Genomic DNA, 55,076 nt, shown 5'->3' on the forward strand with positions numbered 1-55,076 from the left:
GGAAACGCCCGGTTACATTCCGAACCCGGAAGCTAAGCCTTTCAGCGCCGATGGTACTGCAGGGGGGACCCTGTGGGAGAGTAGGACGCCGCCGAACAATCATTGCGGAAGCCCCGCACCAAACCCTCCGGGGTTCGGTGCGGGGCTTTTCTGCGTTTCGGGCGCCTGTCTGTGTTCGACCTCGACCGCTGGCCCGCTGGGGCCGGCGAGCTGAGGATCTTCCGATGTTCAGCCGATCACCAGCACGAGGCTGCCGGGAACTTGAACTGACGGCTCGTAGGGTTGGGGGATGGGCTATGACCTCGTCATCTTCGACAACGACGGCGTGCTGGTGGACAGTGAGCCGCTCGCCAACAGCATCCTGGCCGGGTACCTGAGCGAGATCGGGCACCCGACCTCGTACGAGGACTCGCTCCGCGACTACATGGGCGCCGCCGTGCACCGGGTGCACGACCTCGTGCTCGAACGGTCCGGGAAGCGGCTGCCGGACGAGTTCGACGAGACGCTGCACTCGCGGACCTTCGCCGCCTTCGAGCGGGAGCTGCGGCCCGTGCCCGGGGTGGAAGAGGTGCTCGGGGCGCTGACCGCGCACGGGATCGGGTACTGCGTGACCTCCTCCTGGAGTCCCGAGCGGATCCGCGTCGGGCATCGGGCGGCCGGGCTCGACGGGTGGTTCGAAGAGGAGTGGATCTTCAGCTCCGAGGACGTGGGCCAGGGGAAGCCGGCGCCCGATCTGTTCCTGCACGCGGCCCGGGCGATGGGCGTGGAGCCCGCGCGGTGTGTCGTCGTCGAGGACAGCCCGCCGGGCATCAAGGCCGCCGTGGCCGCGGGCATGGATGTGCTCGCGTTCACGGCGATGCTGCCTGCCGACCGGCTTCCCGGGGCCACCGCGTACTTCGGGGACATGAAGCAGCTCCCGGGGCTCCTGCAACTGCCCGTGTGATCTCTCTACCCACGGGTAGCCCCGGGCCCTACGCTGACCCGCCATGACGGTTGATGTGCGGCTGCGGCGCGGGCGCAGCGCCCTGGGGTTCAGCTTCTTCGCGCAGGGCGTGGCCTTCGCGCTGCTCGTGACGCGGATCCCGGCCATCCAGGACCGGTACGGGATATCCGACGGCCTGCTGCCCGCCTTCCTCGCCGCCGTGCCGATCCTCGCCGGGGTCGCCAGCGTCGCCACCGAGCACCTGGTGAAGCGGGTGGCGCCCAGCGCGGTGCTGAGGTGGGCGCAGCCCGTGGTGCTGCTCGCGCTGCTCGGTGTCGGAGCCGGCAGCGAGATGTGGCACGTGGCGGTGGCCCTGGGGGTGTTCGGGCTGTCGGTGGGGGCGCTGGACGCCTCGATGAACATGCTCGGCGTCAGCCTCCAGCGGGCGTACGGGCGCAGCATCATGCTCGGCTTCCACGCCGCGTACAGCCTCGGGGGGATCGCCGGGGCCTCGGCCGCATGGGCCGGGGCGCATTGGCATCTGGACCTGCTGCCGAGCTATCTGCCGGCCGTGGCGGTACTGGTGCCGCTGGTCCTGCTGGGCAGCCGCAGATACGTCGACGCGCCGTTCGAGGCGGCCGGGGAGAAGGGGCTGGGCGCCGGCGGCGCCAAGCTGCTGCTGCCGCTCTGCCTGGTGATGGCGTGCGCGTACATCGGGGACTCGACGGTGGCGAACTGGAGTGCCAAGTACCTCCAGGACGTGCTGGGGAGCTCCGAGCAGCTGGCGACCGTCCCGTACAACGTCTACATGGTCACCACCCTGATCGGGCGGGCCGTCGGGGACCTGGGGGTGCGGCGCTTCGGGGCCGCGGCAGTGGTGCGGGGCGGGACGGTGGTCGCGGCCGCCGGGTTCGCGGTCGTGGCGGCGGCGCCGGGGGCGTGGGTGGGGATGCTCGGGTTCACGCTGCTGGGGATCGGGCTGTGCGTGATCGTGCCGCAGACCTTCGCGGCCGCGGGCAGGTTGTTCCCGGGGAATTCGGACACGGCGATAGCCCGGCTGAACATCTTCAACTACGTCGGCTTCCTGATCGGGTCGCCGCTCGTCGGCGGGATCGGGGACGCGTGGAGCTACCGGGGCGCGATGCTCGTGCCGATGGTCCTCGTGCTGGTCACGCTGTTCCATGCCCGCTCGTTCGGGCCGCGGGACGCCCGATACGGTGTCGGGCATGAGCGGCCGCGGGTTGTTGATGTGGGACGAGGCGGTAACGAAGTATGACTTCGGGCCCGGCCATCCGATGGATCCGGTGCGTCTGGCGCTGACCATGGGCCTGGTGCGCGCCTTCGGGCTGGACCGGGCCATGGAGGTACGGGCGGGCCGGGCGGCCGGGGACTCGACGCTGAGGCTCGTGCACCGGGAGGACTACGTCGCCGCGGTGCACGAGGTGTCCGCCGATCCCGGGATCGCCGACGGCTCGTACGGGCTGGGGACCATGGACGATCCGGCGTTCCACGGCATGCACGAGGCGTCCGCGCTGATCGCCGGGCAGTCGGTGGCGGGGGCGGAGGCCGTTTGGCGGGGCGAGGCCGCGCACGCCGTCAACTTCGCGGGCGGGCTGCACCATGCGATGCCGGGCGGGGCGGCCGGTTTCTGCGTGTACAACGACGCGGCGCTGGCCGTGGCCCGGCTGCTGGAGCTGGGGGCCGAGCGGGTCGCGTACGTGGATGTGGACGTCCATCACGGGGACGGCGTACAGGCGGCATTCTGGGACGACCCGCGGGTGCTGACGATCTCCCTGCACGAGCACCCCCGGACGCTGTTCCCGCAGACCGGCTGGCCGGAGGAGACGGGCGGTGCGGCGGCCGAGGGGTCGGCGGTGAACGTCGCGCTGCCGGCGGGGACCGGGGACAAGGGCTGGCTGCGGGCCTTCCACGCCACGGTGCCGGAGCTGCTGGCGGACTTCCGTCCGCAGGTGCTGGTGACCCAGCACGGTGCCGACACGCACTTCGAGGACCCGCTGGCCCATCTGGCGGTGTCCCTGGACGCCCAGCGGGCCGTCCAGGAGTCCTGTCACCGGCTGGCGCACGAGTACGCGGACGGGCGGTGGCTGGCGCTCGGCGGCGGCGGGTACGCGGTGGTGGACGTCGTACCGCGGTCGTGGACGCACCTGGTGGCGATCGCCGCGCACCGGCCGATCGACCCGGCGACCGCGGTCCCGGCCTCCTGGCGGGACGAGGTGTACGCGCGGACGCGGCAGCTGGCGCCGGCCCGGATGACGGACGGGCGCGAGGTGGCGTGGCGGGAATGGGACGCGGGCTACGATCCGGCGGACCGCACGGATCAAGCCGTCCTCGCCGCCCGGCGCGCGGTGTTCCCGCTGCGCGGCATGCTGACCTGATGATGCATCGTTACGCCAACTGTGGGGCGGTTCTCCGGAATTGATGATCCGCCAGGTTCGGTGGGGCAGCATCGGAGGGTGTTGAGCTCCGGCGCGCTGCGTGCGCATCTGCTGGCCGCCCGGTTGGCCGGGCCCGTCGCGACGTCCCGGGAGGAGAGCCTGCGCAGCTACCGGCTGTTCGCGGCGCGCGATCCGCGGGTGCTGCTCGGGCTGGATCCGGAGTGGGCGTGGGGCGAGGGTGACCTGCTGAGGCTGATGGCGGACAAGTGCGGGGTGTCGGCGGACCCGGCGCACGTCAGCGGGCCGGACGTGATCGATCCCGAGCGGACGATGGCCGCGCTGGAGGCCTTTGCGGGGCGGCTGCGGGCGGCGGCCGGGGCGCGGTCGCCGGTGCTGTTCGGGACGGGGCATCCGCACCGGCTCCTGGGCTTCTACGCCGGATTGGCCGAGGCGATGTCGGCGGCGGGCTGTGTTGTCCTCACTCCGGCGCAGGGGGTGAGTGTCGACATGGCGACCCGGTTCGGCGTACGCACGTACAGCATCGATTACGTACGGGGGGTCGCACTGGTGCGGGACCCCGGCGTGCGGCCACCGGGGAGTGCGACCGGCGCGCACTCCCATTCGCCGCTGCCGGTCCGGCTCGCGCTGGGGGCCTTGGCGGACGCAGGCGGGCCGTTGCCGGAGTTGGTGGTGGGGGATCACGGGTGGGTCTGCGGTGCTGGTCAGCTGGGTGTGGAGGCGATCGGGCTGGCGGATACGGACGATCCCGCGCTCTTCGTGGGCGAGGCCGAGGGGCGCGTCTCGGTGGCCGTTCCGATCGATGACGCGGTGCGTGCGGACTACTACCGACCGCTTACGCGCTATGTGCTCAATCGGGCGAGTCTGACGGGGTGGCAGGAGTGGCTGTAGCTCCTCTTCCCCACTCGTATCACGCGCCCCTACTCTGGGGAGTGAGCGTGCGACGACGAGGAGTAACCGGAGGGGAAGCCGGTGCCCGTCATGCGCGGAAGGTCAAGGTGTGTCATGGCTGCTGGCGAGAGGCCTCTCAGTGAGGTTCAGTTCCTGACCGTGGCGGAGGTTGCCTCGGTGATGCGAGTGTCGAAGATGACCGTGTACCGGCTGGTGCACAACGGTCATCTGCCCGCAATCCGGGTGGGCCGGTCCTTCCGGGTCCCCGAGAATGCGGTCCACGAGTACCTCCGAGAGTCCTATGTGGGGGTGGAGTCGGCCTGAGACTGACCTCGGCATGCCCTCGGATTACAAGCTCGGAGCTCGGGACGGTAGGCTAGGCCGACGTAGGTCGTGTGGGCCCCGACGCCCCGCACCGAATGAAGAGAAGTGAGCGAGGGTAGTCGTGGGCTCTGTTATCAAGAAGCGGCGCAAGCGGATGGCTAAGAAGAAGCACCGCAAGCTGCTCAAGCGCACCCGCGTCCAGCGCCGTAACAAGAAGTAAACGGCAGCTGTACGTGTTTTCCGCAGCCCCTCCACCAGACTTTGGTGGAGGGGCTGCGGTGCAGCCGGGGGACTTCTTCTTCTAGGGAGGCGCTGAGCTCGTGGGGAAGGTCGTACTCGTCACCGGGGCTGCCCGGCAGCTGGGCGGCCGCTTCGTGCGCCGCATCCAGCGCGACCCGGATGTCGAGCGGGTGATCGCGGTCGACGCCGTGACTCCGCCACACCGGCTCGGATCGGCCGAGTTCGTCCGTACGGACATCAGGCAGTCGGCGATCGCCCGCGTGCTGGCCGAGCACGCCGTCGACACGGTGGTCCATCTGGCGGTCACCGGGGGCAGCGTGGGCACCGGCGGGGCGCACAGCACCGTCAAGGAAACGAACGTCATCGGGACGATGCAGCTCCTGGGGGCATGCCAGAAGTCCCCGACGGTACGGCGGCTCGTGGTGAAGTCCAGTACCAGTGTGTACGGGGGCACCTCGCGGGATCCGGCCGTCTTCACCGAGACCACGCAGCCGAAGTCGCTGCCGGCGGGCGGGTTCGCCAAGGACGCCGCCGAGGTCGAGGGCTACGTACGGGGCTTCGCGCGCAGGCGGCCGGACGTCGCGGTGTGCGTGCTGCGGTTCGCGAACATCCTGGGCCCCTTCGCCGATTCGGCCCTCGCCGAGTACTTCTCGATCCCCGTCATGCCGACCGTGCTGGGTTACGACCCGCGTTTGCAGTTCGTCCACGAGGACGACGTGCTCGACGTGCTGCGGCTGGCGGCGAAGGAGCCGCGCCGGGGCACGCTGAACAGCGGGACCTTCAACATCGCGGGGGACGGCGTACTGCTGTTGTCGCAGTGCTCGCGGCGGCTGGGGCGGCCGACGCTGCCGCTGCTGCTGCCCGCCGTGACGTGGGTGGGGTCGGCGCTGCGGGCGGTCGGGATCACCGACTTCTCTCCGGAGCAGATAAGGCTCCTCACGCACGGCCGGGTCGTGGAGACCTCGCAGATGCGGGACGTGCTCGGCTTCGAGCCGATGTACACGACCGCCGAGACCTTCGCGGACTTCGCGCGGAGCCGCGGGGGCGGCCTGCTGTCGCCGGAGCGGGCGGCGCGGGCCGTGGACCGGGTGGCGGCCGTGCTGAAGGTGGACGGCCTGGAGGCAGACGTGGACGCGGTTGAAGGAGCGAAGAGATAGTGGCGGACGCCAAGGTCATTCCGTTCGACGAGGACCGGCCGCGCCGGCGGGCGCCGCGCATGGTCCGGGCGGTGTCCGCTCCCGAGCCGGCTGTGGAGCCGGTGGAGGAGCCGCCTGCGGCGGTGCCGGAGCGGGCGCCCGCGGGCGGCGGCTGGGAGCGGAGGATCGCCGGCGGGCTGGCGTTCCTGCGGCGGCGGGTCACCGGGGAGTACGAGGTCGACGAGTTCGGCTACGACAAGGAGCTGACGGACCAGGTCCTGATGTCCCTGATGCGGCCGCTGTTCGACAAGTACTTCCGGGTCGAGGTCAAGGGCATCGAGAACATCCCGAAGGAGGGTGGTGCGCTGATCGTGGCGAACCACTCGGGGACGCTGCCGCTGGACGGGCTGATGCTGCAGGTGGCGGTGCACGACCACCACCCGGCGCAGCGGCACCTGCGGCTGCTCGCGGCGGATCTGGTGTTCATGCTGCCGGTGGTCAACGAGCTGGCGCGGAAGGCCGGTCACACCCTGGCGTGCGCGGAGGACGCGCAACGGCTGCTGGAGGCCGGGGAGCTGGTCGGGGTGATGCCCGAGGGCTTCAAGGGGATAGGGAAGCCGTTCGGAGACCGGTACAAGCTGCAGCGCTTCGGGCGGGGCGGGTTCGTGTCGACGGCGCTCCGTGCGGGGACGCCGATCGTGCCGTGCTCGATCGTGGGGGCGGAGGAGATCTACCCGATGGTCGGCAACGCGAAGACCCTCGCGCGGCTGTTGGGCATCCCGTACTTCCCGATCACGCCGACGTTCCCGTGGCTGGGGCCGCTCGGGGCGGTGCCCTTGCCGACGAAGTGGACGATCCAGTTCGGCGAGCCGATCGCGACCGCGGGGTATGCGGCCGAGGCGGCGGAGGATCCGATGCTGATGTTCAACCTGACGGACCAGGTGCGGGAGCAGATCCAGCACACGCTGTACAAGCTGCTGGTGCAGCGGCGGTCCGTGTTCTTCTGAGCGGACGCAGCGAGGAACGCCGGCGGGGCTGTGAGCAGCCTCGCCGGCGTTTTCGCGTACTACTCCGCGTCCTCCGCGTTGATGCCCAGGCCCGGGAGGAGGCCCGGGAGGAGGGGCGGGAGGGTGATGTCGGGCTTGGGCTGGTCCGGGGTGCCCGGGGAGGGCGGGGTCGACTGGCCTGCCGGCGGGTTCAGCAGGTCGCCCGTACCGCCCAGGAGGCCGCCCGGGGTCGGGGGCAGGCTGCTGCTGCCCGACGGGGACGGCGCGGGGCTGCCCGACGGGCTGCCGGAGGCCGGTGCGGACTGCTGCTTGCCGCTCGGGGTGCCCGGCTTGGCCGGGGTGCCGGAGGAGCTGGAGCCGCGGGTCTGCTCGGGTGGCTTCGGGAGCAGGCTCTGCAGCGGCGCCACGTCTTCGTCTATGGCCTGGAAGACCGACTCCACCTCGCCGCCCACGTCCGTGAGCTGCGCGGGAAGCTTCTCCCGGAGCTTGCCCCAGGCGTCGCGGTGGGAGCGGGAGAACGAGGACAGGGCCTGGATCGGGCCGAGCTCGCCGTTCCGTTCGTAGGCCGCCTGGAGGAGCCGGTGGCCCTCTCCCGCGTCGTGCTTCACCCCCGCCAGCGCGCGGCGGATCTCGCCCAGGACCTCGTGGTCCAGCACGCTTCCGCCCCGGCCGCGCTCCATCAGCCTGCGGGCTTCCGACAGGCGGTTCGAGGCCTGGTCGAGATAGAGCTCGCCCCGGTCCGAATCGTCGTCGGCCATCCCGAGCTTCAGGTCCTCCATGCCCCGCTTCACGGGGTAGAGGTGGTCACCGGGCAGGGCGTCGGTACTGGCAGCGGCCACTCCGCTGAAGGCCCCCGCGGCCACACCTACGGTGAGACCGCCTGCCGCGATGCCCTTGGACCAGCGGGAGCGGGGCCGCAATTTCCGGAGCGATGCCGCCCGGTGGGCGCCGCGGCCGGTCCGCTGTTCGGGCACCTGAGGGTCCGGGGCGGCACCGCCCCCGGCCCTCTCCTCCAGCACCATGGCCTCCATGGCGGCAACGAGCTGGGCTCGCTGCACCACTTTGACGTCTGGGTCCAGCACTGGGCGCGGCGTTCGTTCGCCGAGCACGCTCGCCAGGGCCAACAGCCGGTCGTGGTCGGCAGGTTCGGCAGGTGCCTCGGACTGCTCGGCCGCCGGGTCCGGTTCCGAAAGGTCGGACGGGGTCCGATCCTCCAGGGCCTGGGCGAAGGCGTTCGCCCGCCGGTGCGGAGTCACGTTCGCGATCACTGGCGGCACCTCCTCTCGTCATGACGATCGACTCCCCAGGGTGTCCGGAAGGTTGCCTTCCTTGAGCACATCCACACTTTCGAGTGAGCGGCTTCGGTCAGGGCGTGTCCACAGGGGGTCTGCATTCCGCACAACGAGCGTCGCGGCACTTGGGTTACGGACGAAGGATGATCGGACCACAGCGTCATCGAGGGGTCACCGGATGTATGTGAGTTTGTGTTGATGTGTGGAGGGGTCAGCGGGCGTCGTCCGGGAGGAGCCGGGCCAGCGTGCGCACCGCCCGGTACTGGAGCGTCTTGATGGCTCCCTCGTTCTTCCCCATGACCCGGGCCGTCTCGGCGACCGAGAGGCCTTGCAGGAAGCGCAGGGTCACGCACTCCTGCTGCTGCGGATTGAGTTTCCGTACGGCTTCCAGCAGGGCCGCGTTGGAGAGGGACTCCAGGACGGAGTCCTCGGGGCTGCGCTCGACCTCGTTGGCGTCGAGCATCTCGCCGGTGGTGACCTCCAGCCGGAAGCGGCTGGACTTGAAGTGGTCGGCCACCAGGTTGCGGGCGATCGTCACGAGCCAGGCCCCGAAGTCGCGGCCCTGCCAGGTGAAGGTGGAGATGCGGCGCAGCGCGCGCAGGAAGGTCTCGCTGGTGAGATCCTCCGCCGTCGCCTTGCCGCCGACGCGGTAGTAGATGTAGCGGTAGACCGTGTCGCTGTACTGGTCGTAGAGGCGGCCGAAGGCCTCGGCCTCGCCGGCCTGGGCGCGTTCGACCAGGTCCATCATGCGGGCCTGGTCGCTGTCCGCGGTGGGGCGGCGGGGGGCGGCCTGGGTGCTGGTGCCGGCGGCGCTGTTCGAGCCGCCGGCCGCGCGACCTCGTCTGCCCACCGTCGCTCCGCCGTCGGTCAGGGCATAGCAAGGACCGGCCGGGCCGAGCCCGGCAGGGACCGCGGCGGCGAAGGCGGGGACGGCGTACGCGGTGGGGACGAAGCCGCGCAGGTGGTCGAGGACCGTTGCGCGCAGCGTAGCCAGGCCCGAGGCGTCAACCCCGACAGGTGGGTACACGGGACTCCCAGAGGCAGAGCTTCCATCACGTGCAGTGCGGGACCGTTCACCCGTCGTGGCGACAGATGGCCGGTGGCATGCGTTTGAGGAGAATAACGCTTCGTACAGGCAGCGCTACACCCAGTTGCACAAATCACCGGTTCCGACACTTCCGTTGCGTGTCGAGGGCATATTCAGTCGCAGTTGGTGATCGGTTGGTGATCACTTGGGTGCGCGGAATGGACGCTTCCGTGGGGGCTCGCGACCGAGTCGGGCAGGCCGGAGTGCCCTGCCCCGTCCGGGGGTAGGGCTGGGGGAATGACCCTGGGGCGGCGGTCCGGGAGCCGGCTGTGCGCCGACCGCCCGGCGTGCGGGGGCTCCGGTGCTGGCGGCGGCCCCTCGACGGGCCCGGCGCGGCTAGCGGCGGCGGCGGTGCAGGGCGATGGCGGCGGCCGCGCCGCCCGCGATCGCGCCGACTCCGGCGGCCGCCGGGACGCCGACCTTCACCGCCTTGCGGCCGGTCCGATAGTCGCGCAGCCGCCAGTCGTTGGTACGGGCATGCTTGCGCAGTTTTGTGTCGGGATTGATCGCGTACGGATGCCCGACCAGCGACAGCATCGGGATGTCGTTGTGCGAATCGCTGTACGCGGCGCAGCGTTCGAGATCGAGGCCCTCGGCGGCGGCCAGGGCGCGAACCGCCTCCGCCTTGGCGGGGCCGTGCAGCGGTTCGCCGACCAGGCGGCCGGTGTAGATCCCGTCGACCGACTCGGCGACGGTGCCCAGCGCGCCGGTCAGCCCGAGCCTGCGGGCGATGATCGTGGCGGTCTCGACGGGGGCGGCGGTGACCAGCCACACCTTCTGGCCGGCGTCGAGGTGGGCCTGGGCCAGGGCGCGGGTGCCCGGCCAGATCCGCTCGGCCATGTACTCGTCGTAGATCTCCTCGCCGATGGCCATCAGCTCGGAGACCTTGTGGCCCTTGACGATGGACAGGGCGCTGTCGCGGGCGTCCTGCATGTGGTTCGGGTCCTCGACCCCGGCGAGCCGGAACCAGGCCTGCTGCCAGGCGAAGCGGGCCAGCTCGCGGCGGCGGAAGAACTCGCGCTTGTAGAGGCCGCGGCCGAAGTGGAAGATCGCGGCGCCCTGCATGACGGTGTTGTCGAGGTCGAAGAAGGCGGCGGCGAGGTCGTCGCCCGCGACGGGGAACTCCGGCTCCTCCCCTTCCTCCACGAGGGCCTCGAGGTCGGTGTCGAGGTCGGGTTCCGTGAGGTGTGGGGCTCCGGCCAGCGCGGTCTTCCGGGCGGCCTCGGCCGAGGCCTCGCCTGCCAGCACGCTCCGCGCGCTTGCGGAGCGTCTACGGGGGGTGAGCCATCCGAGAGCGGCCATGCGGCGAGCATAGCCACTGTGTTCGGGAGTTCTCGAACCGATGGGAAACGGAGGCGTTAACACTTCGGGAGAATGAGGCCATGAGCCCTTTGTTGCGACGCAAGGAAAAGAAGCGTCCCGCCGACCGGATGGTGACGCTCGTCGGGAAGCCGGGGTGCCATCTGTGCGATGACGCCCAGGAGGTCATCGAGAAGGTGTGCGCGCAGACCGGCGCGCAGTGGGAGAAGAAGGACATCTCGCAGGACGAGGAGCTCTACCGGCTGTACTGGGAGCAGATTCCGGTGGTGCTGGTGGATGGCGAACAGCACACCTTCTGGAGGGTGAACCCGGACCGGCTGCGGCGGGCGTTGGAGGGCTGACCCCCACCCGGTTACCATCATGGGCGATTTGTGGGGTCTGGGGGCGTATCTGTGAGGAGTGTGTGCAGTTTTGCCCCCTTTGGGATTTGAACGGGTTCGGCGTGCCGTTGGTTCCGCCCTTCCGTGTCGAGGCGGCGTGACCCCGGTCACTTTGGTCGGACAAATTGGACACAATCTTTGTGCACGCGTTCACAAAGGCATAGCCTGCTGTCGACGGGGCGGTCCTGGGACAAGTGGCCGCCTGCAGCCCCGCTCATCCCGCAGGAGCATCGTGGCAACTGGCCGAACTCACCGACCGGCGACCCGCAGCCGAGGTATTCCCGAGGCCACTGTCGCCCGGCTTCCGCTGTACTTGCGTGCCCTCACCGCGCTCTCCGAGCGATCGGTGCCCACGGTGTCCTCCGAGGAGCTCGCGGCCGCCGCCGGAGTCAACTCCGCGAAGCTGCGCAAGGACTTCTCCTACCTGGGCTCCTACGGCACCCGTGGCGTCGGCTACGACGTGGAGTACCTCGTCTACCAGATCTCCCGCGAACTCGGACTGACGCAGGACTGGCCGGTTGTCATCGTCGGCATCGGCAACCTCGGCGCCGCGCTCGCCAACTACGGCGGCTTCGCGTCGCGCGGTTTCCGCGTCGCCGCGCTGATCGACGCCGACCCGGCGATGGCCGGCAAGCCGGTGGCCGGGATCCCCGTGCAGCACACCGATGAGCTGGAGAAGATCATCGAGGAGAACGGGGTCTCGATCGGCGTCATCGCGACGCCGGCCGGTGCCGCGCAGCAGGTCAGCGAGCGGCTGATCGCCGCCGGTGTCACCTCGATCCTGAACTTCGCCCCGACCGTGCTCTCCGTGCCCGACGGCGTGGACGTGCGCAAGGTCGACCTCTCCATCGAGCTCCAGATCCTGGCGTTCCACGAGCAGCGCAAGGCCGGCGAGGAAGCCGCCGCCGCGGCCGCCGAGACGGGCTCATCCGTGGGCGGAGCGGCCCCCGCCGCGGCCGTGGTGCCGCCGGCCGGTCGGGTCGCCGCCGAGGCGCGCAAGGGCGGGCCCGAGGGTGACGTGCCGGCGGTGATGCCGGCATGAGTCTGCTCGTCGTAGGGCTGAGCCACCGCAGCGCCCCGGTGAGCGTGCTGGAGCGTGCCTCGCTGTCCGCGGACGCCAAGGTCAAGCTGCTGCACGACACCCTCGCCGCCGAGCCGGCGACGGAGGCGGCGGTGCTCGCCACGTGCAACCGGATCGAGCTGTACGCGGACGTGGACAAGTTCCACGCCGGTGTCGCCGAGCTGTCCACGCTGCTGGCCCAGCACAGCGGGGTGGCTCTGGAGGAGCTCACGCCGTACCTCTACGTGCACTACGAGGACCGGGCCGTGCACCACCTCTTCTCGGTGGCGTGCGGGCTGGACTCGATGGTCGTGGGCGAGGGGCAGATCCTCGGCCAGATCAAGGACGCGCTGGCGCTGGGGCAGGAGCTGCACACCGCCGGGCGGCTGATCAACGACCTGTTCCAGCAGGCGCTGCGGGTCGGCAAGCGGGCGCACTCGGAGACCGGGATCGACCGGGCCGGCCAGTCGCTGGTCACGTTCGGACTGGAGCAGCTCGCCGTTCACCTGCCGGTGGGCGAGTGGGCCGCCGGGAAGCGGGCGCTGGTCATCGGCGCCGGGTCGATGTCCTCGCTGGCCGCGGCGACGCTGGCGCGGGTCGGGGTCGCCGAGGTCGTGGTGGCGAACCGGACCGCCGAGCGGGCGGAGCGGCTGGTGGAGATTCTGGTTGCCTCAGGCACGGGTGTGCGGGCTTCGGCCATTTCGATGGCCGGTGTCGCCCAGGAGCTGACACGAGTCGATGTCGTGGTGTCCTGCACCGGTGCCACCGGGCTCGTGCTGACCGCCGATGACGTGCTCGCCGCCGTGTCCTGGGGCTCCGCTCCAGACCCCGCTCCTCAAACGCCGGAGGGGCTGGATTCGGCTCCCGCCGGACCTTCGGCTCACGCCGTGGGGCCGGATTCGGCCGACGTCGTGGCTCGGCTGGCCGCCGCCGCCATGACGCACGGGCGACTTGCGGATGCCGGGGCCGCGCGGACCATCAGCGCCGTCGAGGCCGACGGGTGTCCCGTGGGGCCCGACGGGCGGTCCGCGTTGACCGGGGTCGACGCCAACTCGCTCGAGCTGCACGGGACCTGGGCCGACCAGGGTGAGGCCGCCGCACAGCGCCAGCCCCGGCGCAGCACCCGTACGCAGGCCGACGGCTCCAGCGTGCGGCTCGCGCTGCTGGACCTGGCCATGCCCCGGGACATCGACGCCGCCGTGCACCGGATTCCCGGAGTGCGGCTGGTCGACATCGAGAGCCTGGCCGAGGCGTCCGCGGACGCCCCGATGGCCGCCGACGTCGACGCCGTGCGCGCGATAGTCGCCGCGGAAGTGGCGGCCTTCGGCGCGGCCCAGCGGGCCGCGCACATCACGCCCACCGTCGTCGCCCTGCGGGCCATGGCGGCCGAGGTCGTGGCCATGGAAGTGGCGCGGCTCGACGGGCGGGTTCCCGATCTCGACGAGCGGCAGCGGGCCGAGGTCACCCAGACCGTGCGCCGCGTCGTCGACAAGCTCCTGCACGCGCCGACCGTGCGCGTGAAGCAGCTCGCGAGCGAGCCCGGCGGCGCCGGGTACGCCGAGGCGCTGCGCGAACTCTTCGACCTCGACCCTCAGACGGTGGCTTCCGTCAGCCGGGCAGACGCGGCCGATCCCTTGAACGACGACGACCCAGGACGGGCATCATGAACACACGTCCCGACCAGCCGCTGCGGCTCGGTACGCGGCGGAGCAAGCTGGCCATGTCCCAGTCGGGCCACGTCGCCGAGGCGGTACGGGCGATCACCGGCCGGCCCGTCGAGCTCGTGGAGATCACGACGTACGGCGACGTGTCGCGCGAGCACCTCGCGCAGATCGGCGGGACGGGCGTGTTCGTCACGGCCCTGCGCGACGCGCTGCTGCGCCACGAGGTCGACTTCGCCGTGCACTCGCTGAAGGACCTGCCGACCGGGCAGCCCGACGACCTCGTGATCGCGGCCATGCCGCGTCGCGAGGACGCGCGGGACGCGCTCGTCGCCCGGGACGGTCTGACCTTCGAGCAGCTGCCCGACGGCGCCCGCATCGGCACCGGTTCGCCGCGGCGGATGGCCCAGCTGAACCACTACGCCCGCTCGCTCGGCAAGCGGATCGAGACCGTACCGATCCGCGGGAACGTCGACACCCGCATCGGGTTCGTACGGGACGGGGAGCTCGACGCCGTCGTGCTCGCCGCCGCCGGTCTGAACCGGATCGGGCGCAGTGACGAGGCCACCGACCTGCTGTCGGTCGACCACGTGCTGCCCGCTCCCGGCCAGGGAGCCCTGGCCGTGGAGTGCCTCGCGTCCGACACGGACCTCATCGCCGCGCTCGGCGAACTCGACGACCCGCACACCCGGGCCGCCGTGACCGCCGAGCGTTCCCTGCTCGCCGCCCTCGAGGCCGGCTGCAGCGCACCCGTGGGCGCGTTCGCCGATCTTTTGGCCGACGGACGGATTGTCAATGAAATGCGCCTGCGCGGCGTCGTCGGAACCCTCGACGGCTCGACGCTGGTGCAGCTGTCCACCACCGGTCCCGTGCCCCAGTCGTACGACGAGGCCATGTCTCTCGGCCGCGAACTCGCGGACGAGATGCTGGCCAAGGGCGCGGCCGGTCTGATGGGGGAGCGATCGCTTTGAACCCCTCAAGTCCGACCACCTCCGCTTTCCCGGCACTCGCCGCCCACGGACACGTCACCTTCCTCGGTGCCGGCCCCGGCGACCCGGGTCTGCTGACGCTGCGCGCCGTCGAGGCACTCGCCGCCGCGGACGTACTGATCGCGGAGCCCGAGGTGCTCGACGTCGTACGGACGCATGCGCGCGCGGGTGTCGACACGCCGCAGCTGACGGTCGCTGACGAAGTGTCAGCAGCCGCCGGGGTGCCGGTGATCCGGGACGCCGCCAATCTTGTCATGGAGGCCGCACGGTCCGGCAGGCGGGTCGTACGTGCCGTCACCGGTGACCCCGGTCTCGACGGGAACGCGGCCGAGGAGATGCTCGTCTGCGCCACCGCCGGCATCCCCTTCGAGGTGGTGCCGGGTGTCGCGACCGCCGTCGGCGTGCCCGCGTACGCCGGTGTGCCGCTCAGCGACAAGCAGGGCGCGGACGTGCGGTTCGTGGACGCGAAGCACGCGTCGGCGCGCTGCTGGAGCGAGGTGGGGGCGAGCGACGGGATCCTCGTGGTCTCCGCGACGCTGGAGACCGTGTCGAGCGCGGCCGCCGAGCTGGTGGGCGCCGGGCGCAAGCCCGACACCCCGCTGACGGTGACCGTCGCCGGCACCACCACGCGCCAGCGGACCTGGTCCGCGACGCTGGGCACCATCGCCCAGGTGTTCAAGCAGGGCAAGGTGCTCCCCTCGCCCGAGGGCGCCCGGCCGGTCATAGCCGTGGTCGGTGAGCACAGCGCCGCCGCGCGGCGCGAGGAGCTGGCCTGGTTCGAGTCGAAGCCGCTGTTCGGCTGGCGGGTGCTCGTACCGCGTACGAAGGAGCAGGCCGCCTCGCTCTCCGACCAGCTGCGTTCGTACGGCGCGGTGCCGCACGAGGTGCCGACCATCGCCGTGGAGCCGCCGCGGACCCCGCAGCAGATGGAGCGGGCCGTGAAGGGCCTGGTGACGGGCCGCTACGAGTGGATCGCCTTCACCTCGGTCAACGCCGTGAAGGCGGTGCGCGAGAAGTTCGAGGAGTACGGGCTCGACGCGCGGGCCTTCGCGGGCATCAAGGTCGCCGCGGTGGGCGAGCAGACCGCTGCCGCGCTGGTGGAGTTCGGCGTGAAGCCGGACCTGGTGCCGAGCGGGGAGCAGTCCGCGGCCGGGCTGCTTGAGGACTGGCCGCCGTACGACCCGGTCTTCGACCCGATCGACCGCGTGTTCCTGCCGCGTGCCGACATCGCGACCGAGACGCTGGTCGCCGGGCTGATCGAACTCGGGTGGGAGGTCGACGACGTCACCGCCTACCGGACGGTGCGCGCGTCGCCGCCGCCGGCGGACACCCGCGAGGCCATCAAGGGCGGCGGCTTCGACGCCGTTCTCTTCACGTCGTCGTCGACCGTGCGGAACCTGGTGGGCATCGCCGGGAAGCCGCACAACGTGACCGTCATCGCCTGCATCGGGCCGGCGACGGCCAAGACGGCGGAGGAGCACGGGCTGCGCGTGGACGTGCTGTCGCCGGAGCCGAGCGTGAGCAAGCTGGCGGAGGCGCTGGCCGAGTACGGCGCGGCGCGCCGCGAGGCGGCCAAGGAGGCCGGCGAGACGGTGTTCCGGCCGAGCGAGCGGCGGCCGGGGGCGCGGCGTCGTCGTACGACGTGAGACGTGACCTGATGTGAGTGGAGTGGGGCCCGGGTGCTGAGCGCCCGGGCCCTACCCTTGTCTGGACTGCTGTCGATGCTCGAAGAGGCGACTAGAAGATGAGCACGTACGGATCCTTCCCCGGCTCGCGGCCCCGGCGGCTGCGCACCACCCCGGCGATGCGGCGGATGGTCGCGGAGAACCGGCTGCACCCCTCGGACCTGATCCTTCCGGCGTTCGTGCGGGAGGGCATCAGCGAGCCCCTGGCGATCTCGGCGATGCCGGGCGTGGTCCAGCACACGCGGGACACGCTGCGCAAGGCCGCGGTGGAGGCGGTCGAGGCCGGGGTCGCGGGGATCATGCTGTTCGGGGTTCCGGCGGACGAGAACAAGGACGCGCTGGGCACGGCGGGCACCGAGCCGGACGGGATCCTGCAGGTCGCGATCCGCGACGTGAAGGCGGAGGTCGGCGACGACCTGGTGATCATGTCCGACCTGTGCCTGGACGAGTACACCGACCACGGCCACTGCGGTGTCCTCGACGAGCACGGCCGGGTCGACAACGACGCGACGCTGGAGCGGTACGCCGAGATGGCGCAGGTCCAGGCCGACGCGGGCGTCCACGTGGTGGGGCCGAGCGGGATGATGGACGGGCAGGTCGGCGTCATCCGCGACGCGCTGGACGAGACCGGCCACGAGGACGTCGCGATCCTCGCGTACACGGCGAAGTACTCCTCCGCCTTCTACGGCCCGTTCCGCGAGGCCGTCGCCTCCTCGCTCCAGGGCGACCGCAAGACGTACCAGCAGGACCCGGCGAACGCGCGGGAGTCCCTGCGCGAGCTGGCGCTGGACCTGGAGGAGGGCGCCGACATGGTGATGGTCAAGCCGGCCGGGCCCTACCTGGACATCCTGTACCGGGTGGCGCAGGCGGTGGACGTCCCGGTGGCGGCGTACCAGATCAGCGGTGAGTTCGCGATGATCGAGGCGGCCGCGGAGAAGGGCTGGATCGAGCGCGACCGGGCCATTGTGGAAACCCTGCTCGGCATCAAGCGGGCCGGCGCGGACACGATCCTGACGTACTGGGCGACGGAGGTCGCGGGCTGGCTGCGCGAGGCGCGCTGAGCGCTCGCGCTCCGTCCGCCGCGGGCGCACCCTGGAGGAAGGGTGAGCCCCTGGAGGTGATGCACCATGTCCACGCTCGTCGGGTGGCATGTGGAGCTCGAATTCACCGAGGAGGGCCACCGCACCAGTGCGGCGGCCCTGGTCAGACTCGGGGACGGCTCCGAGCTCAGGGCGCACGGCTATGCCATGCGCCACCCCTCCGACCCGGAGCAGCTGAGGGTCGGGGAAGAGATCGCGGGCGCTCGCGCGCTCATGGATCTCGCGTCGCAGATGCTGCAGAAGGCCCACTCCGAGATCGATGAGGTGACGGGCCGCCATTCCTATCCGATCAACAGCTGAGCGGCGGGCGAACCCGCTGACGCGTTCCGCCCGGAGCCCGTCAGCGGGTTCGCCGGTTGAAGAGGGCGGCCGTCAGGGCCACGGACCCGGCTGCGATCGCCGCGCACCAGGTCAGGGCCACCCAGGGGGCGTTGCCCGCGGGCTGGTCCAGGAGCAGGGCGCGGAGGGATTCGATCACCGGGGTCAGCGGCTGGTGGTCGGCGAAGCCGTGGAGCCAGCCGGGCATGGTGTCGATGGGGACGAACGCGCTGGACGGGTAGGGCAGGAACATCATCAGGAACGTGAATCCGCCCGCCGCCTCGGGGGACTTGGCGAGCAGTCCGAGCGCAGCGGCCAGCCAGGAGATCGCCGTGATGTACGTGACGAGGAGCCCCGCCGCGGCCAGGAAGGCGGGCGCGGAGGCCTGCGGGCGAAAGCCGATGGCGAGTGCGACGGCCAGTACCAGGGTGGTGGACACGAGGTTGCGCAGGACCGAGGCCGTCACGTGGCCGGCCAGGATCGGGATGCCGCCGATGTCCCGGGAGCGGAACCGGTCGATGACGCCGTTCTTCATGTCGTCGGCGACGCTGACGGCGGTGCTCGCCGCGCCGAAGCCCGCGCAGAGCAGCATGGCTCCCGGGACCACGTACGTCACGTACTGCGTCCCGGTGTCGATGGCCCCGCCGAAGAAGTAGACGAAGATCAGCATCAGCATGACCGGGAGCATCAGGGCGGTGATCAGCGCGTCCGGCTGGCGGCGGCTGATGCGCAGGCTGCGGCCGGCCAGGGCGAGGGCGGAGGTGCTCATGTCGCGGCTCCCGTCAGGGTGAGGAACACGTCGTCGAGGGTGGCGGTGCGGACGGCGAAGCGGTCCACGGTGGTGCGGTCCGGGTCGAGTTCGTCGAGCAGGGCCCGGACGTGGGCGGCGCTGCCGTCGGTGGGCAGGCCGACGGTGAGCTCGTCCGGGGCGAGGTGGACGGCCAGGCCGGCGAGCGCCTCGTAGGCGGCCCGGGTGGTCAGGGTCAGGTCGAGGCGGTGGCCCGCGACGCGGGACTTGAGGGCGGCGGGCGTGCCCTCGGCGGCGATCCGCCCCTCGGCCAGGACGGCGACGCGGTCGGCGAGCCGGTCGGCCTCCTCCAGGTACTGGGTGGTGAGCAGTACGGTCGCGCCGTCGGCGCGCAGTTCCCGTATGAGCTCCCACAGGTCCTGGCGGCCGCGCGGGTCGAGCCCGGTGGTCGGCTCGTCCAGGAAGATCACCTCGGGGCGGGAGACGAGGCCTGCGGCGAGGTCCAGGCGGCGGCGCATGCCGCCCGAGTACGTCTTCGCCGTGCGTCCGGCGGCCTCGGCGAGGCCGAAGCGGGCCAGCAGTTCGTCGGCGCGGGTACGGGATTCGCGTGCGGAGAGCCCGGACAGGCGGCCCATCGTGCGGAGCATCTCGGCGCCGGTCTGGAGGTCGTCGACGGCTGCGAACTGCCCGGTGAGGCTGATGCGTTCGCGGACCCGTGCGCGCTCGGCGGTGATGTCGTGCCCGGCCACGCGGGCGGTGCCGGAGTCGGGGGCGGTGAGGGTGGCGAGGAGGCGGACGGCGGTGGTCTTGCCGGCGCCGTTGGGGCCGAGCAGCGCCAGGACGCTGCCGCTCGGGACGGCCAGGTCTATGCCGTCGAGGACGCGGAGGCCGCCGTAGGACTTGGTCAGGCCGGTGGCGTGGATACCCAGCTCGTACGTGGTCATCGGGGACCAGGCTCCCTTCTGCGTATGGGTTACGCGCTTCTGTGTAAGTAATACACAGAACTAGGATGTGGGTCAACGACTCATGAGGGAGGGGGCGGCGATGGCGAAGGAACCGGCGGACGGAACGGCGGGTGACACGGCCGGTACCACCGGGCTTCCGGCGAGCCTGGAAATGGCCTGGGGCCTGCGCGAACGCCCCGGCAAGGGCCCGCGCCCCACGCTCACCCTCACCCGGATCGTGGACGCGGCCGTCGCGCTCGCCGCGGGGGAGGGGATGGACGCCGTCTCCATGGTCCGAGTGGCCAAGGAACTGGGCGTCTCGACGATGTCCCTCTACCGGTACGTCACGGCGAAGGAAGAGCTCTACATCCTGATGGCGGACGCGGGCGTCGGCCTCCCGCCGGCGCCTTCCGGCGAGCACGGGCTGGGCTGGCGGGAGCTGCTGTCGCAGTGGGCGTACGCGCAGCGGGCCGTCCTGATGGCCAACACCTGGATCCTGCGCATCCCGATCACCGCGGCCCCGGTCAGCCCGAACCAGCTCGCCTGGATGGAACGCGGGCTCGCCGCGCTGGCCGGCACCGGCCTGAGCGAGGGCGAGAAGCTCTCCGCGATCATCCTGATCGGCGGGCTCGTACGGAACGAGGCCACCATGGCCGCGGACATGATGGACGCCATGATGAAGTCCGGCGTCTCACCGGACGTTGCGATGGCCCAGTACCTGCGCACGCTGCGGCTGATGACCGGCCCGGACACCCACCCGGCGGTGACGCGGCTGCTGGACTCCGACGCGTTCGCCGGGGCCGACGGCCCGGACTTCCAGTTCACCTTCGGCCTGGGCCGCGTGCTGGACGGCCTGGCGGACCTGATCAGCTCGCGGAGCCGGCCCACTCCGTGAGGCCGGCCCAGGTCGCGGATGGCGGGGTGGCCGCCGGGGAGGGGGGCTGGCGATCACGGCGTCGCCGACGCCTGGGGTGTGGTGCCCCGGGCGCCGGGCAAGGTGGTGTGGTGCGAGTTGCGCTGGGCCGGGCAGCGGTCAGGCGGGCAGCTGCGGGGCCTTCGCCGTGATCACCGCGAACGGCGCGCCCTGCGGGTCGGCCAGGACGGCCAGGCGGCCCGCCACCATGTCGAAGGCGGGCATGAGGACCTTGGCGCCGGCCTCGGTGGCCGCGGCCTGGATGGTGTCCGCGTTGTCGACGTGGAAGTACGGCAGCCAGTTCGGGGGCGTGCCCGGCGGAAGGTTTCCGAGGCCCATCATCCCGGCCACCGCGCGGCCGCCGACCATGAACTCCCAGTAGGCCAGGTCGCCTTCCTCCTTGGACGCGCTCGTGGTGACCGGCAGGATGGCGGAGTAGAACGCGGCGGCCGCATCGGTGTCGCCGGTGCTGAGCTCGTTCCAGATCAGCGCGCCGTGCTCGTTGACGATGCCCGCGCCGTCGAAGCTGCCCGGCTCCCACAGGCCGAACGCCGCGCCGGTCGGGTCGATGGCGACGGCCATCCTGCCCAGGTCCATGACGTCCATCGGCCCCATGAGCACCTGGCCGCGCGCGTCGGTGAGGGTCTTGAGGGTGGCGTCGAGGCTGTCGGTGGACAGGTACGTCGTCCACACGGTCGGCGGCATCGGGTCGGGGATGCTGCCGTCCGGGTTCATCGCCTTCATGATCCCGGCCACCGGCTTGCCCTTGAGGGTGCAGACGGAGTACCCGCCCTGCTCGGGCGGGCCGATCTCGCCCTGCCAGCCGAAGAGTCCGCAGTAGAAGTCGAGGGCCGCCTGCTGGTCGGGGACCATCAGGTCGATCCAGCACGGGGTGCCGGGCTTGTAGGGGCCGTTCATGTCGGGCACGGGGGCCTCCGGTGGTGGGCGGGGGAGCGACGGGCCGTCCCCTACCCGGGCCGCATGAGCCGAATCGGGCCGTACGGGTGACGTTAGGCCCGCGTCACGTCGGCCGTTAGGGCCCTGCGGCAGCTTCGCGGCACCGGACCGGCAGACGGGGACACGTACGACTGCCGGGTGCCGAGCGGCTACTCGTGCCGGCTACGCGGTTGTCCGAGGGCCGCCGCCCGCGTCCGGCAGCGGCGGGCCTCCTCGCCGCGGCCGAGGGCACGCAGCGCCTCGCCGCAGGTCTCCAGGAGCAGCGCCTGGCGCTCCTCCGACTGCTCGCCGGAGGCCAGCTCCAGGCCCCGCCGGCCATGGGCCAGTGCCTCGTCCGGGCGCCCGGTGGCGAGGCAGTGGGCGGCGAGGTGGTAGAGGGCCAGGGCCTCGGTGTGGGGGTGATCGAGGCCCTGGGCCAAGCGCGCGGCCTGTTCGCGCCGGACCCCGGCGCCCGCCGTGTCGCCCGCGCGCTCCAGCGCGATGGCCCAGTTGACCAGGGCGATGACCTGGCCGGGCGGGTCCGCCGCCCGTAAGGCCAGGTCCGGCGCCCGGCTCAGGTGCTCCAGTGCCGCGGGGAGCTGTCCGTTCTCGGTGAGGACCCAGCCGAGCAGCGAGCGCAGGCGCGACTGCGCGTCCGGGTCGCCGAGTCCGGTGGCGGCGGTGAGGGCGTGCTGCAGGACCGGCTCCCAGCCGTCGTGCACTTGGCGCACGATGAGCGGCCACAGCTGTACGGCGATGCGCCAGGCCAGCTCAGGGTGCCCGGCGTCGGCCGCGGCCGCGACCGCCGCGGTGAGGTTGGCCCGCTCGGCGACCAGCCAGGCCATCGCTTCGGCGCGGTCGGCGAAGACGGGCGGCGGACTGGGCGTGGGCACACCGGCGGGCAGGGTGCAGCAGGGCTGGCTGCCGGGTTCGGCCGCTGCCACGGCGGCCCGGGCGGCGGACAGGTAGTGCACCAGCAGCCGGTGCAGCCCCCCGGCGTCGGCCCGGTCGGCGCAGGAACGGGCGTACAGGCGGGTCAGGTCGTGCATCAAGTACCGGTCGCTGGTCCGCTCCTCGACGAGGTGGGCCGTGGCCAGGTCCTCCAGGGCTCCGCGGGCCGCCAGGGGCGGCAGGCCGCTGAGGGCGGCCGCGGCGCCGGCGTCGAGTTCGGAGCCCACGTGCAGGGCGAGCTGGCGGAAGAGCAGCGCGGCGTCCGGTGGCAGCTGCTGCACGCTCATCCGCAGCGTCGCCCCGACGCCGAGGTCCTCGCCGCACAGCAGGGAGAGCCGCTGGTGTTCGTCGACCAGGCCGTCGGCCATGGCACGCAGCGGGAGCCGGGGCCGTGCGGCGAGCCGGGCGGCGGCCAGCCGCAGGGCCAGCGGAAGGCCGTCGCACAGGACGGACAGCTCCTCCGCGGCGGCGGGCTCCGCCTCCACCCGCCCGTCGCCGATGACGGTGCGCAGGACCCGCACCCCGTCGGCGGGCGCCAGCCGCCGGAGCGGCAGCAGCCGCGCGCAATCGGTGGCCACGAGCCCTTCCAGCCGGTTGCGGCTGGTGACCAGCACGGTGCAGCCGGGTGTCCCGGGCAGCAGGGGGCGGACCTGGACCGAGTCGCGGGCGTTGTCGAGCAGGACGAGGGCGCGGCGGCCGGCGAGCGTCGCGCGGTACAGGTTCTCCGCGGCGCGCGCCTCCGCGGGCAGGTGCTCCTCCGGGACCCCGAAGGCCTGCAGGAAGTCGTGCAGGACACCGGTCGTCTGGGGTCCGCTACCGTCCGGTTCCCCGGCGCGCAGGTCGGCGTAGAGGATGCCGTCGGGGAAGTCGGCGGCGTGCGCGTACGCCCAGTGCACGGCGAGCGAGGTCTTGCCGACCCCGGCAGGCCCGGTGACCACGCTCAACGGCGCCCGGTCCGTGCGCGCGGTGCCGGTGAGCCGCGCGAGGTCGTCCGTACGGCTGACGAAGCCGGCCGGAGCGCGCGGTAATAGGAACGGCGGCGCGGGCGAAGGGGGCGCCGGTGCTTCCCGCGCCCTGGCCGCCGGGGTGCGCGCGGCGGCGGCCGCACGCTGCGGGGATTGCCGGTACTGCGAGGCCTGCGGGGCCGACTGCGAGGGCTGCGGTGGCCTGCCGCGCAGCAGGGCCAGGTACGCCTCCGCCAGCGCGGTGCCCGGGTCGACGCCGAGTTCCCGGGCGAGCCGGCGCTGCGTACGGCGGTAGAGCGCGACGGCGTCGGCCTGGCGGTCCGCGTGGTGCAGCGCGCGGACGAGGGCCGCGATCAGGGACTCGCGCAGCGGGTGCAGCTCGGCGGCCGGCCACAGCAGCGCGAGGGCCTCCGCGCCCCGGCCACATGCATGCAGGGCGGCGGCGAACTGCTCCAGCGCCGCCAGGTGTTCTTCCACCAGCCGGTCGGCCGCCGCGGTGATCAGCGGGGTGTCGCCCACCCCGCCGAGCACCGGGCCGCGCCACAGCCCGAGGGCCTCCCGCAGCAGCTCCGCCGGCTGTTTCCCCGGGGGCGGGGCCGCGGACCGGCGCACCAGCTCGCGGAAGCGCCACAGGTCGGCCGAGCCCGGCGCGGCGCGCAGGGCGTACCCGCTGTCCCGCGTGACGACGTCGGTGTCCCGTTCGGCGCGCAACAGGCCGCGCAGGGCCGACACATGTCCGTACACGACGGTGCGGGCGTGCGTCGGCGGCCGGTCGTCCCACAAGGCCTCGGTGATCCGCTCGGCACCCACGGGAGCGCCGTCCGCCAGGACGAGCAGGGCCAGCAGGGCTCTGCGCTTGGGCGGCCCGAGCGGTATCTCGGCCTGTGCCGAGAAGGCCGACACCGGCCCGAGCAACCGGAAGTCCATCACGTGCCCCACCTGCCCCACGTCGTTCCTTGTCGCACCTTACGAGCCCATACGGGCCCACTCGCGGGCGAAGAGGGATAGAGGCGGGAAGTGGTTCACCAAGTACGCCAACTCAGCCGGAATCCGCGTTAGATCGCCGTTAGGCCCCGTCGGCAGGCTCATCGCTGCGAAAGCCGGAACGAGGAACAGGAGACGGGCATGTCGACCAACTCGCGATTCCACAGAGGAGCTCGGCGAACCGCCGTGGCGGTCATGGCGGCCGCCATGGCGCTCGCCCCGGCCGTCACGGCCGTCGCGGCGACCGGGAACGACACCTCACAGCAGTCCTCGGTGGTGGCGCAGTCGGCGCGCAGCACCAAAGTGACCGTCGTCAACGAGACCACGACGACGATGTACCGCAACTACACGTCGCTCTCGCACGGGGTCTGGGACGACGAGACACCGCCCGAGACGATCGAGGGCTACAAGTCCGCCACCTGGGGGTCACACTCCTCGGGGATGATGACGGGGACGGAAGGCGACGCCTGGTACGCCCTCGCGACCGGCGGCGAGGCCGCCATCCACTGGGACAACCCGTACGCGGGCAGCAACTACTACAGCTGCTTCGTGCCCGTCGGCTACACCTGTGCGCGCACGGGCGGCGGCGGCAACAACGCGACCGTGACGTTCACCATCGGCCGCGACGGCGCGAGGACGGCGGCCGCACCCGCCGGTGCGCAGGACGGGTCGTTCTCGGCGATGGCGGCCCGCAGTACGCAGGTCAAGCTGCAGAACCGCACCCCCAACACGATGGACCGCACGTCGTCGAGCCTGTCGCACGGCACGTGGAGCGAGAACATGATCCCGCCGGACCGGGTGTACCCGTTCGGTGACGGCACCTGGCGGTCGGAGTCGAACGGCTTCATGACCGGGACGGAAGGGGCGGCGGTGTACAGCATGCTCAACGTCGGCAACGTCAGCATCGGCTGGAACAACCCCTTCTCGGGCAGCAACAGCTACTACTGCACCGTTCCGGAGGGCTTCAGCTGCAGGCAGTACGACGGCAGTGGCGACAACGCCGCCGTCACCTTCACCGTGACGAAGGGCTGACGATGAACCGACGCATCGCAGCGGTGGCGTGCGCCGCCGCGCTGACCGTGACCGCCGCCGGGACCGCCTCGGCCGCCCCGGCCCCCGCACCCGTCGGCGTGACCGCTGGGCCGACGCCGGGACAGACGTACGTGATCGCGCCCCAGAACGCGCCCGACAAGTGGCTCGGCGACAACGACTACTTCGGTTCCGTCGTGTGCCAGGCCAGCCGGCTCTGGTACGGCTCCCGGCACGACAACGCCGTATGGCAGGTGACCGGGAACAACGACGGCACCATTTCGCTCGTGAACATGGACGCGGAGCAGAACCGCCAAAGCCTGGCGTCCACGGGCACCGGGATCCACATCGACGAGGGCCAGGGCGACGAGTTCCACTGGTACGTGACCGCCGGTCCCGGCGGGACGGTCGCACTGCAGAACAAGCGGACGCGCCAGTTCCTGACCCTCGCCGCAGCCGGGGTGGTGGGAGCCGCCCAGGCCTTCCACTGGTACATGGTCAACCAGCGCCCCTGACACGACGGTGGCCCCGCCTCCCGGGGAGGGAGGCGGGGCCACCGTGTCGAGCCGCCCTGCGTCAGAGCTTCTCGGGCGTCCGGATGCCGAGGAGCGACATGCCCTTGGTGAGCGTGCGGGCCGTCAGGTCGCACAGGAACAGGCGGTTCTCGACCTGCTCCGGGGTGTCCGCCTTGAGGACCGGGCACTCCGAGTAGAAGGTCGTGTAGAGCGAGGCCAGCTGGTAGAGGTACGCGGCCAGCTTGTGCGGCGCGTACTCCGACGCCGCCTCGGCGATGAGCTCGCCGAAGTGGTCCAGGTGCAGGCCCAGCGCACGCTCGGCCGGGGCCAGAGCCTGCTCCGGGTGGGCAGCGGGCGTCGCGTCCCCGGCCTTGCGCAGGATGGACTGGATGCGGGCGTACGCGTACTGGAGGTACACGGACGTGTCGCCGGTCAGCGAGACCATCTGGTCCAGGTCGAACTTGTAGTCGCGCGCGGCGGAGGTCGAGAGGTCCGCGTACTTCACGGCGCCGATGCCGACCTGAACCGCCCGCTCGCCGATCTCGGCCTCGGACAGGTCCTGCGCCTTCTCCCGTACGACGGCCGCCGCGCGGTCGATGGCCTCGTCCAGCAGGTCCACCAGACGGACCGTCTCGCCCTCGCGGGTCTTGAACGGCTTGCCGTCCTTGCCGAGGACCGTGCCGAAGGCCAGCTGGACGGCCTTGACCCCGTCGTGCAGCCAGCCCGCCCGGCGGGCGGTCTCGAAGACCATCTTGAAGTGCAGGGACTGCCGCGCGTCGACCACGTAGAGCAGGGTGGTCGCGTCCAGCTCGGCGACGCGGTTGCGGATCGCCGAGAGGTCGGTGGCCGCGTAGCCGAAGCCGCCGTCCGACTTCTGCACGATCAGCGGGGTCGGGTTGCCGTCCGGGCCCTTGACGTCGTCGAAGAACACGCACAGCGCGCCGTTGGAGCGGACGGCGACGCCCGACTCCTCCAGCAGCTTGCACGTCTCGACCAGCATGTCGTTGTACCCGGACTCGCCGACCACGTCGGGGTCCCGGATGTCCATGTCCAGCTTGTTGAAGACGGAGTAGAAGTAGATCTTCGACTCGTCCACGAACCGCTGCCACATCGCCAGGGTCTCGGGCTCGCCGGCCTGGAGCTCCACGACCCGGGCCCGGGCGCGCGTCTTGAACTCCTCGTCGGAGTCGAAGAGCGTGCGCGAGGCCTTGTACAGCCGGTTGAGGTTGGACATGGCCTCCTCGCCGGAGACCTCCTCCTCCGACTTGTGGTCCAGCTCGTGCGGGTGCTCCAGCAGGTACTGGATGAGCATGCCGAACTGGGTGCCCCAGTCGCCGATGTGGTGGCGACGGACCACCTTCTCGCCCGTGAACTCCAGGATCTCCACCATCGCCGCGCCGATCACGGCGGACCGCAGGTGGCCGACGTGCATCTCCTTGGCCACGTTCGGCTGCGCGTAGTCGATCACCGTGGTGCCCGGGTTCGCCGCGAGCGGTACGCCGAGCCGGTCGTCGAGCGCCCGCGCCGCGAGGGTCTCGATGATCGCCTTGTCGGTGATGGTGATGTTGAGGAAGCCCGGGCCCGAGACCTCGATCTCCTGGATCAGGTCACCGGTCGGGATGCCCTCGACCACGGTCGCCGCCAGCTCGCGCGGGTTCGCCTTCGCCTTCTTCGCGAGCGCCAGGATGCCGTTGGCCTGGAAGTCCGCCCGGTCGCTTCGTCGCAGCAGCGGGTCGGCGGCACCGGCCTCCGGCAGGGCGGAGGCGAGGGCGTCCGCGACGCGCTGATTGACGGAAGAAGCGAGGGAAGGGACCGAGGCCATGAGCTGCCGTTCCTGTGAGGTTGCACTTGGTTGTTCCGACAAGGGCCGAGTATCCCACGGCGGAGCCCCTCGTTTCTCGGGAGAATCCCGGGCGCCGAGCAACCTCGGAGTGGCCCATTCCGTCTGGGAGAATGGCTGAAGCCAGCATTCGAGATAGAAGGACGTGTCGTGGCTCAGAGCAGCACCGAGACCGACTGGGTCTCCCGTTTCGCGGACGAGGTCATCGCCGAGGCGGAGCGCCGAGCACCCGGCAAACCTGTCGTCGTCGCGTCCGGACTCTCCCCCTCCGGCCCGATCCACCTGGGCAACCTCCGCGAGGTCATGACCCCGCACCTGGTCGCGGACGAGATCCGCCGCCGTGGCTTCGAGGTCCGCCACCTCATCTCGTGGGACGACTACGACCGCTACCGCAAGGTGCCCAAGGGCATCCCCGGCGTGGACGAGGAGACCTACGGCCAGTACATCGGCCGCCCGCTGACGGCCGTCCCCGCCCCGGCGGGGTCGCAGTACGGCAGCTGGGCCGAGCACTTCAAGGCCGCCATGGTCGAGGCACTGGCCGAGCTGGGCGTCGAGTACGACGCGATCAGCCAGACCGAGCAGTACACCTCCGGCGCCTACCGCGAGCAGGTGCTGCACGCGATGAAGCACCGCGGCGACATCGACGCCGTCCTCGACCAGTACCGCACCAAGCAGAAGCCGGGCGGCAAGAAGCCCCAGCAGAAGCAGGTCGACGAGGCCGAGCTCGAGGCCGCCGAGGGCTCCGGCGCGGCCGCCGAGGACGACGGCAGCACCGGCGAGGGCGGGTACTTCCCGTACAAGCCCTACTGCGCCGAGTGCGGCAAGGACTTCACCAAGGTCACCTCGTACGACGACGAGACGACCGAGATGACCTACGTCTGCACCGAGGACGAGTTCACCGAGACGGTCAAGCTCAGCGAGTTCAACCGCGGCAAGCTCGTCTGGAAGGTCGACTGGCCGATGCGCTGGGCCTTCGAGGGCGTGGTCTTCGAGCCCTCCGGCGTCGACCACTCCTCGCCCGGCTCGTCCTTCCAGGTCGGCGGCCAGATCGTGCACATCTTCGGCGGCGAGCAGCCGATCGGTCCGATGTACGCGTTCGTCGGCATCAGCGGCATGGCGAAGATGTCCTCCAGCAAGGGCGGCGTCCCGACCCCGGCCGACGCGCTGAAGATCATGGAGCCGCAGCTGCTGCGCTGGCTGTACGCCCGCCGCCGCCCGAACCAGTCCTTCAAGATCGCCTTCGACCAGGAGATCCAGCGGCTCTACGACGAGTGGGACAAGCTGGAGTCCAAGGTCGCGGACGGCTCCGTGCTGCCCGCCGACGCGGCCGCGCACAGCCGCGCCGTACGCGTCGCCTCCCACGAGCTGCCCCGCACCCCGCGCCCGATGCCGTACCGGACGCTCGCCTCGGTCGTCGACATCACCGCCGGCCACGACGAGCAGACCCTGCGCATCCTCAGCGACCTGGAGCCGGAGAAGCCGCTCACCTCGCTCGACGAGGTACGGCCGCGCCTGGACCGCGCGGAGAACTGGATCACCACCCAGGTCCCCGCCGACCAGCGGACCCTCGTACGCGAGGAGCCCGACACCGAGCTGCTGTCGTCCCTGGACGACGACGGCCGCGAGTCGCTGCGCCTGCTGCTCGAGGGACTCGACTCGCACTGGTCCCTGGACGGACTGACCACGCTGGTCTACGGCGTTCCGAAGGTGATGGCCGGCCTCGAGCCGGACGCCAAGCCCACGCCCGAGCTCAAGGTCGCGCAGCGCACGTTCTTCGCGCTGCTGTACCGGCTCCTCGTGACCCGCGAGACCGGCCCGCGACTGCCCACGCTGCTGCTGGCGGTGGGCGCGGACCGGGTGCGCAAGCTGCTCGCCGTCTGATCCACACCGGCATGTGAAAGGGCCCGCACCCCGAGGGTGCGGGCCCTTCCGCTTGCCTGCCGCCGATCGCCTACGCGATGTGCTCGTTCTCCAGGTCCTTCTGGTAGCGCTGCTTGAACGCCGGGATCATCCGGCGCAGCAGCGAGCCGCTGCGCGGGTGCGTCACGCCGTACCCGTCCGAGAGGTGTATGTCGAGCGCCTCGGCCGTCGGGAAGTCGTTCTGCTCGTCGACCAGCGCACGGAACACCTTGTACGCGACCTCCGCGAACTCGGCCTCGTCCGGGGTGTCGGCGGCTTCCGGAGCGTCCTCGTGGCGGGGAGCCGGTATCGGCAGCTGCTCCTGCGGGGGCTCCGGCCGCGGCTGCGGCTGCGGATCCTCCGGGCCCGTCGGGCGCATGACCGGCGTCGGCTCCAGGCCCTCGACGTACTGGGGGTTGTAGCCGCCCTCGTACGCCGCCTGCGGAGCCAGCGGCGCCGCGAACCAGGCGCTGTTGTGCGCCGCGGGCATGGCCGTCGGCTCCACCGCGAACGGCGGCGGGGCGTGCGCGGCTGCGACGGCGGGGACGGGAGCCTGGCCCTGGGCCACGCCCTCCTGCCCGGGACCGGGCCCGGGCCCGGCGGCCGGGGCGGCCGCCGGCTCCAGGGCGGCGGCGGGGGCCGGGGCCGCGGGGGGCAGCAGCGCCGGCTCGATGCCCGCCGCCGCCAGCCCCTCCGGGGCCGTCTGCGACAGCGGCACGCCGATCCGGGCCAGCTTCAGCGGCATCAGCGCCTCCACCGGAGCCTTGCGCCGCCAGGAACGCCCGTACCGCGCCTGCAGCCGCGCCTGGTAGATCAGCCGGTCCTGCTCCATGCCGACCGCCTGCTCGTAGGAGCGCAGCTCCCACAGCTTCATCCGGCGCCACAGCTTGAACGTGGGCACCGGGGACAGCAGCCAGCGGGTGAGGCGCACGCCCTCCATGTGCCGGTCCGCGGTGATGTCCGCGATCCGGCCCACCGCGTGCCGGGCGGCCTCGACCGTCACCACGAACAGGATCGGGATCACGGCGTGCATGCCCACGCCCAGCGGGTCCGGCCAGGCCGCGGCGCCGTTGAAGGCGATCGTCGCGATCGTCAGCAGCCACGCCGTCTGGCGCAGCAGCGGGAAGGGGATCCGGATCCAGGTCAGCAGCAGGTCCAGCGCGAGCAGGACACAGATGCCCGCGTCGATGCCGATGGGGAACACCAGCGAGAAGCTGCCGAAGCCTTTCTGCAGGGCGAGCGCACGCACCGCGGAGTACGAGCCGGCGAAGCCGATGGCCGCGATGACGACGGCTCCGGCGACCACGACGCCGATGAGTATCCGGTGCGTACGAGTCAGCTGCATCGCGGCCACCCGCGATCCCCTCCCCTTGTCGAGCACACTTACCGAGCCTTTACCAAGCTTCGGCAGGCACAGCGTACGGGTGACCCGACGTCAACGCCTCGGGCGGGCCCGCCCCTACTGCGCGGGCTGCGGGGACTGCGGCTGCTCCGGCTGCTTGTTGGCGGCGTCGACCGAGGCCACGGCCTCCTTCACCGCCGCGATGGCGTCCTGGAGCAGCTTCGCGTGGTCCGGCGCACCGGCACCCTCGTACGCGGCGCCGTTGTAGTCGAGCGTGACCACCACGTTCTGCGCACGGGCCACGACCGTCGTGTTGAAGAAGTCCACGTCCTTCTTCACGCTGTACACGACCGAGGCCGCCTGGTCGCCGATGCCGCCGACCTCCTCCGCCTTCAGGTTCTGCGCGCCCTCGGACGCCTTCGACGCCTCGACCTGCTTGACGTACTGCTCCTCCGCGCGCTTGTTGGCGCTGCCGAGGGAGGCCTGCGAGTCGGAGCGGGAGAAGGAGATCGAGAGCCAGCGGTACTGCGAGCCCTTCAGACCGTCCTCGTCCAGACCGTTCCAGGAGCAGCTGGCCCGGCTCGCCAGGTCGTTCGACTTGGCCGCCGTACCGTTCTTGTCCTTCGCCTCCGGGACGAGCGTGTCGACCGTCGCCGTCTGGACGGACTTGCAGGGGTCCGGAAGCGTGGCGTACGCCGCCTTCTCCAGGGTGGGGGAAGGCTTCGCGCTCGGCTTGCCGGACGCGGAGGATTCGGACTTCTTGCCGCCGTCCGAGCCCGAGCCCTTGCCCGAATCGGACGAGCACCCGGCAACGGTGAGGATCACCGGGACGGCTGCGCAGGCGAGAACGCGGGTGAGGCGCGAGGCTGATCGGTGCATGGTTCCTTCACTACGTCGTGTGGGTCTTCTTCGGACACGCGGTCGGACGCGGGACCCGGGCAACGGTAGCCCGATCGGGGTGGCGGCGTGCTGTGCGCGCCGTCACCCCGGGCCGCGGCGGACCCCGCTCACTCGTTGAGGCGCTCCACCAGAGCCTGCGCCAACTGCCGTGCCCTGTCCTGGGTTTCGGCGCTGGACGGGACGATGCCGGGCAGTGCGGGCTGCACGCTGTACTCCAGCGTGACGATCACATTCGAGGTGCGGAACACAATCCGCACGGTGCGCGACTGCGCCGCGGCGGCACCGGCGGGGCTCAGCTTGTCCTCGATGAAGGCCTCGTTGCCGAGGCCGTCCAGGACGCGCGAGCCGAGCTCGACCGGGGCGGACGGGCTGCCGGACGGCGAGGGCGATCCGGCACCGCCGGGCAGCGGCGCGGCCGGGGCGGTGGGGGTGGGAGTGGCGGCGGGGGTCGGTGTGGGGCTCGCGGTCGGGCCGGGGAAGGGCAGCTTGGCGTCGGTGAGCTGGCGCACGTACACCTGGCGCGCCTTGTCGTCGTCGCTGGCGGCGGCCCGGTCGTACGAGACCACGCGCTCGAAGCCCACCGACAGCAGCCGCGTCTCCTCGGGCGTCTGCGCGCTCCAGCGGCATCCGACGCGCCGGTCGCCGTCGTACGAGGCGTCCGCGGTGCCCGCGTAGACCTGGTCGCGCTGCTCCGGGGTGAGCGACTCCGCGGTCGGGAGCATGGCCTTGAGGCGCTTGCTGTCGGCGCCGGCCTTGCAGGGCGCGGGCAGGATGCGGTACTTCCCGGGTTGTGCGGGCGCGGCCTGGTTGCCGCCGGCCTTCGAGTCGCTGGTGCTGTCGGTCCCGCTCCCGCCGGTGCACCCGGTCAGGCCGGCCGCGCCGGCCATGAGCGCGGTGAGCATCGCGATGCCCGGCAGGGCTCGCCGTACCGCCTTGCGCTGCACGTCCAATGGCTCCCTTCGACCGGCGGGCCCCCCGACGGTCAGGAAAATGCGTTGCCGCGGCTCGGGCGCGGATGGACACAATGTCTATCGCACACGCTGGTGCTGGCGCCGGTCCCCTGTCGCATTTGGGATCAAGAGCGAGGCTTTTTGCGTATTAAGATTTTTCTGTGGTTTTCGGGGGATTGATTCCGTATGTCGTATGTAGAGGTACCTGGGGCGAAGGTCCCGATCCGGATGTGGACCGACCCGGCGTCGGTCGAGGACCACGCGATGCAGCAGCTGCGCAACGTGGCCACCCTTCCGTGGATCAAGGGCCTGGCCGTCATGCCGGACGTCCACTACGGCAAGGGCGCCACGGTCGGCTCGGTGATCGCGATGAAGGACGCCGTCTGCCCTGCGGCGGTGGGCGTGGACATCGGCTGCGGCATGTCGGCGGTCAAGACCTCCCTGACGGCGAACGACCTCCCGGGGGACCTGTCGAAGCTGCGGTCGCGGATCGAGCAGGCGATTCCGGTGGGGGCGGGGCTGCACAAGGAGGCCGTGGACCCGTCGCGCCTGTACGGCTTCTCGGTGGACGGGTACGAGGACCTCTGGGAGCGCTTCGACTACATCACCGACGCGGTCAAGTTCCGTCAGGAACGTGCCACGAAGCAGATCGGAACGCTCGGAGGAGGGAACCACTTCATCGAATTCTGTCTCGATGAGTCGGGTTCGGTCTGGCTGATGCTGCACTCCGGCTCCCGGAACATCGGCAACGAGCTGGCCGACTTCCACATCAACGTGGCGCGCGGCCTGGACCACAACCAGGGCCTCGTCGACCGCGACCTGGCGGTGTTCCTGGCGGCGACCCCCGAGATGGAGGCGTACCGGAACGACCTCTTCTGGGCTCAGGAGTACGCGAAGTACAACCGTGCGGCCATGATGAGCCTCTTCAAGGAGGTCGTCCGCAGGGAGTTCCGCAAGGCGAAGGTCTCCTTCGACCGCGAGATCAGCTGCCACCACAACTACGTGGCGGAGGAGCGGTACGACGGCATGGACCTGCTGGTCACCCGCAAGGGCGCGATCCGGGCCGGCAGCGGCGACTACGGGATCATCCCGGGTTCCATGGGGACGGGCTCGTACATCGTGAAGGGGCTCGGCAACGAGAAGTCCTTCAATTCGGCTTCGCACGGCGCGGGCCGGAAGATGAGCCGGACGGCGGCGAAGAAGAAGTTCTCGGCGCGGGACCTGGCGGAGCAGACCAAGGGCGTCGAGTGCCGCAAGGACGCGGGCGTCGTGGACGAGATCCCGGGCGCGTACAAGTCGATCGAGCAGGTCATCGACCAGCAGACCGACCTGGTGCGGGTCGTGGCCAAGCTGAAGCAGGTCATCTGCGTCAAGGGCTGACGCCCCGGGGGCGAGGAGGCCCGGACCGTTGGCGGTCCGGGCCTCCTGCGTGGTGCACCAGGTCAGACTTGGGTCAGGAGAGCCACTTGCTCTTGTTCAGGCCCTTGTCGACAGGCCCTGGCTGGACGCCCTTGAGCTCATCGCGCGAGAACCTCTGGTTGAGGCTGGGCAGCACCGGGTCCACCTGTGTCCAGACGATGGGGCCAGGTCCCGGCGGGGGCACCTGGCCGTCGCCGAAGCCGGGGTTCTCCGGCACGGACGGGCAGTAGAGGAACCACTGCAGGTCACCCCCGCCGGAGGGCGAGAGTGCGATCGATTCGCACTGGGTCTCCCAGAGCTCCCCTCCCTCGGTCAGTACCTGGACGATGAGGAACTCGTCGTCACCGAGGCGGTTGACGGAGACGGCACAGGCGCCCTCGGGGTAGTCCTGCGCGGTGGGCCCGCTGAGGTCCACCCAGTAGAAGGCGCCGGGGTCCGTCCCCTGGTTGGCCGCCACGTCGCGGATGCCGATGAACGTCGAGCCGTCCCTGAGCACGGCCTTGACTTCGCTGGTTTCGTTGGGGTTGAAGGAGTCGACGTCAAGGCACTGCGCCGTTCCGGTGGCTCCGGTCGCACCCGTGGCTCCCGTGGCTCCGGTGGCTCCGGTCGCGCCCGTGGCGCCCGTGGCTCCGGTCGCGCCGGTGGCTCCGGTTGCGCCCGTGGCTCCGGTGTCGCCGGTCGCTCCCGTCGCTCCGGTGGCTCCCGTGGCTCCGGTCGCGCCGGTGGCACCCGTGGCTCCGGTCGCTCCGGTCGCTCCGCCGGTGGGGCCCGTGGCTCCGGTGGCTCCGGTCGCGCCGGTGGCTCCCGTCGCTCCGGTCGCACCCGTGGCTCCGGTCGCACCCGTGGCTCCGGTCGCGCCCGGCTTGCAGTTGTCCTCGCCGTGACGGTCGTCGCCGAGGCCCATGACGTGGGGACCGAAGTCGGGGCCGTCGTGGGGACCGCCGTTGGGACCGCCGTCGGGGCCGTCATGGCGACCGTCGTGGGGACCGCCGTCGGGGCCGTCATGGCGACCGTCGTGCGGACCACCGTCGGGACCGTTGTCGTCCCTGCACTCGTCGTCGCCCGCCGCGACGGCCGGCGCCACACCGGGCCGCAGCGGTCTCTCGGCGATGGCCAGCGCGGGGTTGGCGAAGCCGAGCATCACGATCGTCAGTGATGCCAACGCGCCGCCGGCGAGCCACCTGCTCTGCCGGGGAAGCGGGCCCAGACGGGACGGCGTCCTCTTGTCAGGACTCATGTGTGTTTTGCTCCTCGTGGAACCGGATGGGATTGACCCTGAAGCCTTGTGAGCCTCGCCCGGCATCATTCGGCAGTCCGTGCGATACAGCGGGAGGCGCGGCGTTGGATCATCACATCGGGGGCATGTGCGGAGCCGATCAGGCGAATGCCGAATTCCCCGTTCGTGGCCAGCCCCGGGTGGCGTCGTAACGGAGCTATGACTGTTCCGTGACGACTCTTACCCGTCCTGCTCAGAACACAGAGGCCCAGCCTGCAGGAAGGAGGCAAAGCCTTTCCGGAGCACGTTTCGGCCTGTGGTTGTGGCCGATGCTGGGCACCCTGGCTTTAGGGGTGTTCGGGATCAACAGCCCGCAACTGGGGACCGACGAGCTGGTCACCTGGAACGTGGCCGAACGCACCACCGATCAGATCCTGGCCCTGGTGCACAACGTCGACGCGGTGCACGCCACGTACTACCTCCTGATGCACGGGTGGACGGCCGTCTTCGGCGACTCGCAGACAGCCCTGCGCATGCCCTCGGCTCTGGCCATGGGCGGCGCGGCGGCCTGTGCGGCGCTGATCGGGGGACGGCTCTTCGGCCGGCGTGCCGGGCTGTGCGGCGGGCTGCTCTTCGCCCTGATCCCCGCCGTGAGCCGGTTCGCCCAGGAGGCCCGCAGCTACGCGCTGGTGGTCCTGGCCGCGACCTTGGCGACGTACCTGCTGCTCCGGGCGCTGGACAGGCCCCGGAGCCCGTGGCGTTGGGCGGGGTACGCCCTGTGCTTGGCGGTCGTGGGGCTGCTGCACCTGGTCGCGCTCACCGTGGTGCTGGGGCATGTGGCCCTGCTGGTGTTCCGCTTCGTCCGCCGTGAGCGCAGCGGCCTGTGGGGCTTCTGCCTCGCGGGTGCGGCCGGTGCCGCCTGTGTGGTTCCGGTGATCGTGCTGGGCAGATCGCAGGCCTCCCGCCAGCTGTTCTGGCTTCAGGCGCCGGACCTGTGGGGTCTCGTCGGCATCTGGCCCCAGGTGTTCGCCTCGGCCCTGTGCGCCGGAGCGGTGATCACGCTGGCCGCACTGGCGTGGAAGGAAGGCCGCGAGGGCCTCGTCCTGTGCCTCGCCGTTGCCGTGCTGCCGCCCCTGGTGCTGTGGGCGGCGTCCCACGGGGACGTCTCCTACTTCCGCTACCACTACGTCCTGTTCACCGTGCCCGCGTGGGCGGTACTGGCTGGCGCCGGACTGGCCGGAGTGACCCGGCCGTCCTGGCGGCCGGTCGTCGCGGGTCTGGCCGTACTGGCGCTGCTGGTGCTCCCCGACCAGCGCACGATGCGGGGGACGTTCCAGCACGACGTCCCGCACGGTGCGGACTACGCGGGAGCCGCGCGGACGATCGAGAAGTACTACCGCCCCGGGGACGCCGTGGTCTACGTCCGGGGTGCGCCGTGGATGCTCGACCAGGGCGTCCGCTACTACCTGCGGCGCGACCTGAAGCTGCCGGAGGTCTTCCTGGCGAAGACGGCGGCCGAGAACAACGAGCTCTACCCGGCCTATTGCACGCGGGCGGCCGCGTGCCTGAAGGGCGAGGGCAGGATCTGGGTGGTGGTCCCGGGCAACGGGCCGGATTCCCTGGATGCGGTTCCCGTGCACCAGGCGCGGGCGCTGCGTGCGAAGTACACCGCCTACGGGGCGGAACACCTCAGCGGCCTGACCGTCACGCTGCTGCAGCGCAAACCGTAGGTCTGGCGAGCACACGTGTGCCGTGCCCGGGAGGTTCCGAGCACGGCACACGTCATTCGGCTTTCAGCTGCGTCCTGACGGGGTCAGGGGCGCAGGGCGCTCTTCGAGAGGCCCTTGTCGGGTGCGGCTCCGTTGGCGCGGAGGGTCGTTCCCGGCGGCTGCGGGCTGGCCGGGGTCCAGACGCGGGGGGTGGGGCAGGAGAGCGTGTCCGGCTCACCCCGGACCACGTCGCAGGTGGTCTCGTAGACCTGTCCGGCCGTGGTGACCACCTCGACGATGATGTCGTTGCCGGTCTCCGCGATCGTGATGCCGCAGGGGTCGGCCGGGTAGGTCGGGGACGGCTCGCTGAGGTTGTACCAGGTGTAGGCCGGGACCGTCGGGTTGGGTGCGTTGAAGTCGAACACACCCGCCCACGCGGTGCCGTCGGGGGCCAGTACCGCCTTGTACTTGACCTCGGCCTCGTCCCATGAGGTGGAGATGTCGATGCAGCCGCCCGTGGCGCCCGTCGCACCCGTTGCACCCGTCGCACCCGTCGCGCCGGTGGCGCCCGTCGCACCCGTCGCACCCGTGGCGCCGGTGGCGCCGGTCGGGCCGACCTTGCACTTGTCCTTGTCCTTGTCGTCGCCGCCGAAGCCCCTGACGTCTTCGTCGTCTTCGTAATCCTCCTCGTCGTCGAGGCAGTCGTCGCCGCTCGCGATGCTGATGGGCAGCGGTCTTTCGGTGATCGCGAGTGCGGGGTTGGCGAAGCCGAGCATCATGATCGCCAGTGATGCCAGTGCGCCGCCGGCGACCCACTTGCCCTGCCGGGGAAGCGGGCCCATACGGGACGGTGTCCTCTTCTCAGGACTCATCTGTGTTTGCTCCTCGTGGAACCGGATGGATTGATCCTGAAGCGCTGGAGCCTCGTCCGGAATCTTTCGCACAATCCGGGCAAAATAACCGGAGGCGCGGGGTGTGATCATCACATCGGGGGCATGTGCGGAGCCGATCAGGCGAATGGTGACGTCACTGTCCGTGGCCAGCCCGGGGCGGCACCGCAGCGGCGATATGACTGTTCTTTCGGCACGGACATCACAGAGAGGGACGGGCTGTGACATCAACGGTCTGCCTGAACATGATCGTCAAGGACGAGGCCCCGGTCATCCGGCGCTGCCTCGAATCCGTACGTCCGCTGATCGACAGCTGGGTCATCCTGGACACGGGCTCGACGGACGGCACCCAGGACGTCATCCGCGAGGTGCTCGGGGATCTGCCCGGCGCCCTGCACGAGAGCCCGTTCAAGGGATTCGACGCGAGCCGCAGCGAGGCGATCGACCTCGCGATGGCCCGCGGCGACGCGGACTACCTGCTGTTCATCGACGCCGACGACCTGATGGCGGTGGAGCCGGGCTTCCGCATGCAGCAGCTGACCCACGACGCCTACCGGGTCGCGCTGCACGACGGGCCCATCATCCACTGGCGTCCGGCCCTGGTCTCGACGCGGCTGCCCTGGCGTTACGTCGGCATCCTGCACGAGTACATCGAGTGCGGGCAGCCGCACAGCCTCGGGACGCTGAACGGCGCCCACATCGTGTCTGTGGGGGGCGGGGCCCGCCTGCGGGAGGACGGCCAGCGCAAGAAGTACCTGCGCGATGCGGAGCTGCTCCAGCAGGGCCTGGTCAAGGAGCCCGACAACGCCCGTTACGTCTTCTACCTCGCGCAGAGCTGGCGGGACGCCGGGGAGCCGGAGAAGTCCCTCGAGGCCTACGACCGGCGGGCGGCCATGGGGGGCTTCGCCGAGGAGGTCTTCTGCGCCCAGCTGTACGCCGCGCGGCTCGCGGCGAATCTGAACCGGCCGCCGGGCGAGGTGATGGACCGCTTCCTGCGCGCGCACGAGAGCCGTCCCTCGCGTGCGGAGGCCCTGGGCGACCTGGCCCGGCTGTGCCGCGTGGCCGGGCAGCGCTGGCCGCTCGCGTACATGTTCGCGCGGCAGGCGGTGCGGATCCCGTACCCGGGCGACGTGCTGTTCGTGGAGTTCGACTGGTACGACTGGCGCGCGCTCGACGAGCTCGCGGTGGCCGCGTACTGGGTCGGCGAGTACGAGGAGTCGGCGCAGTGCGCGCAGCGCCTCCTCGAGGGCGGCAAGCTGCCTGCGGCCGAGCACGAGCGGGTGGCCCGCAACCTCGAGTTCGCGCGCCGCAAGCTCGGCAGGCTCGCCTCGAAGGACCTCGTGGACGCCTGATCGGCCTGGCCGGGCTCGTCCCGCAGGGATCAGAGCTCGCGGTGGACCTTCGTGTTCGAGGCCTGGGCGCGGGGGCGGACCACCAGGAGGTCGATGTTGACGTGGCTGGGACGGGTCACCGCCCAGGCGATGGTGTCGGCCACGTCGTCGGCGGAGAGGGGCTCGGCGACGCCCGCGTACACCTTGGCGGCCTTCTCGGTGTCGCCGCGGAAGCGGGTGGTCGCGAACTCCTCGGTCTTGACCATGCCCGGGGCGATCTCGATGACGCGCACGGGCTGGCCGACGATCTCCAGGCGGAGGGTCTCGGCGAGGACGCGGGCGCCGTTCTTGGCGGCGACGTAGCCGGCGCCGCCCTCGTACGTGGAGTGGCCGGCGGTCGAGGACAGGACGACGACCGTGCCGTCGCCGGAGGCGGTGAGCGCCGGGAGCAGGGCCTGGGTGACGTTGAGCGTGCCGATGACGTTGACCTCGTACATCGTGCGCCAGTCGGCGGGGTCGCCGGTGGCGACGGGCTCGGCGCCGATGGCGCCGCCCGCGTTGTTGACCAGTACGTCGACCGAGGGGTAGCTGCCCAGGGCGGCGGCGAAGGCGTCGACGGCGGGGCGGTCGGTGACGTCGAGGGCGTGGGCGGTGGCCTCGTGGCCGGCCGCGGTGAGCTCGGCGGCGAGGGCCTCGATGCGGTCCTTGCGGCGGGCGGTGAGGACGACGTGGTAGCCGGCCGCGGCGAGCTGCCGGGCGGTGGCGGCGCCGATGCCGCTGCTCGCTCCGGTGACGACGGCGGTTTTGGTGGCCGTGCTCATGTGCGGGGCTCCTCGTTCGTTCGTACGGGCGATCAACCGCCAGCATAGGTCGGGCTCAGCGGCCCCGCGGAACGTGCCGGGGTGGTGTGGGGGCGCGGGCGAATGGCGGGACGGCCCGCCCTCATTCGTGTGATGGTCCGACCGGCTGGGGCGGGTGGTGGCTAGCGTCCGCGCGTGGAGGTGGTGGCGATGCGCCGTGTTGCCGTACGGAGTGTGGTGCTGGCCGGGCTGATGGCGTTCGGTGGGGCGGTGCCCGCGGGGGCGGACCCCGGGTGGGCCGGGCCGGAGGCCGACCTGGCGTACCACGGGCGGGTGTCCCTGGCCCACGGCCAGTTGCGGATCTGGCTGGTCCCGCAGAACGAGGGGCCGTCGGCGCTGCCCAACGCGACGCTGCGGGTGCGGCTGTCGGCCGATCTCGCGGACCGGCAGGAGCTGTCGGAGGGCTGTGCGCGGGTCGGGCCGCGCGAGGTGGTGTGCGAGACCGGGCCGATGCCGTTGCACGGGCGGGGGCGGCACATCGGGCTGGTGCTGGAGCTGCGGGAGCCGACGCCGGAGGTGGTGGTGCGGGTCGACACGTGGTGGAACGGCGGGGCGGCGGACCGCAACCGCACCAACAACGAGCACGTGGTGCTGGCGCTGGACACCGGGGACGCCTACGCCTTCTGAGCGGGACCGGCCGTCCGGATGGTGGCGGGAGACAGCAGCGAGGCGGCCACGGCTGCCGCGAGTTCGGCGTCGGTGGGCTCGGGCGCGCTCCAGGCGACGTACCCGTCGGGGCGTACGAGGACGCAGGCGGTACGGGCGGCGGTACGCGGGCCCGTGCGCCAGTGGACGTGGGCGAGCGGGGCTCCGGGCGGGGTGGTCCGGCCGGGCGGGGTGACGAGGACGAAGCCGCCGGCGCGCAGGGCCTCGTAGAGCCGCTGCCCGTGCGGGCCGGGTGCGAGGGCGAGGTCGGGGGCGCGCCTCCCGGCGGGGCGGCGGGCGCCGGGCGGGGGCGGGTAGGAGATCCCGATGCCGGAGACCAGCCCGAGGGCGCGGTCCCGGGCGGGGCCGATCCGGGGGAGGACGGTAGCGCCGAGGCTGCGGGCGGTGCGGCGGACGGGGCCGGTGGCCATGACGGAGCGGACCAGGGCGCCGCTGATGCGCAGGACGAGGCGGCCGACCGGGTGGCGTTCGCGGTGGTAGCTGTCGAGGAGGGCCTCGGGGTCGGGGGCGTGGCCGTGGAGGACGGCGGCGAGTTTCCAGGAGAGGTTGGCGGCGTCCTGGAGGCCGGTGTTCATGCCGAGGCCGCCGGCGGGGGAGTGGACGTGCGCGGCGTCGCCGGCGAGGAAGACGCGGCCGCGGCGGTAGTGGGGGACCTGGCGTTCGTCGCTGTGGAAGCGGGAGATCCAGCGGGCGTCGTGCATGCCGTGGTCGGTGCCGAGGGCGGTGCGCAGGATGGTGCGCAGCTCGTCGAGGCCGACGGGGTCGGTGTCCTGGTCGCGGCCGTCGCGGTGCCAGCCGATGGCGCGGTACCAGCCGTCGCCGAAGGGGACGAGGAAGCCGAAGGCGTCGGCATTGCCGTTGACGGCGAGCAGGTCTTCGGGGGGCTCGGTCAGCCGGACGTCGGCGAGGATCATGGAGCGGACGACGGCCTGGCCGGGGAAGGGCAGGCCGAGGGCGGCGCGGACGGTGGAGCGGACGCCGTCGGCGCCGACTGCGTGGCGGGCGTGGAGCGTGGTGCGGGCGCCGTCCGTGGTGCGTCGCAGGTCGAGGGTGACGGTGTCCCGGTCCTGGGCCAGTCCGATGAGCTCACTGTCATATCGGATGTCCGTGCCTGTGGACAGCGCGCGGCGCTCCAGCAGTTTCTCTGTCTCATATTGAGGGGTGATGAGCACGAACGGGTAGCGGGTGCTCAGCCGTTGAAGGGAGAGGGGCATGCCTCCGAAGGGGCGTACGCGGTCGATCCGCTGGCCGGTGGAGAGGAGCGCGTCGGCGAGTCCGCGCGCGTCGAGCAGTTCGAGCGTGCGGGCGTGCACGGCGAAGGCTCGGGTGAGGTTGGCGGCGGTGCGGGGCCGGCGCTCGACGAGGGTGACGGAGAGTCCGGCGGCGGCGAGGTCACCGGCGAGGAGCAGGCCGGTGGGCCCGGCGCCGACCACGACGACGTCGATCGCGTCCTCTGCGTGCTCCGTGCCCTCTGCGTCGTCCAGTGCGGCGGTCATGCCCCGGCAGTCTGCCAGCCGCGGGCCACCGGGGCGTGGAGCTCGGCTCAGACGGTGCCCGAGTCGGCGGTGCCGAACTCGAGGAGCGCCTCGTCGACGATCCGCTCCAGGCGCGCGTGGTGGGCGCCGCGCCAGTAGACGCGCTCGCAGTCGGTGCACTGGGCGAAGACGTCGTAGGAGCGGTGCGTGCCGTGCTGCAGGCGGTCGCCCACGCTGTCCTTGTCGGCCTCGTGGAGCGGGCCGTTGCAGGCCGTGCAGCGGGTCCAGGGAGCGAGTACGGGGGCGAACCGGCCGAGGACGTCGCGTAGTTGGTCGTCGGGGTTGTCGCTGTAGACGTACGCGCCGGCGAAGATCTCGCGGCGGCGCAGCAGTCCGCGGTCGCGGGAGAGCAGCACGCGCTGTTCGGCGGCGGAGCGGGTGGCGAGGGCCGGGTCGCCGATGTCCTCGTTCTCGTAGGCGGCGTCGACGCCGAGCAGGCGCAGGCGGCGGGCGAGGGTGCCGAGGTGCACGTCGAGGAGGAAGCGGAGCGGTGCGCCCGGGACCTGCTGGGGGCGTTCGACTCCGAACACCTCGACGGACTCGCCGTCTTGGGGCACGTAGGAGACGGGCACCTCGCGGCCGTCGACGAGGAGGCGGCCGACTTCGGTGAGCGGGACGCCGGCCGATTCGACGACGTGGCCGAGGCTGGAGGCGCCGTCGGTCGCGGTCGGTACGCGTTCGGCGCGCCGGCTGGGCGCGGCGAACAAGCGCAGTTCGGGGGCGAGGGTGAGCTGAATGCCGGGTCCGTTCACCCTGTCAGCATGCCACTGCCGGGGTGGTGGATGCGGAGGAATTACGAGGTCGCGGTGGCCTGGTCGTAGCTCTCGCGGTGGGCGCTGACCTCGTCGAAGTGGTTCTCGGCCCAGAGTTTCACGGAGGAGAGGAGGCAGCCGAGGCTGCTGCCGAGGTCGGTCAGGCGGTAGTCGACGCGGACGGGGACGGTGGGGGTGACGGTGCGGGTGACCAGTCCGTCGCGTTCGAGGGAGCGCAGGGTCTGGGTGAGCATCTTCTGGCTGACGCCGGGGATCTTGCGGCCGAGGTCGCTGTAGCGCAGGGAGCGGTCCTCGGCCTGGCCGAGGGCGCTGACGACGAGTCCGACCCACTTGTCGCTGATGCGCGCCAGGAGCTGGCTGGTGGGGCACTCCTTGAGGAAGGCGTCGTAGGCGGAACGGGCCTCTTCGCGGAGGGCGGCGGCGGTGCGGGTGGCCATGGATGCCCACTTCCGGGTCGGGTACGCACCCCGAAGTGCGTACTTACGAAAAGAGAGTACCTCTCCCTAGGTTAGTGCTCGCGGTGAACGAACCGAACGAACCGAACGAACCGAACGAACGGACGGAGCAGACGACATGAGCGGCGAGCAGACGATGCCGGCGGTAGTGGTGAACGGGTTCGGCGGCCCGGAGCGGGTCGAGCTGGCCGAGGTGCCGGTGCCGCGACCGGCGGCGGGGCAGATACGGGTCCGGGTGCGGGCCGCCGGGCTGAACCCGGTGGACGGCGCCGTCCGCGCCGGGGTCTTCGGCGGGGCCGGGCAGCGGCTCGGACTCGGCTGGGACGTGGCGGGGGAGATAGCCGAGGTCGGCGCGGACGTGACGGGCTGGGGCGTCGGCGACCGGGTCGTCGGGCTGCACTACGGGCCGGTGAAGCCGCTCGGCACGCATGCGGAGTACGCGGTGCTCGACGCCTCCGCCGTGGCGGCCGCGCCGGCCACGGTGGACGCCGTGGCCGCGGCGGTGCTCCCGCTGAGCGGGCTGACCGCCGCACGCGCGGTGGAGCTGCTGGGCCTCGCCCCCGGGGCCAGTGTGCTGGTCACCGGCGCGGCGGGCGTGGTCGGCGGCCTCGCGGTCCAGCTCGCGGCGCGGGCCGGCCTCGTGGTGACGGCGCTGGCGGGTGCGGAGGACGAGGCACTCGTACGGTCGCTGGGCGCGGCCGCCTTCGTCCCGCGCGGCGAGGCTCCGGCCGGACCGGTGGACGGGGTCCTGGACACGGCCGTGCTGGGGGAGCCCGCGCTGGGCTTCGTCCGCGACGGCGGGGTCTACGTCGGCCTGATACCGGGCGCCGCCCCGGCGGCGGAGCGCGGGATCCGGGTCGAGGAGCAGGAGGTCGCCGCGGACGGGGAGCACCTGGCCCGCCTGGTCGCCCTGGTCGACGCGGGCTCCCTCACGCTGCGGGTCGCGGACGCCTTCCCGCTGGCGGACGCCGCGAAGGCGCACGCCCTCCTCGCGACCCCGGGCACGCGCGGCCGGATCATCCTGACCGCGTGACGGGGCCCGTCCCCCTGAGCCGGTAGCACCAGTCGAAGCTGGGGTGGGGGACGCCGGGCGGGTACTCGAAGGCGACCTCGCCCAGGCACGCGAAGCCCGCCCGGCGGCAGACCGCGTTGGAGGCCGCGTGGTCGGTGCCGGGGAAGGCGTGGACGGCGTCGCGGGAGCCGTGGGTCCGGGCGTAGGCCAGGAGCTCCGTCACCGCGGCCACGGCCAGCCCCCGCCCCTGGAACTCGGGCAGCACGCCCCAGCCGGTCTCGTAGACCGGCTCGCCCTGCCACTCCCGCTCCCAGAAGCCGATGCTGCCGACGCTCTCCCCGGAGGCCTCCAGCGCCACCCGGAACATCCGCCCGGCCGCGGGCTCCCGCGCGCTCAGGGCCTCGTACCGCCGCTGCCGGCCGGCGAGCTTGTCCGCCGGCTCCGGACCGCCCAGGTACCGGGTCATGGCGGGTTCGTTCTTGCGCTCCAACAGCCAGAAGTCGCCGGCGCTCCAGGCAGTCAGCACTACGGATTCCATGCGCCAAGGCTGCCAGACGCCGACGGCCCGGGGAGGGGGTGCGGCGTAGCATCGGAAGGGAGACGACCCACCACTCCGAGGAGGCGGCGTCCATGCCTGAGACCCTTGGCATCGGGCACCTCGCGCTGTCGGTGAGCGACGTGAAACGCAGCGCCGAGTTCTACAACCAGCTGCTGGATACGCAGACGGTTCTCGATGTGGAGGACGGCGTCGGCCCGTTCGTGGCCATCGCCTCCCCGGCCTTCGTCCTCGGCTTCCGCACCCACGCGACGTCGAACCAGGCGGACGTCTTCGACCCGGCACGGGTCGGACTCGACCACTGCGCCTTCCACGTCGCGGACCGCGCCGCGCTGGAGGCCTGGGAGTCCAGGCTGGACGAGCAGGGCGTCGCGCACTCCGGCATCGTCGAGGACCCGTCCGGGCTCCACCTCAACTTCAGGGACCCGGACAACATCGCCCTGGAGTTCTACCGCCCCGCCGCGCAGGGCTGACCCGCACGGTCAGGGCCAGACCAGGCAATAGGGCTGGTGGCCGGCCTCGTGGAGGCGGTGGGAGAAGTCCTGCCACTCGTGGAGCAGCTGGTAGACGTTGAACGCGTCGCGCGGGCCGCCGCGGTCCGGGACCGTGGACCAGATGAAGGCGGCCGCGCCCACCGATTCCTCGCCGATGCCGCGGAGCGGGTCGACCACCGTCATGGGGAGCTTGACCACCGCGTAGTCGGGGTGCAGCACGACCAGCTCCAGCGGCGGCACCTTGTGGAGGGGTATGCCCTCGATGCCGGTCAGGACCATCGCGGCCACCGTCTCCGGCTTGATCTTGGTGAAGAGTCCGCCCATGCCGAGTTCGTCGCCGCCGAGCTCCTCGGGGCGCATCGTGACCGGGACGCGGGCGGCCGTCGCGCCGTCGGGGGCGCCGAAGTACTTGTACGTCACCCCCATGCCGCGGCCCCTGGGGAGGCCGTCCGGCGCCTGGGTCGGACCCGGGACCGCGTCGGCCGCCTCGGTGGAGCGGCGGCGGTGCTTGCCCCGGCGGCGGGATTCGCGGGCTTCGCGGGCGCGCTGGGGGTCGAGGCCGTCCGTACCCTCGCCCGGTCCACCACCGCGTTGCATATCTCCACCCGACTGGTCTTGCTTGCCCCGGCCCCGTGGCCCCCGCCACGCAGCCTGATCATCATGGCAGTGACCTCCCCCGCGGCGGCGCGGTGAAACGCCCGTCCGCAAGTCTGTCGCGGCCTCTGAGACCATGGCTGGTGTGAGCTACCCGTACCCGTATGAAGCCCCAGTTTCGCAGACGCTCTTCGAGCGCGCCTCCCTCGTGACCCCCGGCGGCGTGAACTCTCCGGTGCGCGCCTTCCGCGCCGTGGGCGGTACGCCCCGGTTCATGGTGTCCGGCACCGGTCCGTACCTCACCGACGCCGATGGTCGCGAGTACGTCGACCTCGTGTGCTCGTGGGGACCGATGATCCTCGGCCACTCCCACCCCGAGGTGATCGAGGCGGTCCAGGCCGCCGTCGCCCGCGGAACGTCCTTCGGCACGCCCGGCGAGGGCGAGGTCGCCCTCGCCGAGGAGATCGTCGCCCGGATCGAACCCGTCGAGCAGGTCCGGCTGGTGTCGTCGGGGACCGAGGCGACCATGTCCGCGATCCGCCTGGCGCGCGGTTTCACGGGCCGGGCCAAGGTCGTGAAGTTCGCCGGCTGCTACCACGGCCACGTGGACGCGCTGCTGGCCGCCGCCGGTTCCGGGCTCGCGACCTTCGCACTGCCGGACACCCCCGGCGTGACGGGCGCGCAGGCGGGCGACACGATCGTGCTGCCCTACAACGACATCGACGCGGTCCGGGCGGCCTTCGCCGCGCACCCCGGCGAGATCGCCTGCGTGATCACCGAGGCCGCGCCCGGCAACATGGGCGTCGTGACCCCGGCCGAGGGCTTCAACCAGGGGCTCGCCGACCTTTGCCGCGAGAACGGCGCCCTGTACATCTCCGACGAGGTCATGACCGGTTTCCGGACCTCCCGCGCCGGCTGGTACGGGGTGGACGGGGTCAAGCCGGACCTGATGACCTTCGGCAAGGTCATGGGCGGCGGCTTCCCGGCCGCGGCCTTCGGCGGCCGGGCGGACGTGATGGGCCACCTGGCCCCGGCCGGGCCCGTCTACCAGGCCGGCACGCTCTCCGGCAACCCGATCGCCACCGCCGCCGGCCTCGCTCAGCTGCGCCTGCTGGACGCGGCCGCGTACGAGAAGGTCGACGCGGTGTCGGCCGAGATCCAGGGCCTGGTCACGGCGGCGCTGAGCAAGGAGGGCGTGGCGCACCGGCTGCAGACCGCGTCCAACATGTTCTCCGTGTTCTTCACCGAGGACGAGGTCAGGAACTACGACGACGCGAAGCAGCAGGAGAGCTTCCGCTTCAACGGGTTCTTCCACTCGATGCTGGCGCAGGGCGTCTACCTGCCGCCGTCCGCGTTCGAGTCCTGGTTCGTGTCCACCGCCCACGACGAGCGGGCGGTCGAGCGGATCGCGGCCGCCCTGCCGGCCGCCGCCCGGGCCGCCGCGGAGGCCACCGCATGAGCAGCAGCGAGATCACCGTCGTCCACCTGGTGCGTCACGGCGAGGTGCACAACCCGGACGGGGTCCTGTACGGGCGCCGCGATGGCTACCACCTGTCGGAGCTCGGCCGGCAGATGGCCGACCGGGTCGCCGAGCACCTGGAGAGCCGGGACATCACCTACGTGGTGTCCTCCCCGCTGGAGCGCGCCCAGGAGACGGCGGCGCCGATCGCCAAGAGCCACGGCCTGGACCTGGCCACGGACCGGCGCCTGCTGGAGGCGGAGAACGTCTTCGAGGGCAAGACCTTCGGCGTCGGCGACGGGGCGCTGCGCAAGCCCGGCAACTGGAAGCACCTGACGAACCCGTTCAAGCCCTCCTGGGGCGAGCCGTACGTCGAGCAGGTGGTCCGGATGACGAGCGCGCTGGAGGCCGCGCGCGACGCGGCCCGCGGCCACGAGGCGGTGGCGGTCAGCCACCAGCTGCCGATCTGGATCGTGCGCAGCTTCGCGGAGAAGCGCCGGCTGTGGCACGACCCGCGCCGCCGCCAGTGCACGCTCGCCTCGATGACGTCGTTCACGTACCAGGGCGACCAGCTGGTGTCGGTGGGCTACAGCGAGCCGGCCCGGGACCTGGTGCCGGCGCACCTGCTGGCCGGGGCGAAGCCGGTGAAGGGGAAGTCCAAGGCCTTCGGCGCCTGATCCGCAGCCTGTGTCCGCAGCCTGTGTCCGCAGCCTGTGCATCCACAGCCTGTGGATGCACGCACTGTGGATCCCCCGATCGCGTTGATCCACATTCTGTGACGATCCGTTACAGCTTTGCCTAAATAAATACAAGACGCGCGGGAATGACCGTGTCAGCGCACAAACTCAGGCTAATTGTCCGTTTATATGACGAGACGTGAGCCTTTGGGTCTGACGACGGGACGGTGACATGCGCGACTTCAGTCGAAGGGGAGTGCTCGGGCTCGGACTGGGTGCCGCTGCCGCGGGCATCACGGGATGCGGCGGCGGTGGATCCGGCCCGGGCAAACCGGGCCCGCTGGGTCCCGAGACCCCCGGTCAGCCCCCGGCCAAGCCGATCGGCGACGGCTCCACCGCCGACACCGGCCCGCAGCCCAACCAGCCCGACAAGCCCGTGCCCCTCCAGCCGGGCGAGACCCCGCCGCAGTTCGTCGTGTTCAGCTGGGACGGTGCCGGGGAGATCGGCAACGGCCTCTTCCCCCGCTTCCTCAAGCTCGCCAAGGACCACGGCGCGGGCATGACCTTCTTCCTCTCCGGCATCTACCTCCTGCCCGAGTCGAAGAAGAGCCTCTACCAGCCGCCCAACAACCCCGTCGGGGCCTCGGACATCGGCTACCTCAAGGACGAGAACGTCCGCGCCACCCTCACCCACGTCCGCGAGGCCTGGCTCGACGGGCACGAGATAGGCACCCACTTCAACGGCCACTTCTGCGGCGGCTCCGGCTCGGTCGGCAGGTGGACCCCGGACGACTGGCAGAGCGAGATCGACCAGGCCGTGTCCTTCGTCACCCACTGGCGCACGAACACCGGCTTCACCGACCTCGAACCCCTGCCCTTCGACTACCGCAAGGAACTGGCCGGCGCCCGCACCCCGTGCCTGCTCGGCCAGGACAACCTGCTGCCGACCGCCCGCGCACTGGGCTGGCGCTACGACTCCAGCTCGCCCGGCGGCCTCCAGGTCTGGCCGGTGAAGAAGGCGGGCGTCTGGGATCTGCCGCTGCAGTCGCTGCCCTTCCCCGGGCACTCCTTCGAGGTGCTGTCGATGGACTACAACATCCTCGCCAACCAGTCGAAGAACACCACCAGGGGCGTCCCCGCCAACTACCCGGGCTGGCGCACCCAGGCCACCGCCACCTACCTCGGCGGCTTCCGCCGGGCTTACGAGACCAACCGCGCACCGCTCTTCATCGGCAACCACTTCGAGGAGTGGAACGGCGGCATCTACATGGACGCCGTCGAGGAAGCCCTCAAGGGCATGGCGGACAAAAGGGATGTACGCCTCGTATCCTTCCGGCAGTTCACCGACTGGCTGGACGTCCAGGACCCCAAGGTGCTCGCCAAGCTCCGCGCGCTCGGCCCCGGCCAGTCGCCCGCCGTCGGCTGGGCCTCGTACCTCGCGGCCGCCTGACCGGTTGACCATCGCCTGACCAGGGCATTGACACCCGTGCGGGGGGTGCGGTAGATCGGCGAACCGCTCATGCGAAACTTTTCACATGAGCCTTAGCCGCGCCCGCGTCCGTCGAAGTAGCTGCCGCTCGACCAGCGGCCGCGCCCTCCTGCTGACCGCGGTGACCGTCGCGGGTGCCCTCACCCTCTCGGCGTGCACCGATGCGGACGGCGGCGGCAAGCCGACCGGCAGTTCCGGCGGCAACTACGTCACGGGCCCGAGCGGCATCGCCCGGGTGGCCAAGGGGGAGCGGGACGAGGCCCCGAAGCTCGACGGGGAGACCGTCGACGGCAAGGCCCTCGACACCACCACGCTCAAGGGCAAGGTCGTCGTCCTCAACGTGTGGGGCTCCTGGTGCCCGCCGTGCCGCCAGGAGGCCCCGTACTTCGCGAAGGTCTCCAAGGAGCTCGGCGAGGCCGGCAAGGACGTGGCCTTCGTCGGCATCAACACCCGCGACAACAGCAAGCAGAACGCGGCGTCCTTCGAGGCGGATTACGGGATCACCTACCCGAGCTTCTACGACCCCGACGGCAAGCTGATGCTCCGCTTCCCCAAGGGCACGCTCAACCCGCAGGCCATCCCCTCGACGATCGTCCTCGACAAGGAGGGCAGGATCGCCGCCCGCGCCCTGGTCGCGGTCAGCGAGGAGACCCTGCGCTCGATGATCGACCCGATCCTCGCGGAGAAGTGAGCAGGCCGGCGTGAACACGACGGTCCTCAGCGGCGCCCTGCTGCTCGCCCTGCCCATCTCGGTCCTCGCCGGGCTGGTCTCCTTCTTCTCGCCCTGCGTGCTCCCGCTCGTCCCCGGCTACCTCTCCTACGTGACCGGCGTGAGCGGCGCCGACCTCGCCGAGGCCCGGCGCGGGCGGATGCTGGCCGGCGCGAGCCTGTTCATCGCGGGCTTCACCGCCGTCTTCGTCTCCACCGGAGCCCTGTTCGGCTACTTCGGCGCCACCCTCCAGGACAACAAGGAGATCATTTCCCGGATCCTGGGCGGGGTGGTGATCCTCATGGGGCTCTTCTTCATGGGGGCGATCCCGGGGCTGACGATGCGGGAGTTCCGCTTCCACAAGAAGCCCACGGCCGGCCTTCTCGGCGCGCCCCTGCTGGGCGTCCTCTTCGGCGTCGGCTGGACCCCCTGCATGGGTCCGACCCTCGCTGCCGTCAACACCCTCTCCATCGACCAGGCGAGCGCCGGCCGCGGGGCGCTGCTGACCGTCGCCTACTGCCTCGGCCTCGGCCTGCCCTTCATCCTCGCCGCGATCGCCTTCCGCAAGGCGCTCGGCGCATTCGGCTGGGTGAAGAAGCACTATGCGTGGGTGATGCGCATAGGTGGCGGCATGCTGGTCCTCACCGGTCTGCTGCTCGTCACAGGTTTGTGGGACAGCATCGTCAGCGACATGCAGAGCTGGACCCAAGGCTTCACGGTGGGGATCTGAGGACTACACGGACATGAGTACGACAGACAACGCGTCCACCGAGGCGTCGCACGAGCCCGCCGAGCCCGCCGAGCCGGAACTCGGCGCGGCCGGCTCCCAGCTCTCCACCGCCCCCGTCGAGGACAGCGGTCCCGTCGGCATCGGCGTGACCGGCTGGGCCCGCTGGGTCTGGCGCCAGCTCACCTCCATGCGGGTGGCGCTGATCCTGCTCTTCATGCTGTCCCTCGGCGCGATCCCCGGATCCCTCATCCCGCAGAACTCCGTCGACCTGATGAAGGTCGCCGAGTGGAAGAAGACCCACGCGTCCTGGGTGAGCGTCGCCGAGAAGCTCCAGCTCTTCGACGTCTACACGTCGTTCTGGTTCTCCGCGATCTACATCCTGCTGTTCGTCTCGCTCATCGGCTGCATCCTGCCCCGCTCCTGGCAGTTCGTCGGTCAGCTCCGGGGCCGCCCGCCGGCCGCCCCCCGCCGGCTCGACCGGCTCCCCGCGCACACCACGTGGCGCACCGAGAAGTCCCCCGAGGAGGTCCTCGCGTACGCGAAGGCGCTGCTCGGCGCGCGCCGCTTCCGCACCGAGTCCGGCCGGGGCCACGTCGCGGCGGAGAAGGGCTACCTCCGCGAGGCCGGGAACCTGATCTTCCACATCGCGCTCATCGTGATGCTCGTGGCCTTCGCCTGGGGCAAGCTCTTCATGTCCGAGGGCGGCAAGCTCGTCCTGCGCGGCGGCGGCTTCTCGAACACGCTCACCCAGTACGACGACTTCAAGTCGGGCAGCATGTTCCACCCCGACGACCTGCCGCCCTTCAGCTTCACCCTCGACAAGTTCGACGCCACGTACGAGGCGAGCGGCCCGCAGAAGGGCACCCCGCGCGACTTCAAGGCGTACGTCACCTACAGCGAGGGCGCCCACGGCACGCCGAAGAAGGCCGAGATCGAGGTCAACAAGCCCCTCGAGATCGACGGCTCCAAGGTCTACCTGCTCGGCCACGGATACGCACCGGTCATCTCGGTGACCGATCCCACCGGCAAGGTGGTCTACAAGGACGCCGTGCCGATGCTGCCCCAGGACGCGAACCTCACCTCGGCCGGCGCCATCAAGGTCACCGACGGCTACCGGAACAAGAACGGCGAGAAGGAGCAGCTCGGCTTCTCCGCCCAGTTCGTGCCGACCTTCGCGGGCAAGGGCAAGGGCACGATGCTCTCCCAGTTCCCGGCCGCCGACTTCCCGGTGGTCGCCCTGAACGCCTACCACGGCAGCCTCGGCGTGGACTCGGGCCTGCCGCAGAACGTGTACCAGCTGAACACGTCCAAGATGCAGCAGTTCATGAAGGAGAACGGCGACCCGCTCGCCAAGATGCTGCTGCCCGGGGAGTCCATGGAGCTGCCCGACGGCGCCGGCACCGTGAAGTTCGAGAGCATCGAGCGCTGGGCCACCTTCTCCGTCACCCACCAGCCCGGCAGCGGCCTCGCCCTGGCGGGCGCGATCGCGGCCATCGCGGGCCTGGCCGGATCGCTGTTCATCCAGCGCCGCCGGATCTGGGTCCGCGCGGTGACCGGCGAGGACGGCGTCACCGTCGTCGAGATGGCGGGCCTCGGCCGCAGCGAGTCCGCCAGGCTCCCGGAGGAACTGGCGGGGATCGCCGCCACGCTGCACGAGCAGGCGCCGACCGCGACGCCCGCCGAACCCGTCGAACCCGTCGAAGAAACCCCCGAAGGAGAGCGCGGATGACGCCGCTCGCTGCCGCAGCCAACGAGAACCTGGCTCAGATCAGCAACTACCTGGTCTATTCGTCGATGGCGGTCTACATGCTCGCCTTCTTCGCGCACATCGCGGAGTGGACCTTCGGCAGCCGCAGCAAGGTGGCCCGTACGGCCGCCGCGCTGACCCCGGCCAAGGCCGCAGCCGCCCCCGCCGTCCAGGTCCGGGGCAAGGCGGGCGGCACGGCCGTCCTCGACAAGCCGAAGGTCGTCACCCGCTCCGCCGCGGGCACCCGTGACGTGCCCGACGGCCCGGGCGCCGCGGGCGGCACCGTGCAGGGCGACCTGTACGGGCGGATCGCGATCTCGCTGACCGCGCTCGCCTTCGTCCTGGAGGCGGCGGGCGTCGTCGCCCGCGCGATGTCGGTGCAGCGGGCCCCCTGGGGCAACATGTACGAGTTCTCGATCACCTTCTCCACGGTGGCCGTCGGCGCGTACCTGGTGCTGCTCGCGCTGAAGAAGAACGTCCGCTGGCTCGGCCTGATCCTGGTCACCACCGTCCTGCTCGACCTCGGCATCGCCGTGACCTGGCTCTACACCGAGAGCGACCAGCTGGTCCCGGCCCTGCACTCGTACTGGCTGTGGATCCACGTCTCCACCGCGATCTTCTGCGGCGCCGTCTTCTACATCGGCGCGGCCGGCGCGGTCCTCTACCTCTTCCGCGACGCGTACGAGAGCCAGCTGGAGGCCGGGCGCACGCCCGGCAGGTTCCGCTCCTCGGTACTGGAGCGGCTGCCCTCGGCGGCCTCGCTCGACAAGTTCTCGTACCGCATCAACGCGGCCGTGTTCCCGCTGTGGACCTTCACGATCATCGCGGGCGCGATCTGGGCGGGCGACGCCTGGGGCCGCTACTGGGGCTGGGACCCCAAGGAGGTCTGGTCCTTCGTGACCTGGGTGGCGTACGCCTGCTACCTGCACGCGCGGGCCACCGCGGGCTGGAAGGGCCGCAAGGCCGCCTACCTGGCGCTCTTCGCCTTCGCCTGCTGGATCTGGAACTACTACGGCGTGAACATCCTGCTCAGCGGCAAGCACTCGTACGCGGGCGTCTGACCGGCAGGAGTGGGACGCTGGTGTCATGCCTCCTGTGAGTCATGGCACCAGCGAGAGCCGCGGCGAGGACCGCTGGCGGATCCGGTTCGAGCTGCACCTGCCGTATGCCTACGAAGCGCTGTGGCCGGCCCTGACGACACCGGACGGACTGCGCGGCTGGCTGGCCGAGGCGGAGGTCCTGGAGCGCCGGCTCGGCGGGGCCGTCACCCTGCGCGCGCCGGCAGGGCTTTTTCACGGCATCGGGACGGTGGCCGACGGGCGGGTCACGGCCTGGGACGTCGAGCGGGTCGTGGAGTACACGGTGAGCGGGCACGAGCGGATCCGCTTCCACCTGGAGCCGGTGGGCACCGACTCGACGGTCATCCGCTTCGTGAACGAGCGGGGCGGAACCGACAGCGAGCGGCTGGACTGCCTGGCCGGCTGGCACGAGCACTTCGAGCTGCTGGAGTCCGCGCTGGCCGGACGGCCGGCGAACTGGGCCGCCTGGACCGACACCCGCCGGGCCGAGCTGCGCCAGGACTACGCGTCCCCCTCCAGGACGTAGGAGCTGCGCGCCCGCGGGGGCCGCTCGTCGCGGCGCAGCTCCCGGGTCGCCGGGCCGGAGATGCGCCGGCCCCGGATGCGGCGGACTCAGTCCGAGCCCTTGTCCTTGTCCGTGTCCCGGTTCTTGTCCTGGTCCTTCTCCTGCTCCTCGCGCAGGGACTTCAGGAACTCCGGGTTGTCGTCGGGGGCGACCCACTGGGCCCGGCGCGGCGCACGGCCGCCGCCGGTCGCGGCGGCCCGCTTCTTGCCCGCGGCCAGCCACACCACCGGCCCGACGATGGAGAAGAGCAGGATGATGATCACCCAGACCGGCTTGGGGAGGTGCTTGACCTCTTCCTCCGGCGTGTTCAGGCAGTCGATGAAGGCGTAGATGGTCAGCGCGAGGAGCAGCAGGAACGGCAGATAGCGC

General features: G+C 71.5%; 53 protein-coding genes and 1 rRNA gene (1 of these 54 running past the window's edge). 34 read left to right on the forward strand and 20 right to left on the reverse strand.

The annotated features are described in order from the left end of the window. From rrf to ACIPUC_RS34855, 9 genes are all read left to right on the forward strand, one after another. Positions 1-97: ribosomal RNA gene (gene rrf, locus ACIPUC_RS34815) — 5S ribosomal RNA — on the forward strand; the annotation flags it as partial. Between the two features lie 192 nt (positions 98-289). After that, positions 290-943: an HAD family hydrolase gene (locus tag ACIPUC_RS34820; RefSeq protein ID WP_446594386.1), complete on the forward strand. Its 654-nt coding sequence runs from the start codon at positions 290-292 to the stop codon at positions 941-943. Positions 944-986: 43 nt separating this feature from the next. Next, positions 987-2,198: an MFS transporter gene (locus tag ACIPUC_RS34825; protein ID WP_446594387.1), complete on the forward strand. Its 1,212-nt coding sequence runs from the start codon at positions 987-989 to the stop codon at positions 2,196-2,198. After that, a complete protein-coding gene (locus ACIPUC_RS34830; RefSeq protein WP_446594388.1) occupies positions 2,149-3,318 on the forward strand; it encodes an acetoin utilization protein AcuC in 1,170 nt (389 codons plus the stop codon). Before ACIPUC_RS34825 ends, ACIPUC_RS34830 begins: the two co-directional genes overlap by 50 nt. Before the next feature lie 78 nt (positions 3,319-3,396). Then, the gene (locus ACIPUC_RS34835) at positions 3,397-4,227 is read left to right on the forward strand and encodes a phosphatase (RefSeq protein ID WP_446594389.1); all 831 of its coding nucleotides are present in this window, start codon (positions 3,397-3,399) and stop codon (positions 4,225-4,227) included. A 114-nt stretch (positions 4,228-4,341) separates the two neighbouring features. Beyond that, positions 4,342-4,551: a helix-turn-helix domain-containing protein gene (locus ACIPUC_RS34840; RefSeq protein WP_008738568.1), complete on the forward strand. Its 210-nt coding sequence runs from the start codon at positions 4,342-4,344 to the stop codon at positions 4,549-4,551. Between the two features lie 121 nt (positions 4,552-4,672). After that, positions 4,673-4,771: a 30S ribosomal protein bS22 gene (locus ACIPUC_RS34845; protein WP_003948845.1), complete on the forward strand. Its 99-nt coding sequence runs from the start codon at positions 4,673-4,675 to the stop codon at positions 4,769-4,771. Positions 4,772-4,871: 100 nt separating this feature from the next. Beyond that, positions 4,872-5,948 carry an NAD-dependent epimerase/dehydratase family protein gene (locus tag ACIPUC_RS34850; protein ID WP_446594390.1) on the forward strand — a complete coding sequence of 359 codons (1,077 nt, stop codon included), beginning with the start codon at positions 4,872-4,874 and terminating at the stop codon, positions 5,946-5,948. Beyond that, positions 5,948-6,934, forward strand: a complete 987-nt coding sequence (locus tag ACIPUC_RS34855; RefSeq protein ID WP_446594391.1) for a lysophospholipid acyltransferase family protein — start codon at positions 5,948-5,950, stop codon at positions 6,932-6,934. The genes ACIPUC_RS34850 and ACIPUC_RS34855 overlap by 1 nt, the downstream gene beginning before the upstream one ends. Before the next feature lie 59 nt (positions 6,935-6,993). Here the strand turns inward: ACIPUC_RS34855 and ACIPUC_RS34860 are convergent, their stop codons facing one another. From ACIPUC_RS34860 to ACIPUC_RS34870, 3 genes are all read right to left on the reverse strand, one after another. Further along, positions 6,994-8,202: a DUF5667 domain-containing protein gene (locus ACIPUC_RS34860; protein WP_446594392.1), complete on the reverse strand. Its 1,209-nt coding sequence runs from the start codon at positions 8,200-8,202 to the stop codon at positions 6,994-6,996. A gap of 235 nt (positions 8,203-8,437) precedes the next feature. After that, complete coding sequence (locus ACIPUC_RS34865; protein ID WP_446594393.1) at positions 8,438-9,253, reverse strand: ECF subfamily RNA polymerase sigma factor, BldN family; 816 nt, start codon at positions 9,251-9,253, stop codon at positions 8,438-8,440. A 396-nt stretch (positions 9,254-9,649) separates the two neighbouring features. Next, a complete protein-coding gene (locus ACIPUC_RS34870) occupies positions 9,650-10,615 on the reverse strand; it encodes an HAD family hydrolase (protein ID WP_446594394.1) in 966 nt (321 codons plus the stop codon). Positions 10,616-10,695: 80 nt separating this feature from the next. Between ACIPUC_RS34870 and ACIPUC_RS34875 the strand changes: the two genes are divergently transcribed. From ACIPUC_RS34875 to ACIPUC_RS34905, 7 genes are all read left to right on the forward strand, one after another. Next, on the forward strand, positions 10,696-10,974 hold the full coding sequence (locus tag ACIPUC_RS34875) for a glutaredoxin family protein (RefSeq protein WP_446594395.1): 279 nt from the start codon (positions 10,696-10,698) through the stop codon (positions 10,972-10,974). A 271-nt stretch (positions 10,975-11,245) separates the two neighbouring features. Continuing rightward, on the forward strand, positions 11,246-12,055 hold the full coding sequence (locus tag ACIPUC_RS34880; RefSeq protein WP_446594396.1) for a redox-sensing transcriptional repressor Rex: 810 nt from the start codon (positions 11,246-11,248) through the stop codon (positions 12,053-12,055). After that, on the forward strand, positions 12,052-13,740 hold the full coding sequence (locus ACIPUC_RS34885; RefSeq protein WP_446594397.1) for a glutamyl-tRNA reductase: 1,689 nt from the start codon (positions 12,052-12,054) through the stop codon (positions 13,738-13,740). The genes ACIPUC_RS34880 and ACIPUC_RS34885 overlap by 4 nt, the downstream gene beginning before the upstream one ends. Further along, complete coding sequence (hemC, locus tag ACIPUC_RS34890) at positions 13,737-14,705, forward strand: hydroxymethylbilane synthase (protein ID WP_446594398.1); 969 nt, start codon at positions 13,737-13,739, stop codon at positions 14,703-14,705. Before ACIPUC_RS34885 ends, hemC begins: the two co-directional genes overlap by 4 nt. After that, the gene (locus tag ACIPUC_RS34895; RefSeq protein WP_446594399.1) at positions 14,702-16,369 is read left to right on the forward strand and encodes a uroporphyrinogen-III synthase; all 1,668 of its coding nucleotides are present in this window, start codon (positions 14,702-14,704) and stop codon (positions 16,367-16,369) included. The genes hemC and ACIPUC_RS34895 overlap by 4 nt, the downstream gene beginning before the upstream one ends. Positions 16,370-16,467: 98 nt before the next feature. After that, complete coding sequence (gene hemB / locus ACIPUC_RS34900) at positions 16,468-17,469, forward strand: porphobilinogen synthase (RefSeq protein ID WP_446594400.1); 1,002 nt, start codon at positions 16,468-16,470, stop codon at positions 17,467-17,469. A 66-nt stretch (positions 17,470-17,535) separates the two neighbouring features. Continuing rightward, positions 17,536-17,808: a DUF1876 domain-containing protein gene (locus ACIPUC_RS34905; RefSeq protein WP_446594401.1), complete on the forward strand. Its 273-nt coding sequence runs from the start codon at positions 17,536-17,538 to the stop codon at positions 17,806-17,808. 40 nt (positions 17,809-17,848) lie between these two features. Here ACIPUC_RS34905 and ACIPUC_RS34910 read toward each other — a convergent pair whose 3' ends face one another. After that, entirely contained in the window at positions 17,849-18,595 is a 747-nt protein-coding gene (locus ACIPUC_RS34910; RefSeq protein ID WP_446594402.1) for an ABC transporter permease, read from the reverse strand. Next, complete coding sequence (locus tag ACIPUC_RS34915; protein ID WP_446594403.1) at positions 18,592-19,518, reverse strand: ATP-binding cassette domain-containing protein; 927 nt, start codon at positions 19,516-19,518, stop codon at positions 18,592-18,594. The genes ACIPUC_RS34910 and ACIPUC_RS34915 overlap by 4 nt, the downstream gene beginning before the upstream one ends. Before the next feature lie 100 nt (positions 19,519-19,618). Between ACIPUC_RS34915 and ACIPUC_RS34920 the strand changes: the two genes are divergently transcribed. After that, positions 19,619-20,413, forward strand: a complete 795-nt coding sequence (locus ACIPUC_RS34920; RefSeq protein WP_446594404.1) for a TetR/AcrR family transcriptional regulator — start codon at positions 19,619-19,621, stop codon at positions 20,411-20,413. A 138-nt stretch (positions 20,414-20,551) separates the two neighbouring features. Here the strand turns inward: ACIPUC_RS34920 and ACIPUC_RS34925 are convergent, their stop codons facing one another. Next, positions 20,552-21,349, reverse strand: coding sequence for a VOC family protein (locus ACIPUC_RS34925; protein ID WP_446594485.1), 798 nt, complete (start codon positions 21,347-21,349; stop codon positions 20,552-20,554). A gap of 188 nt (positions 21,350-21,537) precedes the next feature. After that, positions 21,538-24,231: a BTAD domain-containing putative transcriptional regulator gene (locus ACIPUC_RS34930; RefSeq protein ID WP_446594405.1), complete on the reverse strand. Its 2,694-nt coding sequence runs from the start codon at positions 24,229-24,231 to the stop codon at positions 21,538-21,540. Between the two features lie 222 nt (positions 24,232-24,453). Between ACIPUC_RS34930 and ACIPUC_RS34935 the strand changes: the two genes are divergently transcribed. Together ACIPUC_RS34935 and ACIPUC_RS34940 are read left to right on the forward strand one after the other, a co-directional pair. Then, positions 24,454-25,299 (forward strand): Crystal protein ET79, encoded by an 846-nt coding sequence (locus ACIPUC_RS34935; RefSeq protein WP_446594406.1) that lies wholly within the window; start codon positions 24,454-24,456, stop codon positions 25,297-25,299. Positions 25,300-25,301: 2 nt separating this feature from the next. After that, complete coding sequence (locus ACIPUC_RS34940; RefSeq protein ID WP_446594407.1) at positions 25,302-25,811, forward strand: hypothetical protein; 510 nt, start codon at positions 25,302-25,304, stop codon at positions 25,809-25,811. A gap of 61 nt (positions 25,812-25,872) precedes the next feature. Here ACIPUC_RS34940 and argS read toward each other — a convergent pair whose 3' ends face one another. Continuing rightward, complete coding sequence (gene argS, locus ACIPUC_RS34945; RefSeq protein WP_446594408.1) at positions 25,873-27,633, reverse strand: arginine--tRNA ligase; 1,761 nt, start codon at positions 27,631-27,633, stop codon at positions 25,873-25,875. A 168-nt stretch (positions 27,634-27,801) separates the two neighbouring features. Here argS and lysS point away from each other — a divergent pair, with 168 nt between their 5' ends. Continuing rightward, complete coding sequence (gene lysS / locus ACIPUC_RS34950; protein ID WP_446594409.1) at positions 27,802-29,532, forward strand: lysine--tRNA ligase; 1,731 nt, start codon at positions 27,802-27,804, stop codon at positions 29,530-29,532. 70 nt (positions 29,533-29,602) lie between these two features. Here the strand turns inward: lysS and ACIPUC_RS34955 are convergent, their stop codons facing one another. The 3 genes from ACIPUC_RS34955 to ACIPUC_RS34965 all read right to left on the reverse strand — a co-directional run bounded on the left by ACIPUC_RS34955 (position 29,603) and on the right by ACIPUC_RS34965 (position 32,736). Continuing rightward, positions 29,603-30,895, reverse strand: coding sequence for a DUF2637 domain-containing protein (locus tag ACIPUC_RS34955; RefSeq protein ID WP_446594486.1), 1,293 nt, complete (start codon positions 30,893-30,895; stop codon positions 29,603-29,605). Positions 30,896-31,009: 114 nt separating this feature from the next. Then, positions 31,010-31,771: a DUF3558 family protein gene (locus ACIPUC_RS34960; protein WP_446594410.1), complete on the reverse strand. Its 762-nt coding sequence runs from the start codon at positions 31,769-31,771 to the stop codon at positions 31,010-31,012. A 128-nt stretch (positions 31,772-31,899) separates the two neighbouring features. Then, on the reverse strand, positions 31,900-32,736 hold the full coding sequence (locus ACIPUC_RS34965) for a DUF3558 domain-containing protein (RefSeq protein WP_446594411.1): 837 nt from the start codon (positions 32,734-32,736) through the stop codon (positions 31,900-31,902). A gap of 192 nt (positions 32,737-32,928) precedes the next feature. Here ACIPUC_RS34965 and ACIPUC_RS34970 point away from each other — a divergent pair, with 192 nt between their 5' ends. Further along, positions 32,929-34,122, forward strand: a complete 1,194-nt coding sequence (locus ACIPUC_RS34970) for an RtcB family protein (RefSeq protein ID WP_446594412.1) — start codon at positions 32,929-32,931, stop codon at positions 34,120-34,122. A 73-nt stretch (positions 34,123-34,195) separates the two neighbouring features. Here ACIPUC_RS34970 and ACIPUC_RS34975 read toward each other — a convergent pair whose 3' ends face one another. Next, positions 34,196-35,398: a hypothetical protein gene (locus tag ACIPUC_RS34975; RefSeq protein ID WP_446594413.1), complete on the reverse strand. Its 1,203-nt coding sequence runs from the start codon at positions 35,396-35,398 to the stop codon at positions 34,196-34,198. A 308-nt stretch (positions 35,399-35,706) separates the two neighbouring features. On the opposite strand from ACIPUC_RS34975, the gene ACIPUC_RS34980 reads away from it, so the two are divergent. Further along, the gene (locus ACIPUC_RS34980; protein ID WP_446594414.1) at positions 35,707-37,107 is read left to right on the forward strand and encodes a glycosyltransferase family 39 protein; all 1,401 of its coding nucleotides are present in this window, start codon (positions 35,707-35,709) and stop codon (positions 37,105-37,107) included. An 83-nt stretch (positions 37,108-37,190) separates the two neighbouring features. On the opposite strand, the gene ACIPUC_RS34985 is transcribed toward ACIPUC_RS34980, so the two are convergent. After that, positions 37,191-37,958, reverse strand: coding sequence for a hypothetical protein (locus ACIPUC_RS34985; RefSeq protein WP_446594415.1), 768 nt, complete (start codon positions 37,956-37,958; stop codon positions 37,191-37,193). 239 nt (positions 37,959-38,197) lie between these two features. Between ACIPUC_RS34985 and ACIPUC_RS34990 the strand changes: the two genes are divergently transcribed. Then, complete coding sequence (locus ACIPUC_RS34990; protein WP_446594416.1) at positions 38,198-39,328, forward strand: tetratricopeptide repeat-containing glycosyltransferase; 1,131 nt, start codon at positions 38,198-38,200, stop codon at positions 39,326-39,328. 29 nt (positions 39,329-39,357) lie between these two features. Here the strand turns inward: ACIPUC_RS34990 and ACIPUC_RS34995 are convergent, their stop codons facing one another. Next, the gene (locus ACIPUC_RS34995; RefSeq protein ID WP_446594417.1) at positions 39,358-40,128 is read right to left on the reverse strand and encodes an SDR family NAD(P)-dependent oxidoreductase; all 771 of its coding nucleotides are present in this window, start codon (positions 40,126-40,128) and stop codon (positions 39,358-39,360) included. A 189-nt stretch (positions 40,129-40,317) separates the two neighbouring features. Here ACIPUC_RS34995 and ACIPUC_RS35000 point away from each other — a divergent pair, with 189 nt between their 5' ends. After that, positions 40,318-40,794: a hypothetical protein gene (locus ACIPUC_RS35000; RefSeq protein ID WP_446594418.1), complete on the forward strand. Its 477-nt coding sequence runs from the start codon at positions 40,318-40,320 to the stop codon at positions 40,792-40,794. Here the strand turns inward: ACIPUC_RS35000 and ACIPUC_RS35005 are convergent. From ACIPUC_RS35005 to ACIPUC_RS35015, 3 genes are read right to left on the reverse strand one after another with little or no spacing between them, the layout of a single operon-like run. Then, positions 40,782-42,329 carry an FAD-dependent oxidoreductase gene (locus tag ACIPUC_RS35005; protein ID WP_446594419.1) on the reverse strand — a complete coding sequence of 516 codons (1,548 nt, stop codon included), beginning with the start codon at positions 42,327-42,329 and terminating at the stop codon, positions 40,782-40,784. The genes ACIPUC_RS35000 and ACIPUC_RS35005 overlap by 13 nt on opposite strands. Positions 42,330-42,376: 47 nt before the next feature. Next, on the reverse strand, positions 42,377-43,120 hold the full coding sequence (locus ACIPUC_RS35010; RefSeq protein WP_446594420.1) for a Mut7-C RNAse domain-containing protein: 744 nt from the start codon (positions 43,118-43,120) through the stop codon (positions 42,377-42,379). A gap of 41 nt (positions 43,121-43,161) precedes the next feature. Continuing rightward, positions 43,162-43,578 (reverse strand): winged helix-turn-helix transcriptional regulator, encoded by a 417-nt coding sequence (locus ACIPUC_RS35015; protein ID WP_446594421.1) that lies wholly within the window; start codon positions 43,576-43,578, stop codon positions 43,162-43,164. Positions 43,579-43,732: 154 nt separating this feature from the next. Here ACIPUC_RS35015 and ACIPUC_RS35020 point away from each other — a divergent pair, with 154 nt between their 5' ends. Next, entirely contained in the window at positions 43,733-44,629 is an 897-nt protein-coding gene (locus ACIPUC_RS35020) for an NADP-dependent oxidoreductase (protein ID WP_446594487.1), read from the forward strand. Here the strand turns inward: ACIPUC_RS35020 and ACIPUC_RS35025 are convergent. Further along, positions 44,613-45,146, reverse strand: a complete 534-nt coding sequence (locus ACIPUC_RS35025; RefSeq protein ID WP_446594422.1) for a GNAT family N-acetyltransferase — start codon at positions 45,144-45,146, stop codon at positions 44,613-44,615. The two genes, ACIPUC_RS35020 and ACIPUC_RS35025, sit on opposite strands and share 17 nt — an antisense overlap. Before the next feature lie 92 nt (positions 45,147-45,238). Here ACIPUC_RS35025 and ACIPUC_RS35030 point away from each other — a divergent pair, with 92 nt between their 5' ends. Continuing rightward, positions 45,239-45,637 (forward strand): VOC family protein, encoded by a 399-nt coding sequence (locus ACIPUC_RS35030; protein WP_446594423.1) that lies wholly within the window; start codon positions 45,239-45,241, stop codon positions 45,635-45,637. A 9-nt stretch (positions 45,638-45,646) separates the two neighbouring features. On the opposite strand, the gene ACIPUC_RS35035 is transcribed toward ACIPUC_RS35030, so the two are convergent. Next, on the reverse strand, positions 45,647-46,084 hold the full coding sequence (locus ACIPUC_RS35035) for a hypothetical protein (RefSeq protein WP_030161262.1): 438 nt from the start codon (positions 46,082-46,084) through the stop codon (positions 45,647-45,649). Positions 46,085-46,388: 304 nt separating this feature from the next. On the opposite strand from ACIPUC_RS35035, the gene hemL reads away from it, so the two are divergent. The 8 genes from hemL to ACIPUC_RS35075 all read left to right on the forward strand — a co-directional run bounded on the left by hemL (position 46,389) and on the right by ACIPUC_RS35075 (position 54,668). Then, a complete protein-coding gene (gene hemL, locus ACIPUC_RS35040; RefSeq protein WP_446594424.1) occupies positions 46,389-47,711 on the forward strand; it encodes a glutamate-1-semialdehyde 2,1-aminomutase in 1,323 nt (440 codons plus the stop codon). Next, the gene (locus ACIPUC_RS35045) at positions 47,708-48,388 is read left to right on the forward strand and encodes a histidine phosphatase family protein (RefSeq protein ID WP_446594425.1); all 681 of its coding nucleotides are present in this window, start codon (positions 47,708-47,710) and stop codon (positions 48,386-48,388) included. Before hemL ends, ACIPUC_RS35045 begins: the two co-directional genes overlap by 4 nt. Positions 48,389-48,620: 232 nt before the next feature. Continuing rightward, positions 48,621-49,838, forward strand: coding sequence for a hypothetical protein (locus ACIPUC_RS35050; protein ID WP_446594426.1), 1,218 nt, complete (start codon positions 48,621-48,623; stop codon positions 49,836-49,838). An 85-nt stretch (positions 49,839-49,923) separates the two neighbouring features. Next, positions 49,924-50,568 (forward strand): TlpA family protein disulfide reductase, encoded by a 645-nt coding sequence (locus tag ACIPUC_RS35055; RefSeq protein WP_446594427.1) that lies wholly within the window; start codon positions 49,924-49,926, stop codon positions 50,566-50,568. A 10-nt stretch (positions 50,569-50,578) separates the two neighbouring features. After that, a complete protein-coding gene (locus ACIPUC_RS35060; RefSeq protein WP_446594428.1) occupies positions 50,579-51,316 on the forward strand; it encodes a cytochrome c biogenesis CcdA family protein in 738 nt (245 codons plus the stop codon). Between the two features lie 13 nt (positions 51,317-51,329). Continuing rightward, entirely contained in the window at positions 51,330-53,045 is a 1,716-nt protein-coding gene (gene resB / locus ACIPUC_RS35065; RefSeq protein WP_446594429.1) for a cytochrome c biogenesis protein ResB, read from the forward strand. Then, a complete protein-coding gene (ccsB, locus tag ACIPUC_RS35070; RefSeq protein WP_446594430.1) occupies positions 53,042-54,124 on the forward strand; it encodes a c-type cytochrome biogenesis protein CcsB in 1,083 nt (360 codons plus the stop codon). Before resB ends, ccsB begins: the two co-directional genes overlap by 4 nt. Positions 54,125-54,149: 25 nt before the next feature. Next, complete coding sequence (locus ACIPUC_RS35075) at positions 54,150-54,668, forward strand: SRPBCC domain-containing protein (protein ID WP_446594431.1); 519 nt, start codon at positions 54,150-54,152, stop codon at positions 54,666-54,668. 86 nt (positions 54,669-54,754) lie between these two features. Here the strand turns inward: ACIPUC_RS35075 and ACIPUC_RS35080 are convergent, their stop codons facing one another. Next, a protein-coding gene (locus ACIPUC_RS35080) for a PLD nuclease N-terminal domain-containing protein (protein ID WP_446594432.1) crosses the window boundary here: on the reverse strand, positions 54,755-55,076 show its 3' portion. It continues 5 nt past the right edge of the window; only the last 322 of its 327 coding nucleotides appear in the window; the start codon falls outside the window, past its right edge — the gene reads right to left on this strand; it ends in the stop codon at positions 54,755-54,757.

It is taken from the genome of Streptomyces sp. LARHCF249 (assembly GCF_052871255.1).

What these genes read in the sequence shown, in the direction of transcription:
- ACIPUC_RS34820 (WP_446594386.1), top strand. Translation starts at nt 290, where the DNA reads ATGGGCTATGACCTCGTCATCTTCGACAACGACGGCGTGCTGGTGGAC.
- ACIPUC_RS34825 (WP_446594387.1), top strand. Translation starts at nt 987, where the DNA reads ATGACGGTTGATGTGCGGCTGCGGCGCGGGCGCAGCGCCCTGGGGTTC.
- ACIPUC_RS34830 (WP_446594388.1), top strand. Translation starts at nt 2,149, where the DNA reads ATGAGCGGCCGCGGGTTGTTGATGTGGGACGAGGCGGTAACGAAGTAT.
- ACIPUC_RS34840 (WP_008738568.1), top strand. Translation starts at nt 4,342, where the DNA reads ATGGCTGCTGGCGAGAGGCCTCTCAGTGAGGTTCAGTTCCTGACCGTG.
- ACIPUC_RS34870 (WP_446594394.1), bottom strand. Translation starts at nt 10,615, where the DNA reads ATGGCCGCTCTCGGATGGCTCACCCCCCGTAGACGCTCCGCAAGCGCG.
- ACIPUC_RS34875 (WP_446594395.1), top strand. Translation starts at nt 10,696, where the DNA reads ATGAGCCCTTTGTTGCGACGCAAGGAAAAGAAGCGTCCCGCCGACCGG.
- ACIPUC_RS34885 (WP_446594397.1), top strand. Translation starts at nt 12,052, where the DNA reads ATGAGTCTGCTCGTCGTAGGGCTGAGCCACCGCAGCGCCCCGGTGAGC.
- hemC (WP_446594398.1), top strand. Translation starts at nt 13,737, where the DNA reads ATGAACACACGTCCCGACCAGCCGCTGCGGCTCGGTACGCGGCGGAGC.
- hemB (WP_446594400.1), top strand. Translation starts at nt 16,468, where the DNA reads ATGAGCACGTACGGATCCTTCCCCGGCTCGCGGCCCCGGCGGCTGCGC.
- ACIPUC_RS34905 (WP_446594401.1), top strand. Translation starts at nt 17,536, where the DNA reads ATGTCCACGCTCGTCGGGTGGCATGTGGAGCTCGAATTCACCGAGGAG.
- ACIPUC_RS34910 (WP_446594402.1), bottom strand. Translation starts at nt 18,595, where the DNA reads ATGAGCACCTCCGCCCTCGCCCTGGCCGGCCGCAGCCTGCGCATCAGC.
- ACIPUC_RS34915 (WP_446594403.1), bottom strand. Translation starts at nt 19,518, where the DNA reads ATGACCACGTACGAGCTGGGTATCCACGCCACCGGCCTGACCAAGTCC.
- ACIPUC_RS34920 (WP_446594404.1), top strand. Translation starts at nt 19,619, where the DNA reads ATGGCGAAGGAACCGGCGGACGGAACGGCGGGTGACACGGCCGGTACC.
- ACIPUC_RS34925 (WP_446594485.1), bottom strand. Translation starts at nt 21,349, where the DNA reads ATGAACGGCCCCTACAAGCCCGGCACCCCGTGCTGGATCGACCTGATG.
- ACIPUC_RS34940 (WP_446594407.1), top strand. Translation starts at nt 25,302, where the DNA reads ATGAACCGACGCATCGCAGCGGTGGCGTGCGCCGCCGCGCTGACCGTG.
- argS (WP_446594408.1), bottom strand. Translation starts at nt 27,633, where the DNA reads ATGGCCTCGGTCCCTTCCCTCGCTTCTTCCGTCAATCAGCGCGTCGCG.
- ACIPUC_RS34955 (WP_446594486.1), bottom strand. Translation starts at nt 30,895, where the DNA reads ATGCAGCTGACTCGTACGCACCGGATACTCATCGGCGTCGTGGTCGCC.
- ACIPUC_RS34960 (WP_446594410.1), bottom strand. Translation starts at nt 31,771, where the DNA reads ATGCACCGATCAGCCTCGCGCCTCACCCGCGTTCTCGCCTGCGCAGCC.
- ACIPUC_RS34970 (WP_446594412.1), top strand. Translation starts at nt 32,929, where the DNA reads ATGTCGTATGTAGAGGTACCTGGGGCGAAGGTCCCGATCCGGATGTGG.
- ACIPUC_RS34975 (WP_446594413.1), bottom strand. Translation starts at nt 35,398, where the DNA reads ATGAGTCCTGACAAGAGGACGCCGTCCCGTCTGGGCCCGCTTCCCCGG.
- ACIPUC_RS34980 (WP_446594414.1), top strand. Translation starts at nt 35,707, where the DNA reads ATGCTGGGCACCCTGGCTTTAGGGGTGTTCGGGATCAACAGCCCGCAA.
- ACIPUC_RS34985 (WP_446594415.1), bottom strand. Translation starts at nt 37,958, where the DNA reads ATGAGTCCTGAGAAGAGGACACCGTCCCGTATGGGCCCGCTTCCCCGG.
- ACIPUC_RS34995 (WP_446594417.1), bottom strand. Translation starts at nt 40,128, where the DNA reads ATGAGCACGGCCACCAAAACCGCCGTCGTCACCGGAGCGAGCAGCGGC.
- ACIPUC_RS35000 (WP_446594418.1), top strand. Translation starts at nt 40,318, where the DNA reads ATGCGCCGTGTTGCCGTACGGAGTGTGGTGCTGGCCGGGCTGATGGCG.
- ACIPUC_RS35005 (WP_446594419.1), bottom strand. Translation starts at nt 42,329, where the DNA reads ATGACCGCCGCACTGGACGACGCAGAGGGCACGGAGCACGCAGAGGAC.
- ACIPUC_RS35015 (WP_446594421.1), bottom strand. Translation starts at nt 43,578, where the DNA reads ATGGCCACCCGCACCGCCGCCGCCCTCCGCGAAGAGGCCCGTTCCGCC.
- ACIPUC_RS35020 (WP_446594487.1), top strand. Translation starts at nt 43,733, where the DNA reads ATGCCGGCGGTAGTGGTGAACGGGTTCGGCGGCCCGGAGCGGGTCGAG.
- ACIPUC_RS35025 (WP_446594422.1), bottom strand. Translation starts at nt 45,146, where the DNA reads ATGGAATCCGTAGTGCTGACTGCCTGGAGCGCCGGCGACTTCTGGCTG.
- ACIPUC_RS35030 (WP_446594423.1), top strand. Translation starts at nt 45,239, where the DNA reads ATGCCTGAGACCCTTGGCATCGGGCACCTCGCGCTGTCGGTGAGCGAC.
- ACIPUC_RS35035 (WP_030161262.1), bottom strand. Translation starts at nt 46,084, where the DNA reads ATGGGGGTGACGTACAAGTACTTCGGCGCCCCCGACGGCGCGACGGCC.
- hemL (WP_446594424.1), top strand. Translation starts at nt 46,389, where the DNA reads ATGGCTGGTGTGAGCTACCCGTACCCGTATGAAGCCCCAGTTTCGCAG.
- ACIPUC_RS35045 (WP_446594425.1), top strand. Translation starts at nt 47,708, where the DNA reads ATGAGCAGCAGCGAGATCACCGTCGTCCACCTGGTGCGTCACGGCGAG.
- ACIPUC_RS35050 (WP_446594426.1), top strand. Translation starts at nt 48,621, where the DNA reads ATGCGCGACTTCAGTCGAAGGGGAGTGCTCGGGCTCGGACTGGGTGCC.
- ACIPUC_RS35055 (WP_446594427.1), top strand. Translation starts at nt 49,924, where the DNA reads ATGAGCCTTAGCCGCGCCCGCGTCCGTCGAAGTAGCTGCCGCTCGACC.
- resB (WP_446594429.1), top strand. Translation starts at nt 51,330, where the DNA reads ATGAGTACGACAGACAACGCGTCCACCGAGGCGTCGCACGAGCCCGCC.
- ccsB (WP_446594430.1), top strand. Translation starts at nt 53,042, where the DNA reads ATGACGCCGCTCGCTGCCGCAGCCAACGAGAACCTGGCTCAGATCAGC.
- ACIPUC_RS35075 (WP_446594431.1), top strand. Translation starts at nt 54,150, where the DNA reads ATGCCTCCTGTGAGTCATGGCACCAGCGAGAGCCGCGGCGAGGACCGC.